Annotated in this window: 50 protein-coding genes, 1 pseudogene and 1 riboswitch (2 of these 52 running past the window's edge); of the genes and pseudogenes, 18 read left to right on the top strand and 33 right to left on the bottom strand. The window is 59.7% G+C overall.

Annotated elements, in window-relative coordinates:
* Nucleotides 1–1,243 carry the 5' portion of an NAD(P)H-hydrate dehydratase gene (locus ACYZTY_RS00700; protein WP_461956892.1) on the bottom strand. It extends 257 nt beyond the left edge of the window, so the window shows 1,243 of its 1,500 coding nt (coding positions 1–1,243); its start codon is at nt 1,241–1,243; its stop codon lies off the left edge, out of view.
* A gap of 63 nt (nt 1,244–1,306) precedes the next feature.
* Here ACYZTY_RS00700 and queG point away from each other — a divergent pair, with 63 nt between their 5' ends.
* Nucleotides 1,307–2,383: a tRNA epoxyqueuosine(34) reductase QueG gene (gene queG, locus ACYZTY_RS00695; RefSeq protein WP_461956891.1), complete on the top strand. Its 1,077-nt coding sequence runs from the start codon at nt 1,307–1,309 to the stop codon at nt 2,381–2,383.
* 8 nt (nt 2,384–2,391) lie between these two features.
* On the opposite strand, the gene ACYZTY_RS00690 is transcribed toward queG, so the two are convergent.
* The 3 genes from ACYZTY_RS00690 to orn all read right to left on the bottom strand — a co-directional run bounded on the left by ACYZTY_RS00690 (nt 2,392) and on the right by orn (nt 4,940).
* Nucleotides 2,392–3,441, bottom strand: a complete 1,050-nt coding sequence (locus ACYZTY_RS00690; protein WP_461956890.1) for a Fic family protein — start codon at nt 3,439–3,441, stop codon at nt 2,392–2,394.
* 166 nt (nt 3,442–3,607) lie between these two features.
* Nucleotides 3,608–4,219 carry a trimeric intracellular cation channel family protein gene (locus ACYZTY_RS00685; protein ID WP_461956889.1) on the bottom strand — a complete coding sequence of 204 codons (612 nt, stop codon included), beginning with the start codon at nt 4,217–4,219 and terminating at the stop codon, nt 3,608–3,610.
* Nucleotides 4,220–4,397: 178 nt separating this feature from the next.
* The gene (orn, locus tag ACYZTY_RS00680; RefSeq protein ID WP_046056848.1) at nt 4,398–4,940 is read right to left on the bottom strand and encodes an oligoribonuclease; all 543 of its coding nucleotides are present in this window, start codon (nt 4,938–4,940) and stop codon (nt 4,398–4,400) included.
* Nucleotides 4,941–5,047: 107 nt separating this feature from the next.
* Between orn and rsgA the strand changes: the two genes are divergently transcribed.
* From rsgA to ACYZTY_RS00660, 4 genes are all read left to right on the top strand, one after another.
* Nucleotides 5,048–6,079, top strand: coding sequence for a small ribosomal subunit biogenesis GTPase RsgA (gene rsgA / locus ACYZTY_RS00675; protein WP_461956888.1), 1,032 nt, complete (start codon nt 5,048–5,050; stop codon nt 6,077–6,079).
* 212 nt (nt 6,080–6,291) lie between these two features.
* The gene (locus tag ACYZTY_RS00670) at nt 6,292–6,699 is read left to right on the top strand and encodes a TIR domain-containing protein (RefSeq protein ID WP_461956887.1); all 408 of its coding nucleotides are present in this window, start codon (nt 6,292–6,294) and stop codon (nt 6,697–6,699) included.
* 3 nt (nt 6,700–6,702) lie between these two features.
* Nucleotides 6,703–7,662: a caspase family protein gene (locus ACYZTY_RS00665; RefSeq protein WP_461956886.1), complete on the top strand. Its 960-nt coding sequence runs from the start codon at nt 6,703–6,705 to the stop codon at nt 7,660–7,662.
* The gene (locus ACYZTY_RS00660) at nt 7,662–8,147 is read left to right on the top strand and encodes a toll/interleukin-1 receptor domain-containing protein (RefSeq protein ID WP_461956885.1); all 486 of its coding nucleotides are present in this window, start codon (nt 7,662–7,664) and stop codon (nt 8,145–8,147) included. Before ACYZTY_RS00665 ends, ACYZTY_RS00660 begins: the two co-directional genes overlap by 1 nt.
* Nucleotides 8,148–8,302: 155 nt before the next feature.
* Here the strand turns inward: ACYZTY_RS00660 and ACYZTY_RS00655 are convergent, their stop codons facing one another.
* From ACYZTY_RS00655 to motA, 4 genes are all read right to left on the bottom strand, one after another.
* Complete coding sequence (locus ACYZTY_RS00655) at nt 8,303–8,974, bottom strand: hypothetical protein (protein WP_461956884.1); 672 nt, start codon at nt 8,972–8,974, stop codon at nt 8,303–8,305.
* An 83-nt stretch (nt 8,975–9,057) separates the two neighbouring features.
* Complete coding sequence (locus tag ACYZTY_RS00650; RefSeq protein WP_461956883.1) at nt 9,058–10,215, bottom strand: hypothetical protein; 1,158 nt, start codon at nt 10,213–10,215, stop codon at nt 9,058–9,060.
* Between the two features lie 294 nt (nt 10,216–10,509).
* Entirely contained in the window at nt 10,510–11,538 is a 1,029-nt protein-coding gene (gene motB, locus ACYZTY_RS00645; protein WP_461956882.1) for a flagellar motor protein MotB, read from the bottom strand.
* Nucleotides 11,539–11,541: 3 nt separating this feature from the next.
* Nucleotides 11,542–12,393, bottom strand: coding sequence for a flagellar motor stator protein MotA (gene motA / locus ACYZTY_RS00640; RefSeq protein WP_461956881.1), 852 nt, complete (start codon nt 12,391–12,393; stop codon nt 11,542–11,544).
* A gap of 166 nt (nt 12,394–12,559) precedes the next feature.
* Between motA and ACYZTY_RS00635 the strand changes: the two genes are divergently transcribed.
* From ACYZTY_RS00635 to asd, 3 genes are read left to right on the top strand one after another with little or no spacing between them, the layout of a single operon-like run.
* Nucleotides 12,560–14,098, top strand: a complete 1,539-nt coding sequence (locus tag ACYZTY_RS00635; protein WP_461956880.1) for an HDOD domain-containing protein — start codon at nt 12,560–12,562, stop codon at nt 14,096–14,098.
* A gap of 43 nt (nt 14,099–14,141) precedes the next feature.
* Nucleotides 14,142–14,957, top strand: coding sequence for a rhodanese-like domain-containing protein (locus ACYZTY_RS00630; RefSeq protein ID WP_461956879.1), 816 nt, complete (start codon nt 14,142–14,144; stop codon nt 14,955–14,957).
* Nucleotides 14,958–14,975: 18 nt separating this feature from the next.
* A complete protein-coding gene (gene asd, locus ACYZTY_RS00625; protein WP_027922000.1) occupies nt 14,976–15,836 on the top strand; it encodes an archaetidylserine decarboxylase in 861 nt (286 codons plus the stop codon).
* A gap of 57 nt (nt 15,837–15,893) precedes the next feature.
* On the opposite strand, the gene ACYZTY_RS00620 is transcribed toward asd, so the two are convergent.
* Entirely contained in the window at nt 15,894–16,295 is a 402-nt protein-coding gene (locus tag ACYZTY_RS00620; RefSeq protein ID WP_094469425.1) for a lectin OAA family protein, read from the bottom strand.
* 197 nt (nt 16,296–16,492) lie between these two features.
* Here ACYZTY_RS00620 and ACYZTY_RS00615 point away from each other — a divergent pair, with 197 nt between their 5' ends.
* Nucleotides 16,493–18,271: a molecular chaperone gene (locus ACYZTY_RS00615; protein ID WP_461956878.1), complete on the top strand. Its 1,779-nt coding sequence runs from the start codon at nt 16,493–16,495 to the stop codon at nt 18,269–18,271.
* A 167-nt stretch (nt 18,272–18,438) separates the two neighbouring features.
* Here ACYZTY_RS00615 and serB read toward each other — a convergent pair whose 3' ends face one another.
* Nucleotides 18,439–19,653 (bottom strand): phosphoserine phosphatase SerB, encoded by a 1,215-nt coding sequence (gene serB / locus ACYZTY_RS00610; protein WP_427629814.1) that lies wholly within the window; start codon nt 19,651–19,653, stop codon nt 18,439–18,441.
* A 135-nt stretch (nt 19,654–19,788) separates the two neighbouring features.
* Between serB and ACYZTY_RS00605 the strand changes: the two genes are divergently transcribed.
* Nucleotides 19,789–21,321, top strand: a complete 1,533-nt coding sequence (locus ACYZTY_RS00605; protein WP_461956877.1) for an AhpA/YtjB family protein — start codon at nt 19,789–19,791, stop codon at nt 21,319–21,321.
* A 221-nt stretch (nt 21,322–21,542) separates the two neighbouring features.
* Here ACYZTY_RS00605 and ACYZTY_RS00600 read toward each other — a convergent pair whose 3' ends face one another.
* From ACYZTY_RS00600 to ACYZTY_RS00555, 10 genes and pseudogenes are all read right to left on the bottom strand, one after another.
* Entirely contained in the window at nt 21,543–22,256 is a 714-nt protein-coding gene (locus ACYZTY_RS00600) for a PqiC family protein (protein WP_461956876.1), read from the bottom strand.
* 176 nt (nt 22,257–22,432) lie between these two features.
* Nucleotides 22,433–24,700 (bottom strand): DNA topoisomerase IV subunit A, encoded by a 2,268-nt coding sequence (gene parC / locus ACYZTY_RS00595; protein WP_461956875.1) that lies wholly within the window; start codon nt 24,698–24,700, stop codon nt 22,433–22,435.
* Between the two features lie 7 nt (nt 24,701–24,707).
* Nucleotides 24,708–25,232 carry a retropepsin-like aspartic protease family protein gene (locus ACYZTY_RS00590; protein ID WP_461956874.1) on the bottom strand — a complete coding sequence of 175 codons (525 nt, stop codon included), beginning with the start codon at nt 25,230–25,232 and terminating at the stop codon, nt 24,708–24,710.
* Entirely contained in the window at nt 25,229–26,218 is a 990-nt protein-coding gene (locus ACYZTY_RS00585) for an esterase-like activity of phytase family protein (protein WP_461956873.1), read from the bottom strand. Before ACYZTY_RS00585 ends, ACYZTY_RS00590 begins: the two co-directional genes overlap by 4 nt.
* Nucleotides 26,218–28,122, bottom strand: coding sequence for a DNA topoisomerase IV subunit B (gene parE / locus ACYZTY_RS00580; RefSeq protein ID WP_461956872.1), 1,905 nt, complete (start codon nt 28,120–28,122; stop codon nt 26,218–26,220). Before parE ends, ACYZTY_RS00585 begins: the two co-directional genes overlap by 1 nt.
* Nucleotides 28,123–28,164: 42 nt before the next feature.
* Nucleotides 28,165–28,773 (bottom strand): YqiA/YcfP family alpha/beta fold hydrolase, encoded by a 609-nt coding sequence (locus ACYZTY_RS00575; protein WP_461956871.1) that lies wholly within the window; start codon nt 28,771–28,773, stop codon nt 28,165–28,167.
* 204 nt (nt 28,774–28,977) lie between these two features.
* A pseudogene (locus tag ACYZTY_RS00570) lies at nt 28,978–29,196 on the bottom strand (DUF6124 family protein); the annotation flags it as partial.
* Between the two features lie 942 nt (nt 29,197–30,138).
* The gene (gene cpdA, locus ACYZTY_RS00565; RefSeq protein ID WP_461956870.1) at nt 30,139–30,954 is read right to left on the bottom strand and encodes a 3',5'-cyclic-AMP phosphodiesterase; all 816 of its coding nucleotides are present in this window, start codon (nt 30,952–30,954) and stop codon (nt 30,139–30,141) included.
* A gap of 98 nt (nt 30,955–31,052) precedes the next feature.
* Nucleotides 31,053–31,505, bottom strand: a complete 453-nt coding sequence (locus ACYZTY_RS00560) for a DUF1249 domain-containing protein (protein WP_131058783.1) — start codon at nt 31,503–31,505, stop codon at nt 31,053–31,055.
* Complete coding sequence (locus ACYZTY_RS00555) at nt 31,496–32,113, bottom strand: NUDIX domain-containing protein (protein WP_131058782.1); 618 nt, start codon at nt 32,111–32,113, stop codon at nt 31,496–31,498. Before ACYZTY_RS00555 ends, ACYZTY_RS00560 begins: the two co-directional genes overlap by 10 nt.
* Before the next feature lie 227 nt (nt 32,114–32,340).
* On the opposite strand from ACYZTY_RS00555, the gene ACYZTY_RS00550 reads away from it, so the two are divergent.
* Nucleotides 32,341–33,087: an RsiV family protein gene (locus tag ACYZTY_RS00550; RefSeq protein ID WP_461956869.1), complete on the top strand. Its 747-nt coding sequence runs from the start codon at nt 32,341–32,343 to the stop codon at nt 33,085–33,087.
* Here ACYZTY_RS00550 and cytX read toward each other — a convergent pair.
* Nucleotides 33,056–34,348 carry a putative hydroxymethylpyrimidine transporter CytX gene (gene cytX, locus ACYZTY_RS00545; RefSeq protein ID WP_461956868.1) on the bottom strand — a complete coding sequence of 431 codons (1,293 nt, stop codon included), beginning with the start codon at nt 34,346–34,348 and terminating at the stop codon, nt 33,056–33,058. The genes ACYZTY_RS00550 and cytX overlap by 32 nt on opposite strands.
* A gap of 104 nt (nt 34,349–34,452) precedes the next feature.
* Nucleotides 34,453–36,342: a phosphomethylpyrimidine synthase ThiC gene (thiC, locus tag ACYZTY_RS00540; RefSeq protein WP_461956867.1), complete on the bottom strand. Its 1,890-nt coding sequence runs from the start codon at nt 36,340–36,342 to the stop codon at nt 34,453–34,455.
* Nucleotides 36,343–36,510: 168 nt separating this feature from the next.
* Nucleotides 36,511–36,616: riboswitch (TPP riboswitch) on the bottom strand.
* A gap of 191 nt (nt 36,617–36,807) precedes the next feature.
* On the opposite strand from thiC, the gene ACYZTY_RS00535 reads away from it, so the two are divergent.
* Nucleotides 36,808–38,247, top strand: a complete 1,440-nt coding sequence (locus ACYZTY_RS00535; RefSeq protein WP_461956866.1) for a TolC family outer membrane protein — start codon at nt 36,808–36,810, stop codon at nt 38,245–38,247.
* 140 nt (nt 38,248–38,387) lie between these two features.
* Here ACYZTY_RS00535 and waaA read toward each other — a convergent pair whose 3' ends face one another.
* Both waaA and ACYZTY_RS00525 read right to left on the bottom strand, forming a co-directional pair.
* Nucleotides 38,388–39,662 (bottom strand): lipid IV(A) 3-deoxy-D-manno-octulosonic acid transferase, encoded by a 1,275-nt coding sequence (waaA, locus tag ACYZTY_RS00530; RefSeq protein WP_461956865.1) that lies wholly within the window; start codon nt 39,660–39,662, stop codon nt 38,388–38,390.
* Nucleotides 39,655–40,575: a LysR family transcriptional regulator gene (locus tag ACYZTY_RS00525; protein WP_461956864.1), complete on the bottom strand. Its 921-nt coding sequence runs from the start codon at nt 40,573–40,575 to the stop codon at nt 39,655–39,657. Before ACYZTY_RS00525 ends, waaA begins: the two co-directional genes overlap by 8 nt.
* A 103-nt stretch (nt 40,576–40,678) precedes the next feature.
* On the opposite strand from ACYZTY_RS00525, the gene ACYZTY_RS00520 reads away from it, so the two are divergent.
* The 4 genes from ACYZTY_RS00520 (at nt 40,679) to ACYZTY_RS00505 (ending at nt 44,193) form a co-directional block, all read left to right on the top strand.
* Nucleotides 40,679–41,011 (top strand): DMT family transporter, encoded by a 333-nt coding sequence (locus tag ACYZTY_RS00520; protein ID WP_008027887.1) that lies wholly within the window; start codon nt 40,679–40,681, stop codon nt 41,009–41,011.
* A 199-nt stretch (nt 41,012–41,210) separates the two neighbouring features.
* Nucleotides 41,211–42,386, top strand: a complete 1,176-nt coding sequence (locus ACYZTY_RS00515; RefSeq protein WP_461956863.1) for an NAD(P)/FAD-dependent oxidoreductase — start codon at nt 41,211–41,213, stop codon at nt 42,384–42,386.
* Complete coding sequence (locus ACYZTY_RS00510; protein ID WP_461956862.1) at nt 42,383–43,195, top strand: aldo/keto reductase; 813 nt, start codon at nt 42,383–42,385, stop codon at nt 43,193–43,195. The genes ACYZTY_RS00515 and ACYZTY_RS00510 overlap by 4 nt, the downstream gene beginning before the upstream one ends.
* Before the next feature lie 32 nt (nt 43,196–43,227).
* Nucleotides 43,228–44,193, top strand: coding sequence for a metal ABC transporter ATPase (locus tag ACYZTY_RS00505; protein WP_461956861.1), 966 nt, complete (start codon nt 43,228–43,230; stop codon nt 44,191–44,193).
* 126 nt (nt 44,194–44,319) lie between these two features.
* On the opposite strand, the gene hldE is transcribed toward ACYZTY_RS00505, so the two are convergent.
* The 4 genes from hldE to msbA form a co-directional block, all read right to left on the bottom strand.
* Entirely contained in the window at nt 44,320–45,741 is a 1,422-nt protein-coding gene (gene hldE, locus ACYZTY_RS00500) for a bifunctional D-glycero-beta-D-manno-heptose-7-phosphate kinase/D-glycero-beta-D-manno-heptose 1-phosphate adenylyltransferase HldE (RefSeq protein WP_219093543.1), read from the bottom strand.
* Nucleotides 45,742–45,843: 102 nt separating this feature from the next.
* On the bottom strand, nt 45,844–46,449 hold the full coding sequence (gene cysC, locus ACYZTY_RS00495) for an adenylyl-sulfate kinase (RefSeq protein ID WP_461956860.1): 606 nt from the start codon (nt 46,447–46,449) through the stop codon (nt 45,844–45,846).
* The gene (locus ACYZTY_RS00490; protein ID WP_461956859.1) at nt 46,442–47,146 is read right to left on the bottom strand and encodes a sulfotransferase family 2 domain-containing protein; all 705 of its coding nucleotides are present in this window, start codon (nt 47,144–47,146) and stop codon (nt 46,442–46,444) included. The genes cysC and ACYZTY_RS00490 overlap by 8 nt, the downstream gene beginning before the upstream one ends.
* A gap of 158 nt (nt 47,147–47,304) precedes the next feature.
* Nucleotides 47,305–49,107, bottom strand: a complete 1,803-nt coding sequence (msbA, locus tag ACYZTY_RS00485; RefSeq protein WP_461956858.1) for a lipid A export permease/ATP-binding protein MsbA — start codon at nt 49,105–49,107, stop codon at nt 47,305–47,307.
* A gap of 157 nt (nt 49,108–49,264) precedes the next feature.
* On the opposite strand from msbA, the gene ACYZTY_RS00480 reads away from it, so the two are divergent.
* Both ACYZTY_RS00480 and ACYZTY_RS00475 read left to right on the top strand, forming a co-directional pair.
* Nucleotides 49,265–51,127, top strand: coding sequence for an O-antigen ligase family protein (locus ACYZTY_RS00480; protein WP_461956857.1), 1,863 nt, complete (start codon nt 49,265–49,267; stop codon nt 51,125–51,127).
* A complete protein-coding gene (locus tag ACYZTY_RS00475; RefSeq protein ID WP_461956856.1) occupies nt 51,127–52,344 on the top strand; it encodes an acyltransferase family protein in 1,218 nt (405 codons plus the stop codon). Before ACYZTY_RS00480 ends, ACYZTY_RS00475 begins: the two co-directional genes overlap by 1 nt.
* Nucleotides 52,345–52,408: 64 nt before the next feature.
* Here ACYZTY_RS00475 and ACYZTY_RS00470 read toward each other — a convergent pair whose 3' ends face one another.
* The 5 genes in view from ACYZTY_RS00470 to ACYZTY_RS00450 are tightly spaced (at most 53 nt apart) and all read right to left on the bottom strand, a layout consistent with a single transcriptional unit that may run on beyond the window.
* Complete coding sequence (locus tag ACYZTY_RS00470; protein ID WP_461956855.1) at nt 52,409–53,293, bottom strand: glycosyltransferase; 885 nt, start codon at nt 53,291–53,293, stop codon at nt 52,409–52,411.
* Nucleotides 53,290–54,444 (bottom strand): glycosyltransferase family 4 protein, encoded by a 1,155-nt coding sequence (locus tag ACYZTY_RS00465; protein WP_461956854.1) that lies wholly within the window; start codon nt 54,442–54,444, stop codon nt 53,290–53,292. The genes ACYZTY_RS00470 and ACYZTY_RS00465 overlap by 4 nt, the downstream gene beginning before the upstream one ends.
* Entirely contained in the window at nt 54,441–55,325 is an 885-nt protein-coding gene (locus ACYZTY_RS00460; protein WP_461956853.1) for a DUF6625 family protein, read from the bottom strand. The genes ACYZTY_RS00465 and ACYZTY_RS00460 overlap by 4 nt, the downstream gene beginning before the upstream one ends.
* A 53-nt stretch (nt 55,326–55,378) precedes the next feature.
* Nucleotides 55,379–56,812, bottom strand: coding sequence for a PIG-L deacetylase family protein (locus tag ACYZTY_RS00455; RefSeq protein WP_461956852.1), 1,434 nt, complete (start codon nt 56,810–56,812; stop codon nt 55,379–55,381).
* Nucleotides 56,813–56,820: 8 nt separating this feature from the next.
* A protein-coding gene (locus ACYZTY_RS00450; protein ID WP_461956851.1) for an antimicrobial resistance protein Mig-14 crosses the window boundary here: on the bottom strand, nt 56,821–57,671 show its 3' portion. Its footprint extends 46 nt past the window's final position; only the last 851 of its 897 coding nucleotides appear in the window; its start codon lies beyond the right edge, outside the window — the gene reads right to left on this strand; the stop codon is at nt 56,821–56,823.

Genomic DNA, 57,671 nt, shown 5'->3' with positions numbered 1-57,671 from the left:
TGGCGATGAGACTGCCGGCGCCCTTGAGAATCACGATAGCTGTATATTTTTTGCTCAATGCGTGAGCGGCCGCCGGGCGATCCGCCTGAACCTCGGCGGTGCTGATCCCCAGCAACCGCGCGGCTTCACCGGGATGTGGCGTGATCACGCAGTCCTTGGGCAAACTCACGTAATTTGAAGCCAGCAAATTCAACGCATCGGCGTCCCAGACTTGCGGCAGCGGCGCATTGGCCGCCGCCGACAATAGACTGCGCCCCCAGGCAGCCTGCCCCAGGCCCGGACCAACCACCAGTACGGAAACCTTTTGAAGCAATCCCATCAGCTGATTGGCCGACGAAGTCCCCAGCACCATCGCTTCAGGGATTCTCGCCAGCGCCGCCGGCACATGCTCACTGCGCGTGGCCACGGACACCATGCCCGCACCACCTCGCAGGGCACTTTGTGCGCTCAGCAGAATGGCGCCGCCAAAACCGCGATCACCGCCGATCAGCAATACATGGCCGAATTTGCCTTTATGGGCGATTGGCGCGCGGCCTGCCAGACGCGGCAAGTTGCCAGCGGTCAGGCGCAGAGCATCAATGTCGACCCCGTTAAACGACTCGGGTGAGGCCTGCAGATCGTTGAACACCAGCTCGCCAACCACATCCGCAGCGTCGCCCGTGAACATCCCCAATTTCAAGCCAATGAAAGTAACTGTCAGATCAGCTCGAACGGCCGCACCGAGCAAACGCCCCGTATCGGCACACAAGCCCGAAGGGATATCCACCGCCGCCACCGGCAGGCCACTGGCATTGATCGCCGCGATCACACTGGCGTAGGGCTCTCGCACCTCACCCGTCAAACCGGTGCCGAGCAGGGCGTCCAGTACGATACCGCGCAACTCTGACTGCATCGCGAAGGTTTGAACCGCGACGCCTTCGGACACCGCCTCGGCATGGGCCAGTGCTGCATCCCCCTGCAAACGCTGAGGATCACCAGCCGCCAACACCCGCACATGCCAACCGGCACGCCGGGCCAGCACTGCCACCAGATAACCGTCGCCCGCGTTATTGCCGTGACCGGCCACCACGCTCAATTCATTCGCCGACGGCCACTGACGGACCAGCGCACGCCAGGTCGCTCGCGCTGCGCGCTGCATCAATTCGAAGCCCGGCATTCCGGCCGCGATCAGGTTCGCATCGAGGGCTCGCACGTGCGCGGCGCTGTACAGCGCGTCGGGTAAATCATCTTTAGTGTGCGGCATGCGTCTTCGGGCTCCGATGTCTGGCAGAATTATACGCACCTCAGCTCCGGTTTCTCTCGCCTCATGCCCGCTATTACCACAGACCTGCCCGCCCTCGCCCAATCCATCAAGGACTGGGGCCGCGAGCTGGGCTTTCAGCAAGTCGGCATCAGCGGCCTGGACCTCGCCGAGCATGAGCAGCACCTGGAGCGCTGGCTGGCGGCCGGTTACCACGGCGAAATGGAGTACATGGGCGCCCACGGCAGCAAACGCTCGCACCCGGAAGAACTGGTCCCCGGTACGTTGCGCGTAGTGTCCCTGCGCATGGACTACCTGCCCGGCGATACCCAAATGGCGCAATTGCTGGCCCAACCGGAAAAAGCCTACGTATCGCGTTATGCCTTGGGCCGCGATTACCACAAACTGATCCGTAAACGTGTGCAACAACTGGCAGAAAAGATTCAGGCAGTCATCGGGCCGTTCGGTTACCGCGCCTTCGTCGACAGCGCGCCAGTACTGGAAAAAGCCATCGCAGAGAAGGCCGGCCTGGGCTGGATCGGCAAAAACACCCTGGTCTTGAATCGCAAGGCCGGCAGTTACTTCTTCCTCAGCGAGCTCTTTGTTGATCTGCCGCTGCCGGTCGATCCACCGCACACCACCGAACATTGCGGCCGCTGCACCGCGTGCCTGGACATTTGCCCGACCAACGCCTTCGTCGGCCCGTACGTGCTGGACGCCCGGCGCTGCATTTCCTACCTGACCATCGAACTGAAAAGCGCGATCCCCGAAGACTTGCGCCCGCTGATCGGCAATCGGGTGTTCGGTTGCGATGACTGCCAGATCGTCTGCCCGTGGAACCGCTTCGCCCGCCCGTCCGGCGAAAGCGACTTCAAGCCACGGCATAACCTGGACAATGCCGAACTGGCGGAGCTGTTCATGTGGGATGAGGACAAGTTCCTCAGCAGCACCGAAGGCTCACCGCTGCGCCGCGCCGGTTACGAGCGCTGGCTGCGCAATCTGGCGGTGGGGTTGGGGAACGCGCCGTCGAGCATTCCGGTGCTGGAAGCGTTGAAGTCTCGCCGCGAACATCCATCGGAACTAGTGCGAGAACACGTCGAGTGGGCGTTGAAGCAACATGAGCAGCGCGCTGGCAGCCACTAAACTCGCCTTTAGCGATGCAAGTTTATCCACTTGGCACTGCGCCCCTTCCCTGTCGACTCAATTAACCCTTCGGCTTTCAATGAACGCAAAACCATACGTACAGTGTCACGACTCACGCCCGGGCAAGCTTCTTCAAGCTCAGTAATGGAAAACGGTAGGGAGCGCTTCAACGCTTCAACTCGAACTCGATCGCTTTTGCCTCCATGGCGCTTATCGATCTTACCGACACGCTCCTCAAACTCCTTGTAAGCGCGAAGTAGCGCACCCCAGAAATAGTTGAGCCATGGCTGAACATCGTGTCTGCCTTCATGCCAACCTTGAGAGCTGACCTCAAGTGTTTCGTAATAGCTTTCCTTTGACTCCTCGAAGATCCGCTCAAGGCTTATGAAACGGCCCACGCGATAATCAAACTGGTAAAGCAACAATAAGGTAAGCAGTCGAGCCACGCGCCCGTTGCCATCTGAGAAGGGGTGGATGCAGAGAAAGTCGAGAATACTCAGCGGGACCAATACGAGCGGGTCTGCCAGATTTTGATCCAATGCTTTTCGGTACTGCATGACCATATCGACCATTACAATGGGTGTCAGATGTGCCGCAACCGGTTGAAAGCGGATGCGTGAACTACCGTCCGGATGGCGCTCGATGATGTCATTGTTCGTTGCTTTCCACTCCCCGCCATCCTGCGGTAAATAGCGATAAAGCATGCCGTGCAACTGCCGAATGACGCCCTCGGAGAATGGCATCCCCTCAGCCGCTTCATGGATAAGAGAAAGCGCATCGCGGTACCCCGCGACTTCTTGCTCGGAGCGACTTTTCGGGTCGGCATTTTTGATAATCAACGACTTCAAACGACTTGGCGAAACAACCACTCCCTCCAATCGGTTCGATGACTCTGTAGACTCGATGACTGCAAGCTGCTTCAGGTCCTGGAGAATTTCTGGGGACTGGGAAACGAACAATTGTTGCTTGCCCCGGTACTCCCCGAGAGCCCGCAACGTCGCGACCTGCAGTCCGTCGTAGCGAAGCGTTGCGAGAAATTCGGGAGTGAGTGATCGCATTTATGTTTTTACCTGCCAAATAGGGTAATTCAAAGCTAAATAGGGTAACTAAATAGCTAATTACCCTATTTAGGAGCTTTTTACCCTATTTTCTCCGAGCAACCTAAGAGACTTCCTCGACAGGATATTTCGAAGATCTCCCTATCCGTCCATGCACCCACTGAAATCAAGCTTCGTCGTTATAAACGAACTTCGGCATTTCCCAGTGGAAACGAATCGCCAACAACCGCAGCAAGAAACCGCCAAACAGCGTGATCAGAATCGCCTGTTCGCCGGGTAATTGCAGGTAGATACAGAGCATGTAGCACCACGCCGCGGCGAACGAGACGCTGGCGTAGAGCTCGCGGCGGAAGATCAGCGGGATGTCGTTACAGAAGATGTCCCGCAGGATGCCGCCGAACACCCCGGTGATCACGCCGCTGACGGAAGCCACCAGCATGCCGTGGCCCATTTCCAGGGCGGTCATGCAGCCGATCAGGGTGAATGCCACCAGACCCACGGCGTCGAGCACCAGAAACAGCGAGCGCAGGTGGCGCATCCAGCGCGCAGTGAAGACGGTAAACATCGCCGCGATCGAGGTCAGCACCAGGTATTCCGGGTGTTTGACCCACGTCAGCGGATAGTGACCGAGCAGCACGTCACGCACCGAACCGCCCCCGAGCGCCGTGATGCACGCGATCAGCACCACACCAAACCAGTCCATGCCGCGACGACCGGCAGACAGGGCACCGGTCATGGCTTCGGCGGTGATGGCGATCAGGTAAAGCATCAGCAACATGGTGGCGGTCCTTGCAGAAAGGCGCGCAGTCTAGCCATTTAGTCGCGGCACCAAAAGAGGGCGTTCACGCAGATAGGCCGCGTCGCTCCCTTCGCGGGCAAGCCTCGCTCCTACAGGTACTCGACTATCAGTAGGAGCGAGGCTTGCCCGCGAAGGCGCCGGAACAAACACCACCGAATCAGAACTTGATGAAATGCTTGCGGTAGTGCTGCAGCTCGGCGATGGATTCGCGGATGTCGTCCAGGGCAAGGTGGGTGCTGCCCTTCTTGAAGCTGTCGCGCACGTCCGGCGCCCAGCGTGCGGCCAGCTCTTTAAGGGTCGACACGTCGAGGTTGCGGTAGTGGAAGAAGCTTTCCAGGGATTTCATGTGGGTATAAAGGAAGCGGCGGTCCTGGCAGATGCTGTTGCCACAGATCGGCGACTTGCCCTTCGGTACCCATTGTTCCAGGAAGGCGATGGTTTGTGCTTCGGCTTCGGCCATGCTGATGCGGCTGTCGCGCACTCGTTGGGTCAGGCCCGAACCGCCGTGTTGACGGGTGTTCCACTCGTCCATGCCGGCGAGGATCTCATCGCTGTGATGGATCGCGATCACCGGCCCTTCGGCCAAGGTGTTCAGGTCACTGTCGGTGACGATGGTGGCCATTTCGATGATGACGTCGGTATCAGGGTTCAGACCGGTCATTTCCAGGTCGATCCAGATCAGGTTCTGCGGATTTTGCATGTGTCGGCTCCTAGGCAATGCTGCGCAGTTTAGCCTAGGACGGCGCCCGGGCGTGCTAAACTCGCGGCCGTTTTACCTAATCGCTGCATTCTTGATACGGAACACCCATGGCCAAACGCCAACTCAATCGTCGTCAAAACTGGCGCATCGAAAAGATTCAGGGCGAACGCGCAGCCCGCGCCGCCAAACGCGAGTCCTCGGCTGTCGAGGCACTTGAGGGTGGCGACCTGGGTCCGGAACAGACCGGCCTGGTGATCGCGCACTTCGGTGTGCAGGTCGAAGTCGAAGCGCTCGATGGCGATTTGGCCGGCGAGGTGTTCCGCTGTCACTTGCGCGCCAACCTGCCTGCGCTGGTGACCGGCGATCAGGTGGTCTGGCGTGCTGGCAACCAGGGCATCGGTGTGATCGTGGCGCAACTGCCGCGTAAAACCGAACTCTGCCGTCCGGACAGCCGTGGTCAGCTCAAACCCGTAGCCGCCAACGTCGACATGATTGTCATCGTCTTCGCCCCGCTGCCCGAGCCTCACGCGAACCTGATCGACCGTTACCTGGTTGCAGCCGAGCACGCAGGGATTCGTCCGCTGCTGCTGCTCAACAAGTTCGACCTGATCGACGAGCAGAATGCCCCCGCACTGAACGCCTTGCTGGCGGTTTACCGCACGCTGGGTTACCCGGTGCTGGAAGTCTCGGCGCACCACGGCAACGGCATGGAGCAACTGCAGAAGCAGCTGGACGGACGCATCAGCGTATTCGTCGGCCAGTCCGGCGTCGGCAAATCCTCGCTGGTCAACAGCCTGCTGCCGGAAGTCGAAGCCCGTGTCGGTCCGTTGTCCGAGCTGTCCGGCCAGGGCACCCACACCACCACGACCGCGCGGTTATTCCACTTTCCCGGTGGCGGTGAGTTGATCGACTCCCCGGGTATCCGCGAATTCGGCCTGGGCCACGTCAGCCGCGCCGACGTCGAAGCCGGTTTCATCGAGTTCAACGACCTGATCGGCACCTGCCGCTTCCGCGACTGCAAGCACGATCGCGAGCCGGGCTGCGCCCTGCTCAAGGCACTGGAAGAAGGTCGCGTGCAGCAGCAACGGATGAACAGCTACCGCTCGATCATCGCCAGCCTGCCGGAAACCAGCTACTAAACAGACACTCCAGCCGCTCCGATGCAGACGGAGCGGCGGGTTGTTCGTTGCGCCTTGCAAATCCCCCCACCGATTAAACGTCAGACACCCCTGTAGGACATTTGCGTGCCTGCTTGAAGGACCCGTCTCTTTAACCGGACAGGCCTTGTTGCGGCCATCCAAGTGCATACATTCAAGCCCTCTTCGCATTCCGGCGATACCGAGGGATATCCATGCAAACCTATCATTTGTTCATCAGCCACTCGTGGAACTACTCCGATGCCCACGACAATCTGGTGAGACTGCTGACCGCGCATCCAACGTTCACCTTCAAGAATTTCTCCGTACCTCCGCATAACCCGATCATCGGTGCCCAGACCGACAAACAGCTGGAGGAAGCCATCGAAAACAAGATCAGGCCTTGCTCGGCGGTCCTGATCATGGCGGGCATGTATTCCACGTACAGCAAGTGGATCAACAAGGAAATCGAGATCGCCCGGCGCATGGGCAAGGTGATCATTGCGGTCAAACCCTTTGGTGCGGAGCGGATTTCTACCGTTGTGCGCCGGGCAGCACATGCTGAGTGCGCCTGGAACACCAACAGCATCATCAGTGCCATTCGCACTCACGCGGCGGGCTGAACCATGCGCAAAGGATTGTTCATCGGGATCAACAACTACAGCCATGTTTCCCAATTGAGTGGCTGCAACAACGACGCAATGGCCATGGCCTCGGTGCTGAAAACCGACGCCGACGGGGACCCGAATTTCAAGAATATCGTGCTGACCTCAGCCGAAGACCACTTAGGCCGCGAGGTGCTCGAACGCCACATCCAGGATTTGTTTTCCGGGGACTGTGATGTGGCCCTGTTGTATTTCGCCGGCCACGGCAATTTCGACACCGATACCGACGAAGGCATGCTGCTGCCCCAGGACTACAAGTCGGCCAAGGACGGGATCCGGCTCAGTGACATTCTGAACTGGGCCACCAAAGCGACGAAAATCAAAAACAAAGTCATCATTCTCGATTGCTGTCAGGGCGGCGCTGCCGGGGAAATGCGGGCCTTGCGTAGCGAAAGCAGTGTGATCGGCGAGGGCATGACCATTCTCACGGCCTGTAAAAAAGAACAACCGGCAATGGAAGGTTCAGGTCACGGCGTCTTCACCGGGCTGCTGCTTCAGGCATTGCACGGTGGCGCCGCCAATATTCTGGGGAAAATCACCCCCGGCAGCCTTTATTCCTTCGTCGACAACGCGCTCGATGCCTGGGAACAGCGGCCGGTATTCAAGACCAATGTGTCGCAGTTCATTTCATTGCGTGAGGTCTCACCACTGATCCCCAAGGAAATACTGCGCAAGCTCCCCGACTGGTTCGCCGAGGCAGAATCGGTGTTTGCGCTCGACCCCAGCTACGAACCCACCGAAACATCCTTCGACCCGGACCACGGCGAAGTTTTCGCCCAGCTGCAAAAGTGCAACCGACACAGCCTGATCGAACCGGTGGACGCCGAGCACATGTATTACGCCGCCCTGAGTTCCACCGGCTGCCGCCTCACCGCCCTCGGCGCCTATTACCGCGAACTCGCGATCAAGGGACATTTCTGATGCCAGTATTTATCAGCTACCGCCACACCGACCGCGCCCAGGCAATGGTCATCAATGCGCGCCTGAAACAGGCGAACATCAAAACCTATCTCGACGTGCTGGATCCCGAATCGCAGACCACGGATGACATCACTGGCGTTATCACCCGCAATATCACTGACTGCACGCACTTGCTAGCTGTAGTTTCGGAGAAAACCGCACAGTCCTGGTGGGTGCCGTTCGAAATCGGTGAGGCGACCTTCAGCAATCGCCGGATCTGTTCCTACAAGATCGGCCCCAGCGCACTGCCACTCTACCTCGACAAATGGCCGAAATTGAGCAGCGACTCGGACCTCAATTTTTTCATTGATGCCTATCGCGATGAAGCGGTATCCAAACGCTCGGTCATTCTGGATTCGATCAATGAATCCACACGCAAAATCTATAAACAGAATGCCGATCTGTTCCACGACCAGCTCAAAAACCGGATTCGTCGCGGCTACTGAAATGTCTCGTCCTGAAAAGGTTCACACCTTCTGGCTTTGTATTAGGAGGGTGCAATGGATACGGTCTCAAACCTGGGTTGCAGAGCCCTTTTAAAGGCCACATTACAGATTTTTCGCACGGTATCATCACTGGTGATACCGTGCGAAAAAGTGAATTAATTGAGGCTGAAGGCTTGTTGAATGATCTTGATAATGCGGCCGCCATCCACCCCTTTATAACCCTGAGGGTTTGACGCAAGCTCAGCGGGCACTTGGCTGAGAAATGACGTCAAATCGAGCGTCACTCGCTCAGGAAGCTTGATCATGCCCTCCGTAAGACCTACAGAAAGCATGATCACATCTTTGAAGTGTTTATTGATATCACGACTGTCCACTCGAACACCGCTATCGATCTGCGCCTTCTTGTTAAGCCAGGCATGGGCTTTTAGCGGAATTAGCCTGTCAGCCCCTATATGACTGATGTCCTGGGTGTGGTCGACGCCAGCCAAGAGAAAGTTGTAATACTCATCATCGAGAATGATCGCAGAAAGGCTTGCGGCTTGCTCTTCTACGGGAATTTTGGTCATTCGAGCCGCCTCTTCGTGCTCCAGGCCATCTGGCACACGAGAAAAAAGTTCGATCTGAACCGGAAAGGATTTGTCCTGAGGATCCTGGAAGCGATAGAACACAGGAGAGTCTCCTGCGCTGTCACCATTTTGCCGAACTTCATATCCGCCGTCCTTGATGAACTTCCAGAACTGCCCTACGAATTCACGATTGAGGGCCTCAACAATTAGTACGACATCCAAATCCTTGGTGGCTCGAAATGGTTCATCCAGAAGTTCCATGGAAATGGATGCTGCCACCCCACCAATCAGAACGTAGCTACCTTGGTAGTCTTTGAATTACTCTCTAAACCGATCGATACCCACTACCATTTCACGCTCTCCATCATTTCATCCAAACACATTTGCACCCGGTCATCATGCTCATCCCTGAGACTCAGATAGAGAGAAAATGGGTCTACTGTCCCAGTGACTGTGTTGCAATGCGGAGGCTCATAGCTCCAAAACTGGATGCAGCATGCTGCATGGTTTTGCGGCACTTCATAATAGGGAGATGTTGTCTCAAATTTCGATTTGACCGTCTTTGATATAGAGCCCCACACACCGAAATCTTCCCCATATGCCGCATTCATTTTCCGGTGCTGATCGGAATGAGCGAGCTCTCGAATGTGATCGAACTGCGCAGTCGTCATTGCAAAACCAGGTACTTTTGGACCTGCAAGAAGGCTTAACTCTGCCAGGGCCGCCTCACCCGCAAGCAGCATTGGGATGTCAAACGCCTCAGGAACTGCATTTAACCAAAGCGTTTTTTTGACCGGCGTACGCATGCAGTCTTTCGCCATTTCCCAAGTCTCCTTCGGAGACAAGTGAAAAAGAATCGTGGCTTCACCCATTCCCTTTCCAGACTGAACGATATCCAGATCAGTCAGCTCTTTGATGGCTCTGGTAATGGTCATTTTCGCGTAGGTAAAGGACTTCTCGAAGGTAGAGCGAGCGATCAGTAGCCGGTGCTGCCACCCTTTAATCAAGAAATGAATAAGCATGGATTGGGTGGCGGGGCTCAGAACCTGAGGCTTTTCCAGGCGCTGCCTGTAGTATTCACGCAAATCCATTCCAAATGCCGGAAGGTAAAGCTGGTTTCCGGGCACGATGAATTGGACGCCCTTCTCGACCAGTCGCTTTCTGTCATAGCTCGGGAGCGTGTCTGTGACGAAAATCATGAGGTCGCCGGTTTCGGGCGACTTCCTGAGCGCCTGAAGGTTGTTGATTGCCTGCATATGCTTGGCGATATCCGCAACGCTAGCTTCCCGCTGTGGACGTTCCTTGAGGATGAGGCACCTGGCGCCCAAGATTTCCGTGACGAAAAATTCGTATCGATCACGTAGCGCATACGGAAGGATTTTGACGTGTTCCCACGGCTTTAAGCGCAGCTTCAGGCCAAGCACGCTCTCTACATAGACCTTGAGCTCGATCAGGTCACCACGTTCTTGCAAGTCGTGGTCGTAGCGGGTGGAATCAACCATATTCATTCTCCCGTATCACAATTTCATCACGGTATCAGAAGCCATGATAGCGTGCAAAATTCCTGATATTCCTCGTGAGCTCTGATGCGGACCCTTTTGACGCAAGATAAAATTAATGGCCAGGGAGTGATTGACCGCCGCGGCAGGAATGACAGTTACCTACCCTGCGATTCAGATTTTTAAAGTCCTAGCCAATCTCGGTATAAAGCCATTATTTTTGTTACTGCCAGCGTCAGTCCCATGCCAGTGAACAGATACAAAAAAGCCGCGATCATCTCGCGGCTTTTTAGTGGGTCACTGCTTCGGCGGTTCCGCCGGTTTCGGTGCCGGGTCTTCGAAGATATTCAAACGCTCGCGAAGCTCATGGGCCGGCAGCGGTTGTTTATCCGCCGGCAATGCGTTTGGATCGACTGGCGTGGCCGGCACTTCGCCCGGACCACCCTGCCCTTGCGCTGGCGCAGGAGCCGGTTCAGCACCTTGCGAACCTTCGATGGCGCGCTGGGCCTTCTTGGTCAACACCACAATGTCGATCCGGCGGTTGACCGGGTTGAACGGGTTCTCGCGGTCGAACAGCGCCGACGAGGCATAACCGACCACCCGTGCCACTTGCTGATCCGGGTAGCTGCCGGCGACCAGCGCACGGCGGGCGGCGTTGGCACGGTTGGCCGAGAGTTCCCAGTTGCCGAAATCACCGGTGCCCGAGTACGGCTTGGCATCGGTGTGGCCGCTGATGCTGATCTTGTTCGGCACCGCTTTGATGGTGTCGGCCATGGCCAGCAGGATGTCTTCGAAATACGGTTTCAGACGCGCTGAGCCTGAGTCGAACATCGGCCGGTTTTCCGCGTCCATGATCTGGATGCGCAAGCCGTCCTGAGTGATCTCGAACAGGATCTGGTCCTTGAATTTTTGCAGCTGCGGGTTTTCATCAACCTTGTTCTGCAATTCTTGCAGCAACAGTTCCAGGCGTTCTTTCTCAACCTGCTCGGCCATGCCTTCGACCTGCTCGGTGTCGACGGTGACGCGGTCCGGCTGCGGCTGAGACTTCACCTCGGGGTTGAGGGTGTTCTCCGGCGCCAGGGTCGGGGAGCCGCCCAGATCGATGATGTACGGCGTGCCACTTTCGGAAAAACCGACCGGGTCCTTGAAGTAACCGGCGATGGCGATCTTCTGTTCCGGCGTTGCGGTGGACAGCAGCCACAGCACCAGGAAGAACGCCATCATCGCCGTCGCGAAGTCAGCGAAGGCGATTTTCCAGGAGCCCCCGTGATGCCCGCCCGCGTATTTTTTTACGCGCTTGATGATTATCGGCTGGTTATTTTCCATGACTTAGCGACCGCGAACCGCTTGTTCCAGCTCAGCGAAGCTAGGACGGTGCGCCGGGTACAGAACCTTGCGGCCGAACTCCACCGCAAGCGATGGTGGCATGCCGGAAGCCGAAGCCACCAGCGAGGCCTTGATGGCTTCGTAGACGTTCAGTTCTTCCTTGGCTTCGTGGGCCAGGGCATGGGCCAGCGGGCCGAAGAAACCGTAGGCGGCGAGAATACCGAAGAAGGTACCCACCAGTGCCGCACCCACGTGGACGCCGATCATTTTCTGATCGCTTTCACCCAGGGAGGCCATGGTTACCACGATCCCCAATACGGCCGCGACGATACCGAAACCGGGCATGGCGTCGGCGATGCCGTTCACTGCGTGGGACGGGTGATCGAGGTCTTCCTTGAGGCTGGTCAGCTCCATGTCGAACAGGCCTTCGAGCTCATGGGGAGCCATGTTGCCGGAGGACATGATGCGCAGGTAATCGCAGATGTACGCGGTCATGCGGTCATCTTTCAGGACTGCCGGGTACTTGGCGAAGATCGGGCTGGCGGCGGCATCTTCGATGTCGCCTTCGATCGCCATCATGCCTTCGCGGCGGCTCTTGTTGAGGATCTCGTAAATCAGACCCAGCACTTCCAGATAGAACGTGTGGCTGAAGCGCGAGCTGAACATTCCCAAGGCTTTCTTGAGAACGTGCTTGAACATATGACCAGGGTTGGCCTGCAGGAATGCACCGAGGGCCGCGCCCCCGATAATCAACACCTCGAAAGGCTGGATCAGGGCGGCAATCTTGCCGTGGGAGAGCACGTATCCGCCGAGCACGCTCGCGAATACGACGATGATGCCGATTAATTTAGCCATAGGTAGGAGAGCACTTACTGAGTCGGGTTCAAGGTCATATTCGGAAGTTAAAAAATCTCTTCTTCTACTTATCGGCAAAACTGCGCCAGACTATAGCCAGTTCAAGCGAAAAGCTAATTTAGCCCTCTCCGGGCATAGGTAATGCAGACGATGATCACGTCCAACCATGGCTAACGAAACGAACATCCCAACCCCAAAACCGACCACGCTTGAAGGCTGGGTCAAGCTACTCGATGGCGTGCGCCTGCCGGTTCCGCAAGACAGTCACGACCGTGTCTGCAGGGCCCTCGCCGACAACCGCAGTTCACTTCGTGACATTGCCGAACTGTTGCAGGACAGCCCGGCCCTGGCCTTGAGCGTGATTCGCGAAGCCAATCGCCACACCCACGGCAGCATGACCGAGCCGGCGGAAAATCTTGAAGTGGCGATCAATCGCCTCGGGTTGAAGCGCACCGAAGAGTTGCTTGCCCGGTTGCCTGCCGAACCCCAATCACAGATACCGGTGGCTTTGCGTCAGTTGCAGATGATCAGCCAACATGCAACCCAACAGGCCAACGGCTTTTTCGCCGGTCGCCTGGCGCGGCTCTGGCAGGACATCCACTGGGGCAGCCTGCTGTTTCTCTCGCCGCTCTGGCCGATGGCGTTGACTCATCCGCAGTTGCTCGAAGAGTGGGAACTGCGGGTGATTCATAAAGGCGAGTCAGCGCGCAACGTCGAAAAGCAATTATTCGGCGTTCGCCTGCTCGACATCTGCCAGGCACTGGTGGATATCTGGCGTCTGCCGATCTGGGTTCAGCAAGGTTATCGACTGCTGCTCAACGAGCAGCGAGAACTGGTCAAAGTCCTGCGCATTGCCCGCGACAGCGAGCATCCCCTGCGTCAGCAAAACCGTCTCGATGACGATCCGACCCTGCGCCGCTGGCTCAATCAACCGGCCAATACTGTGCTGTTGGCCAATGGCCTGGCACTGTCGGCGCAAAAGGCCTGGGACAGTCCGCACAGCGAACGCTGGCAATACCTGACCAGCCTTTACCTGCAAATGCCGATGAGCGAAGTGCAGCAGCAACTGCACCAACAGGCCGTCAACAGCGCGCATCAGCACGCCATGCCGGACCTCTGGCACCCCGCCGTATCGCTGATCTGGCCATCGGGCGTGAACCGCATTCACGCCGGTTTGCTGCCGGCACCGGCGCCGACCACCGAAGACCTGACGGCCTGGCGTAAACAATGTGCCGAATTGCTGGTCGAGCCTAGCCGCTTCACCAATGCGATGCACTTGACCACCTCTGCCCGGGACGCTCTGGTCGCGTGCGGCATGCGTCGGGTAATGATTTTGATGGCCGACCGCACCCACGCCAATTTGCGTGCGCATCAAACGGCCGGGCTGGCGAAGGATGCAGCGGGTTTGAACCTGGCGGTCAGCCAGAGCACCGTGCTGCAACGTCTGCTCTCGCAACAGGCCCAAGTGCGATTGACCCCGGCCAACAACGCCCAGTTCTCGGCCTTGTTACCTGCCAGCCTGCGGGCGCAGTTTCGCGGCGAACACGTGCTGCTGCGCTCACTGGTCAATAATGGTCGGGTGATCATGGTTGTTGTAGCGGATCAGGGCGGCGGGCCGTTTTCGGAAATCACCGTGCAAGCCTTCGGCAAAACCGCGCAGTGCATTGAAAAGGCACTCCATAGCTTTAGCCAGCGCGGTCAATGAATGCTGCGCTACAATCCTCCCCTTTGTGCTCTGGAGACCTCACATGTCTGACTTCTCTGGCTTGGCGCTGGTCATCGAGCCGAGCGACCTGTTCCCTCGCCTTGAGTCCCGCGAACTGATTCTGGTGGACCTGACCAGCAGCGCCCGCTATGCCGAAGGGCATATTCCCGGTGCGCGCTTTGTCGACCCCAAACGTACGCAACTCGGTCAGGCGCCTGCGCCGGGCCTGATGCCGCCGCAAGCGGCGCTCGAAGCGTTGTTCGGTGAGCTGGGACACAACCCCGATGCGGTCTACGTGGTGTACGACGACGAAGGTGGCGGTTGGGCCGGGCGCTTTATCTGGCTGCTCGATGTCATCGGCCACCGCAATTACCACTATATAGACGGGGGTCTGACGGCGTGGCTGGCAGAAGGCATGCCCATGTCGATCCAGATCCCTGCCCACGTTGGCGGCCCGGTTGCGTTGACCCTGCATGACGAACCCACCGCCACCCGCGAATACCTGCAAAGTCGTCTCGGCGCCGCCGACCTGGCGGTATGGGACGCGCGCGGCCCGTTGGAGTACTCCGGCGAGAAAGTCCTTGCAGCCAAGGCCGGGCACATTCCCGGCGCGGTGAATTTCGAATGGACGGCCGGCATGGATAAGTCGCGCAACTTGCGCATCCGCACGGACATGCCGCAGATTCTCGAACAACTCGGCATCACCAAAGACAAAGAAGTCATTACCCACTGCCAGACTCACCATCGCTCTGGCTTCACCTATCTAGTGGCCAAATCCCTCGGTTATCCGCGGGTCAAAGGCTACGCCGGCTCCTGGGGCGAATGGGGCAACCACCCCGATACGCCCGTAGAGATTTAAGGTTTTTAAGGACAGTTAATGAATAAGCGTTTGTTTATCCTCAGCCAATACCTGCTGCCTCACCACTTGCTCTCGCGACTGGCCGGCTGCATTGCCGAATGCCGCGTGCGCTGGTTCAAGAACGCCTTTACCGCCTGGTTCGCCAAGCGTTACCAGGTGGACATGTCCCAGGCGCTGGTCGAAGACCTGACGGCTTACGAGCACTTCAACGCGTTCTTCACCCGCGCGCTGAAAGACGGTGCTCGCCCGCTCGATGAAACCCCGGGCGCGATTCTCAGCCCGGCCGACGGTGCGGTCAGCCAACTGGGCCCGATCGAACACGGCCGCGTATTCCAGGCCAAGGGCCACAGCTTCAGCGTGCTGGAATTGCTGGGCGGTGATGCCGCGAATGCTGCGCCGTTCATGGGCGGCGATTTCGCGACGATTTACCTGTCGCCAAAAGACTACCACCGCGTGCACATGCCACTGGCTGGCACCCTGCGTGAGATGGTCTACATCCCGGGCCGGATTTTCTCGGTCAACCAGACCACCGCCGAAAACGTGCCGGAACTGTTCGCCCGCAACGAACGTGTGGCGTGCATTTTCGACACCGAGCGCGGGCCGATGGCCGTGGTGCTGGTGGGCGCGATGATCGTGGCCTCGATTGAAACCGTGTGGGCCGGGCTGGTGACGCCGCCGAAACGCGAGCTGAAAACCTTCCGTTACGACGAAGCCGCCCGCGCGCCGATCCATCTGGAAAAAGGTGCGGAACTGGGTCGCTTCAAGCTGGGTTCGACTGCTGTCGTGCTGTTCGGGCCGGACCAGGTGAAATGGGCTGAAGAACTTGCGGCTGGTTCGCCAGTACAGATGGGCCAGGGCATGGGCTTGCCGAAAGCCTGACCTGGCTAATCCGCCCCGTCGAACGTCTTCGAAGGGGCGGACATTTCGGTAGCGCCGTTACTCTATCTGTCCACGAAAGCCGATCGGCCCTTCGTTGGCGTAGGTATTGGTGCCACTGAGGTTTTTCCCTCCGTCATTGGAGGTGACGCTCAACGCCACAACGTTCTGATTATCACGGCCGCCGATGACCCACTTGCCACCCGGATGCCATGGAGCGTCGTTGCCGCCCCACTGATTTTCCACGTTGTACTGGTTCTGGCCCGTGCGCTGAGCCTTGAAGCCAATGGGACCTTCACCCGCGTACGTCATGGTGCCGGTGAAGCTCTTGCCGCCATCTCCCGATTTGATCTCGATCGCGACCACGTTCTGGTTGTCCCGCGCGCCTAACGTCCAGTCTCCGCCCGGATGCCAAGGTGCCGAACTACCGCCCCATTGATTTGCCACTACGTATCTAGACATGAACCTCATCTCCTTGAAGTTACAAGAGACCTGCCCTGCGTAGGCAGCAGGCCGTACGACTGTGCGTATCCAGTCGCACGTGTGTCAGATTAGTAGTACACCCGAGCAGCACTCGGCTGACAGACAAACGGTCGACATCCACAGGTGCTACAGTCAGGTCATTCACTGCCCATTTCCCGGTTGGAGTTTTCCACGGCATGAATGAGACCAGTCCCCACCTGCTGCTACGCGCACCGATCCCGACGCAGCTGCGCCTGTCGTTCTGTGAACCGACGCCGCGCGACCTCAAGCGCTGGATCGCCAACCTGCCCAAAGCCAATATCGGCGAAACCGCTCGCCTGCTCTATCAAGGCTTGAGCGAACTCAACCAACTGCTCACCCCCAGCGACAATCGCCTGCAACTGCTCGAACTGTTGCGACCCGAGGTGTATTTCGTCTGCAAACACCTGGAGCGGCATTTCCTGCATCAGGCGATTGTGCTCGACGAGCGTTCGCGCAAGATCGCCAACCTTTGCCAGGCACTGCAAAGTCACCTGGCGATTGGCTACAAACAGATCGTCGTGCGTATTACCCCGCGCTTCAGCAAGGATCGAGCATCGCTGTTGACCCACGCACTGCAGCGGGCGATCAATTGCCTGAACGGCCCGCTGATTCGCTCTACTCAACTGTATTGCCCGGTACCGGAAGGCCTGTGGCTGGAATTGCACCAGCTGTATCGAATCGCCTGCGCACACAAACTCCAGCACCTGAGCCTGCGCGATGAGCTGGCCAGCGAGACGAAAACCCTGAGCATCGAACAGACCTACGTTTCGGCCCTGCTGCTCGGCGCCTCCCGCTGCAATCAACTGCGCCAGAACCAGATTGCCCGACTCGCCGAGGTGCTGGAGCCCTGGAGCCAATGGATCAAGTTGCAACCCGGCCAACTCGCCGGCGGATTGTTTGCCGTCGCGCCGGACCTCGACACCGGGCCGCGCTATCGTTCGAAGTTCAGGGCCGAGCAGCAGGACAGTTTGCTGGGGATTGATCCGCAGCCACTGGTCGCCGCCATCGAAGCGCATTTGCAAGGCACTATTGGCACACCGCCGCTGCCGGTACCGAGCGGGCTCAGCCTGGATACGTTGCAACACCTGCACGCCGCCTGGGGCCAGGCGGCCGAGCGCAGCTTTCAACGCACCGTCGGCCAAGGCACGTTGACCCTGTGCGTGGGCATGAGCGCGCTGCACTTCTATCTGGGCGGGGAACGTTCGTTCAGCGATATTCTGAAAAACCCTGGCACCCGGCTTGCGCAGTTCTCGGCAACGTCCCCGACAGGACGGGAGAGCGACCTATGGAGCAAGGCGTTCGACGCCGCTCCCCACGGCAACGCCGATGCCTTGCTGCCCTACGAAGAAATTGAATACCCGCACCTTCAGAACGACGACAGTCATGAGGCGGCCGATAGCAATCGGCATTTTCCGACATACGCCCTGCCAGTCATCAATCACAGTCCCGGCGGATATTGCCTGGCGTGGCCCAACGCGGTGCCCGCCGAGTTGCAGACTGGTGAGATGGTCGGCATTCAGGACTCCGCCAATCAGGGCTGGAGTATCGCGGTGGTTCGCTGGATTCGTCAGGTGCGTGGCGGTGGTACGCAAATGGGTATCGAACAGGTCGCGCCTTACGCCGAGCCGTGCGGGCTGCAACTGGTGCGAGCGCGGGACGATCACAGTCAGTATTTACGTGGCCTGTTGTTGCCGGAAATCAGCGCCATCGACCTGCCCGCTACGTTGCTCGCACCGCGCCTGCCCTTTCAGGAAGGCAGCAAAGTGCTGATCAACACCAACGGCCAGGAACGCCGGGCCGGGCTGGATCGGCGGGTGGCGAGCACCAACAGCTTTAATCAGTTTGCTTACCGCTCGCTGGAGGCGGCCAGGAACGACAACACCGCAGTGAGCGGCGTTGAGGAGGATTTTGATTCGTTGTGGAAGTCGCTTTGAGGGAGACGCAGATCCATGTGGCGAGGGGGCTTGTCGGACCGCCGCACCGCCCCGTTGGGCTGCGAAGCGGCCCCTGCGGCCCTCTGGCAGACCGAGTTATCTGGTTTTACGACTGCTGCGCAGCCGAACGGGGGTAAACCCCCTCGCCACAGGGGCCCGGCCAGCCTTCAGAGCTGCCCGTCACGATCCCGAAAGCCCAGCAGATACAGCACGCCATCCAGCCCAAGGGTGGAAATCGCCTGCTTCGCCGACTGCTTCACCAGCGGTTTGGCCCGGAACGCCACGCCCAGACCGGCAATCGCCAGCATCGGTAAATCGTTGGCACCGTCGCCGACCGCAATGGTCTGTTCCAGCCGCAAACCTTCCTTATGCGCCAGTTCTTTCAGCAGATCTGCCTTGCGCTGTGCATCGACAATCGGCTCAACCGCCACGCCGGTAACCTTGCCGTCGACCACTTCCAGTTCGTTGGCAAACACGTAGTCGATGCCCAACTTGGCCTGCAATTGCTTGGCGAAGTAGGTAAAGCCACCCGATAGGATTGCCGTCTTGTAGCCCAGACGCTTGAGTTCGGCAAACAGGGTTTCGGCGCCTTCAGTCAGACGCAACGAAGCGCCGATCGAGTCCAGCACGCTGACGTCCAGCCCCTTGAGCAAAGCCAGGCGTTCTTTGAAGCTCGCACGGAAATCCAGTTCACCGGCCATCGCCCGCTCGGTGATCTCAGACACCTGATCGCCCACACCCGCCGCCTTGGCCAGTTCGTCGATGACTTCGGCCTCGATCAGCGTCGAGTCCATGTCAAACACCGCCAGGCGGCGGTTACGGCGGAACAGCGAATCTTCCTGGAAGGCGATGTCGACGTTCAATTCCTGGGCGACGCTGAGAAACTCGGCCCGTAGCGCCTGCGGATCAGCCGCTTCGCCACGCACGGAAAACTCGATGCAGCCCTTGCCTTGGTCGGCCGGGGTGTCCAGCGGCATACGCCCGGACAAGCGATCAATGTGATCAATGTTCAGGCCATATTTGGCGGTGATCGAGCTCACGGCCTGCAATTGCCCGGCGGTCACTTTGCGGGTCAATAGCGTCACGATGTGGCGTTTTTTGCCCTGGTTGCCGACCCACTGTTGGTAATCCTCTTCGGACACCGGCGTGAAACGCACCTGCTGATCGAGCTCGTATCCCTTGAACAGGATGTCCTTGAGCACCGACTTGCCTTGCTCGGTATCAGGAATTTCAACCAGGATGCCGAACGACAGGGTGTCGTGGATCACCGCCTGACCGATGTCGAGAATGTTCACACCACCCTGGGCCAGAACGCCGGTAATGGCCGCAGTCAGACCCGGACGGTCGACTCCCGTGATGTTTATCAGGACGATTTCGCGCAAGGCGCACCCCCGCAAGTGGAAAAAAACCGCATTCTACCCACTTTCAGTGACCATCGGGCACCGTCAGCGCTTTGCCGGTCTAGGGCCTGTCGCTATACTGCGCGTCAACTTCACGGACAAAAGAGCCGAGCTCAAGTGAACCGGCCCACGCCAGTAAAAACCGATAACTTCTTTCTGCTGATCTTCCGTGCACTGCGCCACCGCCGTGTACCGATTGCATTGCGCATCGCCAGCCATAACGTGATCCTGGTCGCTCTGGCCCTGGTGATCTACGCCTGCGTGATGGGTTTGCAATTCAAGCAGGCCATGCACGAGCAGGCCGATGCGCTGGGCGAAAGCCTGACCACGCAGACCGCCACGTCCGCCACTGAGCTGTTGGTGTCCAACGACATCCTCAGCCTCAACGTGCTGCTCAACAACCTGACCAAAAACAAGTTGGTGGCTCACGCCGCCATCTATAGCGTCGATAACCGCATCCTCGCCGAAGCCGGTCAGCGTCCCAAGCACAGCCTGTTGGGCGAAGCCGAAGGCATGTACCAGAGCAAGATCACGTTCCAGGACGTGACCGCCGGGCAACTGCGCATCAGCCTGGACATGGATCAATTCCAGCAGCCGATGACCATCAGCCTGCAAAGCATGGGCATTTTGAGTGCGATTCTGCTGGCCCTGTCCCTGGCCTTGAGCCTGCGTCTGGGTCGGCACATCTCCACGCCGTTGCTGCAACTGCGTGTTTGGCTGCGCAATATCGACGAATACACTCCGGCCACCGAGCGCCAGGATGAGATCGGCGACCTGGCCCGTCAGCTGCACGCCAATTTCGCGCCGGAGCCGGCCGAGCCGGAACCCGTGCCTGAGCCGGAATACGACGAAAGCGAATACGACAACGCCGACGATAACGAGCCGACCTTCGAAGTGCGCAACCTGCGTGATCCGAGCTTTGACGAAACCAAGCCTGTGGCCGGCCTCAAGCCTGCGCCGCGGCGCAGTGTCAGCACCGTTGAAGACGACGATGACGACGATGCATTTGCCGACTTGCGTGATGAATCGGCCGACGTTGCGCCTAAGCCGGTAGCAAAACCGGTGATCTCGAACGTGCCACAGCACAGCGCGGTCCTGGCCGTGCAATTGGGTGCTCAGGATCAACTGCGTCGCTTGCCACGTACTCGTCTGGAAGAACTGCTGAAACGCTATCGCGATTGCCTCGATCAGGCCGCGTCGCTCTATGAGGGCGAACTGCATAGCCTGAACGATGGCAGCACGCTGATGGTCTTCCACACCGAAGACAGCGGCGACGACTACCTGACCAACGCGATCTGCTGCGGTGAGCTGTTGCGAGCGCTGGGTCATCAATTGCAGATCGAAGTCGCGGACAGCGGCATCACCCTGCAATTGCAGCTGGGCCTGACGCTGGGCGACGAGTTGTTCGGGTTGAGCCAGATCGACCTGCTGCTGACCGAAACGGCTCAGGATGCCCTGGCCCTGTCGCAACACAGCCGCAACCTGCTGCTGGTGGAGCGCAAGATCAGTGACGACGCGCTGATCCGCCAGCGTGCGCGGATCCGGCCGATTGCCAGCCCTGAGGGTGCTTGCTGTGTTGAGCGGTTGATGGAGCCTTATCCGTCGATGCTGGAACGGCAACTGGCGCGGATGCATGAGCGTCGGGCGTAAGCCCTGATGTAAAGAAGCCCGCAGACGAGTGATTGTCTGCGGGCTTTTTTGTTGCCTTTCCGGGCCTCTTCGCGGGCAAGCCTCGCTCCTACAGGAGACTCGTAATCCTTGTAGGAGCGAGGCTTGCCCGCGAAGAGGCCAGTCCAGCCACCGAAGGTTTCCAACCCGCAGAAACAACAAAGCCCGCATCACTGCGGGCTTTGTGTTGAATCAATCCAGGCTTAGAACCTGAACACTTCCATATCGGTGCGGATCGGCGAAGCCATCGGGATCTTTGGCTGCTTTTCCTGTTCAGCCGCAGGGGCAACAGGCTTGGCGGCCGGTTTCTTTGGCGCTTCTGCAATCGGTGGCTGATTAGCCAGCGGCTTGAGCGCTACCGACAACTGCTCGGCCAGACGCTGCAGCAACACACCCTGTGCCTGAACCTGAGCCGCCGTACCGCCTGCGTGCTGTTCCTGCAGGTGAATGATGCGGTTATCGCGAACCTGGCCACGACGGTCGATCAGACGCCATTGCGCATCCAGGATCGCCGGTTGCGATTCGCCCGAGTCCAGGCGAGTAATCGTCATCAGCACCTGAACATCCGGCGTGAAGCCGGCAGTCGCAGGCGCCAGCACAACGCGCTGGCTGTCCAGATGACCCGCTACCTGACGCAGCAATAGCTGATCGATGTCGGAAGACAAGCTACCCGCCCACCGACCGTCAAGCGATGCCTGCAGGCTGCCATCGGGCTGTCGCTGCAACAAGGTTTCGCGTTGCAGGTAATCCGCAACCGTTACCGGGCCCAGCAAAACCGCCATGCCCGCGCTTTGCGCAGGCTGAGCCGGACTTCCGCTGTCCAGCTGATACAGCGACACCGGTTGGTGAACGCTGCAACCCGCCAGGCCAAGAACGCCGGCGAGCATCAAAATAAAAGGAAGGCGCAGAGCAGTCATCGTCCCATCCAGGTGGTTGCCACAAGGCTAACCACAGTGAAAATACTCAATAAATATGAAGAACGCTCGGCCACGCCGGCGCTTGAAAGGCCATATCATCCGTGAATATGCGTTCCGACTCCAGCGCCAATGCGTCGATCTACGCGTTAAATCGTAGATCGAGCGCTCTAGGACGCTTAATTGAGGTTTTCGACGAGCAGCGCATCGACACGCTGGAAGCCACGTGGCAGTTTGTTACCACGACGCCCACGCTCACCTTTGTAGTGTTCGAGGTCGTCCGCTTTCAGCGACAACGTACGTTTTCCGGCCTGCAGCACCAACGTGGCGCCATCCGGCAGTACGGCGATGTCTGTGACATATTCTTCGCGACTGGCCACACGCTCACCGTTGATCCCGATGATCTTGTTGCCTTTGCCCTTACCTAATTGTGGCAGATCACTGATCTTGAAGATCAGCAGGCGACCTTCGGTGGTCACCGAGGCCAGCCAATTGTTCTCGCGATCCGTTACCGGGCGCGGAAGAATGACCTTCGAGTTGTTCGGCAAACTCAACAGCGCCTTGCCGGCCTTGTTCTTGGCTTGCAGGTCTTCACCCTTGACCACGAAGCCGTAGCCGGCGTCGGAGGCGATCACGTACAGCGAATCGTCTTCCGGCATCAGCACGCATTCGAAGGTCGCCCCTGGCGGCGGCGTCAGACGGCCGGTCAGTGGTTCGCCCTGGCCACGGGCCGATGGCAGCGTGTGCGAAGGCACCGAATAGCTGCGACCGGTGGAGTCGATAAACACTGCGAACTGGTTGGAGCGACCCGGCGCCAAGGCCTTGAAACCATCTCCGGCCTTGTAGGAAAGGCCGGTGGCGTCGATCTCATGCCCCTTGGCAGAACGAACCCAGCCTTTTTCCGACAGCACGACAGTCACTTTCTCGTTCGGCAGCAGGTCGTGCTCGGTCAGGGCCTTGGCTTCGGTGCGCTCGACGATCGGCGAGCGACGGTCGTCGCCATAGGTTTCGGCGTCCTTGATCAGCTCGGTACGCACCAGTTTTTTCAGTTTGGTTTCGCTGCCCAGCAGGGCTTGCAGCTTGGCCTGTTCCTTGAGCAGTTCATCCTGCTCGGCGCGCAGCTTCATTTCTTCCAGTCGCGCCAACTGACGCAAACGGGTGTCGAGAATGTAGTCGGCCTGGATTTCGCTCAGGGCAAAACGTGCGATCAGCGCGGCTTTCGGGTGTTCCTCGGTACGGATGATGTGAATCACTTCATCCAGGTTGAGGTAGGCAATCAGCAAACCGTCCAACAGGTGCAAGCGACGCTCGACCTTGTCCAGGCGGAATTGCAGACGACGCCGCACGGTGTTGACGCGGAACTCCAGCCACTCGACCAGCAACGCTCGCAGGTTTTTCAGCTGCGGCTTGCCGTCCAGGCCGATGATGTTGATGTTGACCCGGTAGCTCGACTCCAGCTCGGTGCTGGCAAACAGGTGTTGCATCAGCGCGTCGTGGTCAAAGTTCTTCCGCGCGCCCGGGATGATCACGATCCGGCACGGGTTTTCGTGGTCGGACTCGTCGCGCAGGTCAGCGATCTGCGGGGCTTTGGACGGCTTGGCCTGCATCATCGCCGCGATCTGTTCCAGCACTTTGGCGCCAGAGACCTGATGCGGCAGCGCGGTGACGATGATGTCGCCGTCTTCGATGTGGTACACGGCGCGCATACGCACCGAGCCTTTGCCGGTTTCGTACATTTTCAGCAGATCGGCGCGGGGGGTGATGATTTCCGCTTCCGTCGGGTAATCCGGGCCCTGGATGTGCTCACAGAGCTGTTCGACCGTGGCTTTGGGCTCATCGAGCAAACGCACGCACGCCGTCGCGACTTCGCGCAGGTTGTGCGGCGGTACGTCGGTGGCCATGCCCACGGCGATGCCGGTGGTGCCGTTGAGCAGGATGTTCGGCAAACGTGCAGGCAACACCAGCGGCTCGTCGAGCGTACCATCGAAGTTCGGGCCCCAGTCCGCGGTGCCCTGGCCCAGTTCGCTGAGCAGCACTTCGGAATAACGCGACAGCCGCGCCTCGGTGTAACGCATGGCAGCGAAGGACTTGGGATCATCCGGCGCACCCCAGTTACCCTGGCCGTCGACCAGCGTGTAGCGGTAGCTGAACGGCTGGGCCATCAGGACCATGGCTTCGTAGCAGGCCGAATCGCCGTGCGGGTGGAATTTACCGAGCACGTCACCGACGGTACGCGCCGACTTCTTGTGCTTGGAATCGGCGTCCAGCCCCAACTCGCTCATCGCATAGATGATGCGCCGCTGTACCGGTTTCAGGCCGTCGCCGATATGCGGCAAGGCACGGTCCATGATCACGTACATGGAGTAGTTGAGGTAGGCATTTTCGGTGAAGTCAGCCAGTGACCGGCGTTCTACACCGTCCAGGCTGAGATCAAGGGAGTCGCTCATGCGGGCCTCATCGGTTCGTTGTCTGGCGCAGCAGCATGGTGCCACCGCGCTGGGTAAATTCAAGTTTGTTCAGCGCGCTCATACCGAGCAACACCTGCTTGCCATCCAGGCCTGGCACGACGATGGCGCGCACATCACGCAGCACAATGTCGCCCAGTTGCAGCCGGTCGACGCGGGTTCGATAACCCTCGGTACGACCGTTGGCGGTGCTCAGGGTCACCCCGAAGCCTTTTTCAAGTTTCAGCCGTTCGGCCATTTGGGCCGGGATCGCCACATCGGTCGCCCCGGTATCCAGCATGAAATCTACCGGCTGACCGTTGATCTGGCCGCTGGCGACGAAGTGGCCCTGGGTGTTACTGGCCAGTTTCACTTCGATAAAACCTTCGCCCTGCTCAGAGCTGACGACCACATTGGGATTTTGCTGCCGATCCTCCCACTGGCCGAAAAACCGTGTCGCAAGGAACAGCGCTGCGCACCAGGCCAGCACCATAAACACCCGACCGGCGCGCTTTCCCGGCGTCTGCTGGCTCACGGCTTGGCACTCCAGCCACCGTCAGGCACGGCGAAGCGCCAGACAACCGGGCGAACCTCGCCATCGGCGCGGGCATCGTTATTGTTGTCGGTGCCGACCCAGGCCCCCTCGGCGTCAACAATCAAAGCTTCGGTCAGACCAAACGGATTTTGATAGCGGCGGGGTTCCTGCAAGGCTTCATCGGCAAACGACCAGCAGCGCTCGACCTTGGCCGTGACCGGGTCGCGGCGGCAGATCTGGTAAGCGTTGCGTTCAAGGGTGAACAGCTTGCCGTTGAACAGCGACAGGTCAGCAAAGTCCCGAGTAACCGCTTTGGCCCGTGGAAACTGTGCCGGCTGCATTTCTTTCCCCGCTTCGCTCAGCAGCACGCAGCCACCGTCGCAATCCCACACCGTCTGTTTGCGCTTGATCAGCAGCAATCCACGGCTTTGACGCTCGGCGGCGAGCCACAATTGATCGCCCGCCGGATTGATCGCCAGGCCCTCGAACAGCGCATTGAATTGCAACAGCATGCCACTGGCCCGCGCTTCGCGAACCAGCATCGGCGAGATCTTCAGCCAGGACGACGGCCCAACGGGCGGCACTTGCAGGATCGCTGCATGGGACTCGCTGACGATGTAGCGATTACCGGCGCTGTCGCACGTGATGCCTTCAAAATCCAGATCCCCGCCCCGTACAAACGATGCGACCCAGGCCCGTGAACGCAAACCCGAGGGCAAACCGCTGTCCGGCACCGGAGGAACGCCGATGCCCACGGTTTCGGCCTGCCAGACCGTGTCGCGGGTATCGAGGCGATAAATCTGATCATCGTCGCGATCGGAGATCGTCCACAGGTCCTTGCCACACTGGGCCAGCCCCGACAGATTGCCGCCGCGCATACCGTCGACGGGATGCTCGGACAACAGGCGCAACTCCGGTGCCGGTTCGGCAAGTGCCGAAACGGAGGTCAGAAGTAACGCACACGCCAGGGCAAAGCCGACCCGCATCAGCCAAGAACCTCGGCGAGGTTGCCTTTGGATTCCAGCCAGGACTTGCGATCACCGGCGCGTTTCTTCGCCAGCAACATGTCCATCATTTCTGCGGTTGCGTCGTAATCTTCCAGCGTCAGCTGCACCAGACGCCGAGTGTTCGGGTCCATGGTGGTTTCGCGCAGCTGTGGCGGGTTCATTTCACCCAGGCCTTTGAATCGGGTGACCTGCGGCTTGCCGCGTTTCTTCTCGGCCACCAGACGATCGAGAATGCCATCGCGCTCGGCTTCGTCGAGGGCGTAGTAAATTTCTTTGCCCAGGTCGATGCGGTACAGCGGAGGCATCGCGACGTAGACGTGACCGGCATCCACCAACGGGCGGAAATGCTGGACGAACAAGGCGCAAAGCAACGTGGCGATGTGCAGACCGTCGGAGTCGGCGTCGGCGAGGATGCAGATCTTGCCGTAGCGCAGCTGGGCGATGTCCGCCGAACCCGGATCGACACCGATGGCCACGGCGATGTTGTGCACTTCCTGGCTGGCCAGCACTTCGCCGCCGTCGACTTCCCAGGTGTTCAGAATCTTGCCGCGCAACGGCAGGATCGCCTGGAACTCTTTGTCCCGCGCTTGTTTGGCCGAACCGCCGGCGGAGTCACCTTCCACCAGGAACAGCTCGGAACGCATCGGGTCCTGCCCGGCGCAGTCGGCGAGTTTGCCCGGCAGTGCCGGCCCCGCGGTAATGCGCTTGCGCTCGACCTTCTTGCTGGCCTTGAGACGACGGCCGGCGTTGTTGATCGCCAGTTCCGCCAACAGCATGCCGGTTTCCGGGTGGGCGTTGAGCCACAGGCTGAACGCATCCTTGACCACACCGGAAACAAACGCCGCCGCCTCACGGGACGACAGACGTTCTTTGGTCTGGCCGGAAAACTGCGGCTCCTGCATCTTCATCGACAGCACGAACGCGATGCGCTCCCAGACGTCTTCCGGCGCCAGCTTCACACCGCGCGGCAGCAGGCTGCGGAATTCGCAGAACTCGCGCATCGCATCGAGCAAGCCCTGACGCAGACCGTTGACGTGCGTACCGCCCTGCGCCGTCGGGATCAGGTTGACGTAGCTTTCCTGCACGCTATCGCCACCTTCCGGCAACCACAGCAACGCCCAATCGACCGCTTCCTTGTTACCGGCCAGGCTGCCGCAGAACGGCTCGTCCGGCAAACGCTCGAAGCCGTTGACCGCGTCCACAAGATAGGAGCGCAGGCCGTCTTCGTAATGCCATTCGACTTTCTCGCCGGTGGCCTTGTCTTCAAAACTGACCAGCAGCCCCGGGCACAGAACGGCCTTGGCCTTGAGCACGTGCTTGAGGCGGCTGATGGAGAATTTCGGTGAATCGAAATACTTCGGGTCCGGCGCGAAGAACACGCTGGTGCCGGTGTTGCGCTTGCCGACGGTGCCGATCACTTCCAGATCGGTTTTCTTGTAACCGTCGCCGAAGGTCATCTGGTACTCATTGCCGTCGCGTTTTACGCGCACCCGGACTTCGGTCGACAAGGCGTTGACCACCGAAATACCTACCCCGTGCAAACCGCCGGAGAACTGGTAGTTCTTGTTGGAAAACTTGCCGCCCGCATGAAGCTTGGTGAGGATCAGCTCGACCCCGGAAACGCCCTCTTCCGGGTGAATGTCCACCGGCATGCCACGGCCGTCATCGCTGACTTCCAGGGAGTGATCGGCGTGCAGGATGACCTGCACCGACGTCGCGTGCCCGGCCAAGGCTTCGTCGACGCTGTTGTCGATGACTTCCTGGGCGAGGTGGTTCGGCCGACTGGTGTCGGTGTACATGCCGGGGCGTTTGCGCACCGGGTCGAGGCCCGAGAGGACTTCGATGGCGTCTGCGTTATAAGAGCTAGCGCTGGGAGTGGCCATGGGGTCTCGTCGTCAAATGTTCTATTAAATAGAGGCGAAAGGTCACAGTGCTGTGAAATCGATCGCCTGATACAAATCTGCGCCGATGCCGGCAAAACTCAGCATTGCCGGAAGTTGCGCGGCAAAACCCTGGAAACTATGGTCGCCGCCGGCCTGGATGCGCAAGGCACAGGCGCGGTAATACTGCTGGGCGAGGCGATAGTCCAGCGTTTCGTCGCCGGTCTGCAACCACACCTGATACCGCTGCGGATCCCGGGGCGCCGGCACTTCCAGCTCGGCCAGGGCCGTCACGTGGTCGTGGGTCAATTCCCAGGCCTCATCGGTATACAGGTTTTTCTGCGTCCCCAGGAACCCGTCGAACATCCGGTGCGGACTGACGGCAGGGTTGATCAACAGGGCCTTGAGGCCATGGCGCTCAGCCAGGTGAGTCGCATAGTAGCCGCCGAGTGAGCTGCCGACCAGCAGTGGCCGCCCCAGCTCTTCAATCGCCTTGTTTAGCTGACCGATGGCTTCGCGCGGATGGTGATGCAGGGCCGGAACGCGCAATTGATCGCTCAAACCCAGCCGTTCCATCACGTGCACCAGCTGCGTGGCCTTTTTCGATGAAGGCGCGCTGTTGAAACCGTGGATATAAAGGATCGAACCGGACATTTGAACTCCCTGTGCGTCGGGTAAAGAGGCGCAGTTTACAGGGAGTCGGGGGGATCGGGGATATAGGCAGGAATCAGGTTGCCCGAACGGACGCCATCGCGAGCAGGCTCGCTCCCACAGGTGACCGAGTTGTCCAGACGGACGCGGCCCAATGTGGGAGCGAGCTTGCTCGCCATGAACGATAACGCGGTCTATCTGAAAAAATTATGCTGGATCAACATTATCCAGCGCCCGATTCACCGCCAGTTCAGCCAGCATGACTATCTGTTGAATCGCCATCGCTGTATGCCGGTCCGGCCCATGCAGGCGCGCGGCAAAATCGCTGGCCATGACACTCGCCGACGCCAGGGACTCACAGGAATGGGCCAAAAGGCTTTCCGTGTCCATTTCGGGAACGATCATGTACATCGTGCTGGGTTTGCGGGTGGGAGGATTGGGGGTTGGTTTGAACATGGTGACACCTCAGTTCATTGATATGGAGCCACCCCCAATTGCCGCGATGCAATGTAAGGGTGGCAGCTGTACGCGGGTTCGCGGACCGAGAACTGAGCATCGGCATACCCGAAGGTATCCCACGCACAGCCGCCATGACACAAAACGACAGCCACTCGAAAGTGCTGTTGAAAAGCGCGGCGATTATGCGTCAGTTCATAGGGCCGCGAAGCCCGATCGCTGAATGTGTCAGCGACAGGCAAAAGGCTAGAGAAGCCGCGTCTGGGGGCAACCTGAAAACTTCGTGGGAAGGTTCTGAAATTTTTGCTGACCATTAAACAGCGTCGCCGGTGAGGCCGCCTTCGCGGGCAAGCCTCGCTCCTACAGGGAACGGGTTACATCAGAAAAATGCAGGTCGGCTGTCAGGCCGCCATCGCGAGCAGGCTCACTCCTACAGGGGAATTGGGTACATCAGCAAGATGTTGATCGGCTGTCAGGTCGTCTTCGCGGGCAAGCCTCGCTCCTACAAAGGATCGGCGTACGCGCTTCGCTTTTCACCACTCAATAGGCCGAGCGTTAGCTCGCCTGCTTTTGATCTTGATCCACCCGCCCCTTCGGGAGGCTGAGTGGAGGTGTTCATCCGGGGAGTGGCGCGCAGCGCCGTTCGACGCAGTCGAACACGCTGCATGTAGGTCGTCGCGAAGCAGACCGGAGGGCAGTGTCCCCGGATGGATACCGGAGCAAAGGAACGCCGAGCCTTAGCGAGGGGCCGGACGCTTGGGGCGAGCGTTTTTTTGCTTACTTTTTTTAGGCGCTTGTAAAAAAAGTGAGTCGCCGTAAGGGCGAAACCCTAAGTGGCCGTTACCGCAGGAATGGATATGTACCCGATCAACCACAACATGGTCGGCCCACAGGCCGCCAAGTTCACAACCGTCAGTAACCGTTGGAACCGTAATCAACCTGGAAGTCGAACCCGGTAACACGCTCCACGCCCGTCTCGATCTGGCCATCCGGCAACAAGCGCAGCCAACGGTAGCCGGGCGCCTGGTCCCCGACCTTGAAATCATCACTCCCCGGCTCAAACTGAATACAAGTCGAAGGCGAAGCAATCAACCGCACCCCATTGCGATCCTGATCAACCTCCTGATGCACATGCCCCCACAACACCGCCCGCACCTGCGCAAAGCGATCCAGCACCGAAAACAACGCCTCAGGATTACGCAACCCGATCGGCTCCATCCACGCACACCCAATCGACACCGGATGATGGTGAAAACACACCAAATGATGCCGCTCAGGCGCCTCACTCAGCGAACGAGCCAACAACTGCAACTGCTCATCCTGCAAATACCCCGGCACCGACCCCGGCACCGCCGAATCCAGCAACGTGACCCGCCAGTTACCAACATCCACCACCGGCTCCAGCAACGCGCTCTGCACGGCAGCTTCAGCCATGATCTGCGGTTCATCATGATTGCCAGGAATCCAGCGCGCCGGCGCATCGAGCTGCCGGGTCAAGTCGCGAAACAGCTGATACGACTCCAGCGTCCCGTCCTGAGACAAATCACCGCTGGCAACGATCAAATCAATCTGCGGCTGCTGAACGCGCACCAGCTCAATGACCTTTTGCAGACTGTCCCGGGTATTCATGCCCAACAACGTCCCGTCCGCTTCGGCAAACAGATGACTGTCGGACAGTTGCACCAGCAACGCCGAATCGGCGGTGGTCAATGTGGATACGCTCGGCAAGGCGTTCTCCCAGGCTGAATCACGGGATTGGATGAGTGCCGCAATTATGCTGGGGGACGATCAAAAGGGGAAACCTGCGAACCTGACGCAGTTCACATCTATCGAACGACGGCGTACTCATGCCCACACGCCAGGCAATGGCTCAGCCATTCACCCAGGAACATATTCAACTGGGCCTTTTCGTCCGGCTGATGCATTGAGGCATTCGGGTAAGGATAGACGCCGCGAAAGCGTCGCGCATGTTCGGCGCTGACCACTTCGGCCATGCACGCATCGTGATAGACCTGCACTTCCAGTTGCGGCACCGGCAGCCACGGCAGACTGTGTTCCTGGCGCACTTGCAGGGTCGTGGTGTACGGACAGACCTGCAGCACCTCAAGGGCCAGCACGCCGAGCATCTGATCGCCGTGGGTCACCGCAATGCGCCGAGCCTCCGGTTCGTTGCGCATGTCCGGCAGCAGTCGCATCAGGCGCGCGTAGTTGGCCTCGCAAGCGGCTTGCAGCCCCACGAGGTCCACCCGATAGCGATCGCGCAACTTGTTTACGACCATAGCCCCCTCACTTCAGCGCGGTTCAAAGCTAACCATTGCAAGGCAATGATGCTGGCCGCGTTGGCAATTCGTCCGTCGCGTACGGCCTGCAGGGCATCTTCGAACGCCCAGACCGTGACGCGGATATCTTCTGCTTCTTCCTCCAGCCCATGCAGGCCGCCGACTCCGGTGCTGTCGCAACGCCCCAGGTACAAATGTACAAATTCGTTGCTGCCGCCCGGCGATGGAAAGTATTTGGTCATCGGCCAGAGCGCCCCGAACACAAGCCCAGCTTCCTCCTGCGCTTCGCGGTGAGCAACTTCTTCCGGTACTTCATCCTTGTCGATCAGACCGGCGACCAGCTCGATCAGCCACGGGTTGTCGGTCTTGCCCATGGCGCCGACGCGAAACTGCTCGATCAGCACCACTTCATCGCGCTGCGGATCGTACGGCAGCACGCACACCGCATCGTGGCGAACAAACACTTCACGATTGATTTCGCGACTCATGCCACCGGCAAACAATTCATGACGCAAATGCACACGATCGAGCTTGTAAAAGCCCTCGTAGCACTTTTCGCGCCGAACGATATCAACGGCGGTCGGAATGGCGTTGGCAAAATCAGTCATGACAATCCTCTTTACTGCAAATCCGTTACGAGGCTCCTTTTTGTGACGTTCAACCTCGACTTCGCGCCATCCTAACGCGCTCGCGCCGTTTGATGCAGCCCCTTTCCGTCAGCGAGATAGACGGTGAGGGCGAAACCAACTCTAATTAGCTTAGTGGCGAACTGACTGCTTCGTTGAGAGTCGAAGCGGATAACTTTTTGCCTTTCCCAGTTTTATGAAGGACACCCATGTCACTTTTTAAAATCGCCTCCGTGGCCATATTCGCCCTGACCCTGGGCGCCTGCCAGAGTTTGTTCCAACCCAACTACCGGGCGCCGTTGGAATCCACCCGCGACGCCTCCGAAACATTGAAACCGGGTTGCACGACACCTGACTGCCCGCTGGTGAACATCGATACGCTGCGCTTCCCCGCCGAGCCTCAGCTTGACGGCATTATCGAAAAACGCCTGCTGCAAATGACCCGCACCTCGCCCGACGCCCCTGCGGCACCGACGCTGGCAGCCTATCGCGATGAGTTTTTGCGCACCGCCGGCCCACGCAACAGCAGCTACCTGCAAGCCAAGGTACGTGAGCAGCATGACGGCTTGGTGATCGTCGAGTTTTCCAGCTACCTGGACACCGGCGGCGCCCATGGCACACCGGGCCGCAGCTTCATCAACTATTCGCGCCAGCAGCATAAAGTGCTGACCTTGTCCGACATGTTGGTGCCGGGGCAGGAAGAGGCCTTCTGGAAAGCCGCGCAAGTGGCGCACAACAGCTGGCTGATCAGCACCAAGCTCGATCAGGAAGCGGAGTTCGTGAAGCAGTGGCCGTTCCAGAAAACCCAGAACGTGGCGCTGACCTACGGCGGGGTGATCCTCAAGTACGAAACCAGCACCATCGCGCCTTACGCGCTGGGTCACGTCGAACTGAAGATCCCTTACCCACGCCTGAACGGCATTCTCAAGCCCGAGCTGTTTCCCGGCCGTAACTGAAGGCCCGGCCCAGCACCAGCTGGAGCAACCCTGCCAGAATCAACGACGGCAGGGTTGCGCCGATGTCCGGATACAGATTCGCCAGCAAGTGATAGGTGCTCACCCCGCCCAACCAGGCGAGCAGCGCCGGCCAGCGCAATGCGGCTGACGCCACCTGGCTACTGCGTTTGCGCAGAATGAAGTGATCCACCAGCACCACGCCGAACAGCGGCGCAAACACCGAACCGATCAACAGCAGAAAGTTTTGATACTGGGCCAACGGCGCCAGACAGGCGATCAGCGTGCAGATCACGCCGATGGCCAGCGCCAGGTGCTCGACTTTCAAGCGCAACAGAATCCCGCTGGACACCGCCGCCGAATGAATGTCGGCGAAGGCGTTTTCCGACTCGTCCAGCAGAATCAGCAACAGCGGAATCCCCAGACCGGCACCCGCCAATGCCAACAGCAAGGCGTTCACTTCACCGCTCGGCGCGAACGCCAAGGTGTAGGCCACGCCCAGGCTCATCAGCCAGAAGTTACCGATAAAGAAACCAATCGCCGTGCCGCCGAACACGTTTTTCGCACGCTTGCCGAAGCGTGAGTAGTCGGCAATCAGCGGCAGCCACGACAGCGGCATGGCAATGGCAATGTCGAAGCCCACGGCGAACGGCATCGAACCGTCACCGGCCTGCGCCCACAATGCGGCCAGATCGGCTTTGGCGAACAGGTTCCAGGTCAGCCAGATGCACGCCGCCAGCAACAACCAGATGCCCCACTTGCGCAGGATCTGCCGCACGAACGTCAACGGACCGCTGACGGCCAGCAAGGTCGCCAAACCACCAAAGAACACCGTCCAGAGCAGTGGATTCGACAGCAAGTTGCCTTCGCTGAACGCCCGCGCACCGAGCAGGCTGGCAGCGTCGCGCATCACGATGATTTCGAACGAGCCCCAGCCGATCAGTTGCAGCACGTTCAGCACTGCCGGAAGACTCGCGCCTTTCACACCGAGGCTGAGTTTGAGCGCGACCATCGACGACAGGCCGGTGTCGCTGCCGATCACGCCAACAGCGGCCAGCAGCAGAACGCCGACCAGCGTGCCGAGGAAGATCGCCAGCAACGAGCCGGACAGGCCCAAGCCTGGCGCGAGCAATGCACCGGTCTGCAGCACCATCAGGCCGATGCCGAGGGAGAACCACAGGGAAAACAGATCGCGGCCGCCGAAGACACGTTTGTCGATTGGCACCGCGATGTCAGGGGAGTAAGTGCTGGGTTGAATGCTCAAGGGGTTATCTCATTAGGAGCAGTTACAAGTTTTAAGCTGCAAGCTACAAGTAGAAGCCATCCTCAATCCGCATCTTCTTGCAGCTTGCAGCTTGTCGCTTATGGCTAGATTTTCTTGTACAGCTGACTGCCTTCCTGCTTGAACCGCTCTGCCTGTTCCGCCAATCCCTGGGCGACTTCGGCGTCGACGGTTTCGATCCGCTGGTTGGCCGCGTATTCGCGGACTTCCTGGGTGATTTTCATCGAGCAGAATTTCGGTCCGCACATGGAGCAGAAGTGCGCGACCTTGGCCGAATCCTTCGGCAGGGTTTCATCGTGATACGAACGCGCGGTGTCCGGATCAAGGCCCAGGTTGAACTGGTCTTCCCAGCGGAATTCGAAGCGCGCCTTGCTCAAGGCATTGTCGCGAATCTGTGCGCCCGGATGCCCTTTGGCCAGATCGGCGGCGTGTGCGGCGATCTTGTAGGTGATGATCCCGGTCTTCACGTCATCCTTGTTTGGCAGGCCCAAGTGCTCCTTCGGCGTGACGTAGCAGAGCATGGCGCAACCGAACCAGCCGATCATCGCCGCACCGATACCGGAAGTGATGTGGTCGTAACCCGGCGCGATGTCGGTGGTCAGCGGGCCGAGGGTGTAAAACGGCGCCTCGTCGCAGCATTCCAGCTGCTTGTCCATGTTCTCTTTGATCAACTGCATCGGCACGTGGCCCGGGCCTTCGATCATGCATTGCACGTCGTGCTTCCAGGCAATCTTGGTCAGCTCGCCAAGGGTTTCCAGCTCACCGAATTGCGCGGCGTCGTTGGCGTCGGCAATCGAGCCCGGACGCAGGCCATCGCCCAGCGAGAAGCTGACGTCGTAGGCCTTCATGATTTCGCAGATGTCTTCGAAATGGGTGTAGAGGAAGTTTTCTTTGTGGTGCGCCAGGCACCACTTGGCCATGATCGAACCGCCACGGGAGACGATGCCGGTGACGCGTTTGGCAGTCAGCGGCACGTAGCGCAGCAGCACGCCGGCGTGGATGGTGAAGTAGTCGACGCCCTGCTCGGCCTGTTCGATCAGCGTGTCGCGGAACAGCTCCCAGGTCAGGTCTTCGGCAGCGCCGCCGACTTTTTCCAGGGCCTGATAAATCGGCACCGTACCGATCGGCACCGGCGAGTTGCGGATGATCCACTCACGGGTTTCATGAATGTGTTTACCGGTGGACAGGTCCATGACCGTGTCCGAACCCCAGCGAATGCCCCAGGTCAGTTTCGCCACTTCTTCTTCAATAGACGAACCCAAGGCGCTGTTGCCGATGTTGCCGTTGATCTTCACCAGGAAGTTACGGCCGATGATCATCGGTTCCAGTTCGGTGTGGTTGATGTTCGCCGGAATGATCGCGCGACCGCGGGCGATCTCGTCACGGACGAATTCGGGGGTGATGATTTTCGGCACGCTGGCGCCGAAGCTGTGACCGGCGTGTTGCTGGTCCAGCAGCCCGGCGGCACGGGCCACTTCGAGCTTCATGTTTTCGCGGATGGCGACGTATTCCATCTCGGCGGTGATGATGCCTTTGCGGGCGTAGTGCATCTGGCTGACGTTGGCCCCGGCCTTGGCACGGCGCGGGTTGTTGACGTGGGCAAAACGCAGCTTGGTCAGTTCAGCGTCGGCGAGGCGTTCCTGGCCGAAGTTCGAACTCAGGCCGGGCAGGCGCTCGGTGTCGCCCCGGGATTCGATCCACGGCGAACGCACATCGGCCAGGCCTTTGCGCACGTCGATGATGACGTTGGGGTCGGTGTACGGGCCCGAGGTGTCGTACACAACGACCGGCGCGTTGATCTCGCCGCCGAAGTCGGTCGGGGTCACGTCGAGGCTGATTTCGCGCATCGGCACGAGGATGTCCGGACGGGAGCCCTGGACATAGATTTTTTGCGAGCGGGTAAACGGCTGAACCGATTGTTGATCGACTTGGGCCGAGTCACTCAGGTTCGTAGTGTTTTTTAGTTTTATCGTCATCACGGGCTCTCCAGACAGCATCCAGGCAGTGGAATTTTGTCGGAGCGAACCTGTAACGAATGGACGCGACCAATCAGCCGTAACAAAGCCGTTGGTGCTGTGCTCAGTGCTCGAGGGGTGTTCGATTGTCGAACAACATCCCGGACGAAGCACAAGAGGACTCGCCGGGTGACGAGAAATCTTGTTCCCTACGCAGGCGCTAACCTGATCAGGTTCAACGGGATCCGAAATTATTCGATCTCAGCCTCATAGCAAGGCACCCCGACAAGAACCCGGCCAGTCTAGACACAACTGGCAAAGAACGCCAACACCGCGGTAAACACCATGATGAATGGCGCAATTACAGGATTGTTGCCGTCGTTGCACACAACTACACTCGCTACGCCGTACCGCGCCTTGACGCTGTGTGGGCCGCGCCGTAGCCTTGGCGCTCAAATTATCAGCGTAATTTTTAGGGATGGCCACATGCTGCGCAAACTCTCACTGGCCCTTGCCGTGTCTTGTGCGTCCAATGGAATGGCATGGGCAGCAGAAGCGCCCTTATCGACCAAAACCGATCTGGTCAGCGTCTACCAGGAAGCGGTGGACAACAACGCCGACCTCGCCGCTGCCCGCGCCCAATACGGCGCCCAGAAAGAAGTGGTACCTCAGGCCCGCGCCGGGCTGCTGCCGAACCTGTCGGGCGGCGCTGAACTGGCCAACGTGCGTACTGCAATCGATCAGCCATCGGCCACCGCCAACCGCAACGCTCACTCCTATCAAGCGACGTTGGCTCAACCCTTATTCCGTGCTGATCGCTGGTTCCAGTTCCAGGCCGCCAAAGACGTCAACGAACAGGCCGCACTGCAACTTTCGGCGACCGAGCAAAACCTGATCCTGCAAACGGCCGACAGCTACTTCAACGTCTTGCGTACCCAGGACAACCTGGCCTCGACCAAGGCTGAGGAAGCCGCCTTCAAACGCCAGCTCGATCAGTCCAACGAACGCTTTGACGTTGGCCTCTCGGACAAGACCGACGTGCTGCAGTCGCAAGCCAGTTACGACACCGCACGTGCCAATCGCATCGTCGCGCAGCGCCAGGTGGATGATGCTTTCGAAGCCCTGATCACCCTGACCAACCGTCAGTACAATTCGATCTGGGGCATTTCCCATACCTTGCCGATCCTGCCGCCCGCACCGAACGACGCCAAGGCCTGGGTCGATACGGCCGCCAGACAGAACCTCAATCTGCTGGCCAGCAACTACGCCGTCAGTGCCGCCGAAGAAACCCTCAAGCAACGCAAGGCCGGCCACGCGCCGACCATCGATGCCGTGGCGAAGTACGAGAAAGGTGACAACGATGCGCTGGGGTTCAGCAACCCGAACGCTTTCGGCCAACCATACAAAGGCAACGTCGAGCAGACGACGGTTGGGCTGCAACTGAACATCCCGATCTACAGTGGCGGCCTGATCAACTCCCAGGTGCGCCAATCGTATGCACAACTGGACCAGTCCGAGCAGCAACGTGAATCCCTGCGCCGGCAAATCGTCGAGAGCACGCGCAACCTGCACCGCGCGGTGAACACCGACGTCGAGCAGGTGCAGGCACGCAAGCAATCGATCATCTCCAACCAGAGCGCGGTGGAAGCGACCGAAATCGGTTATCAGGTGGGGACGCGCAACATCGTCGACGTGCTGGATGCGCAGCGTCAGCTGTACACCTCGGTGCGCGACTACAACAACACGCGCTACGACTACATCCTCGACAACCTGCGCTTGAAGCAGGCCGCCGGCACGTTGAATCCGGGGGATTTGCAGGATCTGGCGCGTTATCTCAAGGCCGACTACAACCCGGACAAGGACTTCCTGCCGCCGGACCTGGCCAAGGCTGCGGCGGAACAACTGAAGGCTAAGCCTACGCAATAAAAACCAGTTCTGTGGCGAGGGAGCTTGCTCCCGCTGGGCTGCGAAGCAGCCCCAGCATTCTGCCAATCACATCGCAATTGAAGGTTTCACGACTGCTTCGCAGCCGAGCGGGAGCAAGCTCCCTCGCCACAGGTGTCAAGTCAGTTGATCAACCGCTCCAACCCATCCAGCAACCGCTGCAACGCGCCCTGATTGGTGCGCATCACTTTCAAACCCGCTTCCGCCATTCGTTGCGCATCGCGTGGCAATTCGAACAGCCGCTGCACTGCCAGCGCCAGGCCTTCGGCATCCTCCACCTCCTGCAACGCCCCGGTGCTGCGCAATTGCGCGGCGATTTCGAGGAAGTTGAACAGGTGCGGCCCGCTTAGCACCGGTTTAGCCAGCGCTGCCGGTTCCAGCAGGTTATGCCCGCCGTTCGGCACCAGGCTGCCGCCGACAAACGCGCTGTCCGCCAAGGCATAAAGAAACAGCAATTCACCCATAGTGTCGCCCAGCAGCACCGAGGTATTCGCCGTGACTGGCTCGCCGGCGGAACGACGCACCGTGGCGCCCCCCTGCTGCTGGCACAACTCGTACACCGAGTTGAATCGCTCCGGATGCCGCGGCACCAGAATCAGCAACGCATCGGGATGATTGGCGAGCAACTGACGATGAGCCGCCAGCACCACTTCGTCTTCACCTTCGTGAGTACTGGCGGCGATCCAAACCGGACGTTCCTGTGCCTGCCATTGCGTACGCAATTCCGTGGCGCGCAGCAGCAGTTGCGGATCGATCGTCAGATCAAACTTGATCGAGCCGGTCACTTCCACGGTGTCCGCACGCGCACCCAAGTCACGGAAGCGCTGAGCCTCGGCTTCGGTCTGTACCGCGAACAGGCTCATCTCGGCTAGCATCGGCTGGGTGAGTTTTCGGAAGCGGCCATAGCCCTTGGCCGAGCGCTCGGACAATCGTGCATTGGCCAACGCCACCGGAATCCCGCGCTTGGCGCACTGATGGATGTGGTTCGGCCAGAGCTCGGTCTCCATGATCACCGCCAGTTTCGGCTGGACCCGATCAAGGAATCTCGCCGCCGCGCACGGCAAGTCGTAAGGCAAATAGCAGTGCTGGATGCGCGGCTCGTCGGCAAACAGTGCGTGGATGCGCTCCGAACCGGTCGGGGTCATGCAGGTCACGGTAATCGGCAGCTGTGGATAACGTTGCAGCAAGGCACGAATCATCGGCGCCGCGGCAATGCTTTCACCCACAGACACCGCGTGCACCCAAATGCCGCCCGGCTTCATCGCCGGCAGGCCGAGGGAGAAGCGCTCGCCGATGCGTTTGGCATACGCCGGTGCCTTGCGCGAACGCAGCCACAGCCGAATCGCTACCAATGGCAGCCCCAGGTAAAACAGCGCGGTGTAGAGAGTTCTATTCATGGCGGCGGAGTTTATCGGTTTTTTCGCCGATCGCCTGCAAGTGCACGGCAAAACGTTCTGCCAGCCAGCGAGCCGCCGGGCCGAGGGGCTCATCGCGACGCCAGACCAGCTCCACGACCAGTGCCGGCGGGGTCCATTCGCTGTCCAGCTCGACCATCAGATCCTGATACGCCGGGTATTGCACCACGTGTCGCGGTAGCCAGGCCCAGCCGAGGCCGCGCACCAGCCATTCAGCCATCACGTAGAAACTGTCGGCCCGCCAGACCTGCGGGCTGGCGGGCTCGCTGCCGGGGTAGACGCTGGACTGCGTGGACATCAGCAACTGGCGATGCCGCGCCAGTTCCTGACAATCGACCGGCGCCTGTTTCGCCAGCGGATGACCGACGCCGCACACGGTGACCATTTCTACGCTGCCAAGCACCCGACGCTCCAGCGCTTCGGGAATCTGGTCGTGATAAAACAGCAGCCCCAGATCGGCCCGGCGCTCCACCAGTTTGCGCGCCACATCACCTTGGGCGGCGCTGGTCAGTTGCACCTCAAGGCTGGGAAATTTTTCGGCCAGGGCTGCAAAGCTTTCGATGATCGGCTGATAAGGCATCGCCTCATCCTGAGCCACACGCAAACGAGCTTCCTGGCCGCGCATCATGGCCAGCGCCCGACCGTTCAGGCGTTCGCACTGGCGCAGCACTTCCCGCGCCTCGTCCAGCAACGCGTTACCGGCCTCGGTGAGTTTCGGCTGGCGGCCGCTGCTGCGGTCGAACAGGCTGACGCCCAGGTCCTCTTCCAGCAGCGCAATCGAACTGCTGACCGCCGACTGCGCCTTGCGCTGATCCCGCGCCACGGCGGAAAACGAACGCTGCTCCGCTACGCTGACAAACAAGCGCAGCTGCTCCAGATTCCATTGCGTGTTCATGGCTCAACCCATCTTCAGAACAGATAGGTAATGACTTTACCGCATCTGGAGAATCTCTAAAATGCCGACCTCAGAAAGCAACACTTCACACGAGGATGCACCTATGACCGCTTACTACTACCTGGCCATTGCCATCTGCGCCGAAGTGATCGCCACCGTTTCGATGAAAGCGGTCAAAGGCTTCAGCACCCCGCTGCCGCTGATTCTGGTTATTGTCGGTTATGGCATCGCCTTCTGGATGCTCACGCTGGTGGTGCGCAGCGTTCCGGTGGGCGTCGCTTACGCAGTGTGGGCCGGCATGGGGATCGTGATGGTCAGCGTCGCGGCGCTGTTTATCTACGGGCAGAAGCTGGATGTGCCGGCAATGCTGGGGATGGCTTTGATCGTATTGGGCGTCGTCGTCATCCAGCTCTTCTCCAAAACCGCCGGGCACTAACTGACACCACCAAATCCCCTGTAGGAGTGAGCCTGCTCGCGATCGCGGTTTTTCAGGCAAGCTTTTAGTCGACTGGCACACCGCAATCGCGAGCAGGCTCACTCCTACAGGTTTTGCGTCCGGCCTGTTGATCAGCAACAAATCCCCCGCTCATCGAGTCTGTATACTGCGCCCTCGTCTTGAACACTGAGGTCGCTGCATGCCATCCGTTATTTCCACCGACGTTCTGATTGTCGGCGCTGGTGTCGCCGGCCTCTGGCTGAATGCGCGCCTGCGCCGCCAGGGTTTTTCGACCGTGCTGGTGGAAAGCGCCAGCCTCGGCGGCGGGCAGAGTGTGAAGTCCCAAGGCATCATCCACGGCGGCGCCAAGTACGCGCTGCATGGCGCCCTGACCGGTGCCTCGGAAGCCATCGCCGACATGCCGCGCCGCTGGCGTGAAGCCTTGGCCGGCGATGGCGAGCTGGATCTGTCCGGCGTGCGCCTGCTGTCCGAAGCCCATTACCTCTGGTCTCCTGGCACCCTCGCCGGCAACCTCACCAGTTTCTTCGCCAGCAAAGCGGTGCGCGGCCGTGTCGATCAGGTCAAGGGCGACCAACTGCCGCCCGCCCTGCAAGACAAGCGCTTCAAGGGCAAGGTCTATCGCCTGGCGGAACTGGTGATCGACGTGCCGAGCCTGATCCAGCGCCTGGCCGATCTGGCCGGTGATGGCCTTCTCGCCGGTCAGAAGATCGAACCGTTGCTGGAAGGCGGCGTTCTGGTGGGCCTGAAGGTCGACGAGCGCGAGATCCGCGCCCAGCGCATCGTGCTCAGCGCCGGTGCCGGCACGGCGGCGCTGCTCGAAGCACTGGGGCTGAGCAAGCCCGCCATGCAGCGCCGACCGTTGCATATGATCATCGCCAAAGGCCCAAGCCTCAAACCGCTGTATGCCCACTGCCTGGGCGGCGGCACCAAACCGCGCATCACCGTGACCACCCATCCCGCCGCCGATGGCCAATGGGTCTGGTACATGGGCGGCGACATCGCCGAAGCCGAGGGGGTTGCCCGCGAACCTGCCGAGCAGATCGCCACCGCGCAGAAAGAGCTTGGGCAGTTACTGCCATGGATCGACCTGAGCACCGCGCAATGGGCCACCTTGCGCGTGGATCGGGCCGAACCGCTGCAATCGGGGCTGACTCGTCCGGACAATGCATTCCTGGCCGAAGAAGGCCGGCTGCTGGTCGGCTGGCCGACAAAACTGGCCCTGGCGCCGGACTTCGCCGACAGGGTCATCACGTCGCTGCAACGCGACGGCATTCAGCCAAGCCATCCCGCGCCACTGCCCGATCTGCCAAAACCACCCATTTGCGTTCCAGCCTGGGAGCAACTGCTGCCATGAGCCAACCGACCCTGCACGATCTGCATCGCCCGCTGGGCAGTACCGGCCTGCTGGTTTCGCCGCTGGGCCTGGGCACGGTCAAGCTTGGCCGCGACCAAGGCGTGAAGTACCCCAACGGTTTCCAGATTCCCGGCGATGACGAAGCGCGCATGTTGCTCAAACTCGCGCACAACATGGGCATCAACCTGATCGACACCGCCCCGGCCTACGGTCGTAGCGAAGAGCGGCTCGGGCCATTGTTGCGGGGCCAGCGCCAGGAATGGGTGATTGTCAGCAAGGTCGGCGAAGAATTTGCCGACGGCCAGTCGAGCCACGACTTCAGTGCCGCCCACACCCGACGGTCAGTGGAACGCAGCCTGCAACGGCTGGAAACGGATTTTATCGACCTGGTGCTGGTGCACTCCGACGGCAACGACCTGGCGATCCTCAATGACAGCGAGGTCTACGCAACCCTTGCCGCGCTCAAGGCAGAAGGCAAGATTCGTGGCTTCGGTTTTTCCGGCAAAACCGTCGAAGGGGGTTTGAAGGCTCTGGAACAAGGTGATTGCGCCATGGTCACCTACAATCTGAACGAACAGAGCGAGAAGCCAGTCATTGACTATGCTGCTGCTCACGGTAAAGCCATTCTGGTCAAAAAAGCCCTCGCCAGCGGTCATGTCTGCCTGAGTCCGGGCGTGGACCCGGTGCGCGCCAGCTTTGAGTTGTTGTTTGAACACCCGGGTGTTGCCAGTGCTATTGTCGGGACCATCAATCCGCTGCACCTCGCCCACAACGTCGCGACCGTTGCCCAGGTCCTACGTAGAAACTGATGCCGCCCACGCGGCCTTAAGCAGGAGCCGACATGCCGCGTACGCTCATAAGAAAGAACCCGAGCAACTTCAAGACCCTGCCGTTGTACGTCGAAGCGACTCCCGAAGGCCTGAGTTATCAGAGCGTCGGGATGCCGCTCAATTTCTCCCAGACCCTGCAACGTCGCCGCCCGGTGACGGTGCCCGACACCGAGCGTTTCGCGTTGGAACTGGCCAACCTCGGGGTCTCGGTGCGCCTGACCCTGCATTGGCAGAATCGCGATTACTGGGTGTTGGTGCGTCAGCGCCGGCAAGACCGTGGCGATGTGGTGCTCAAGTTGATCTCCGGTTACGTGCCGGCCCATGAGCTGAACCTGCCCCTGCACACGGCGATCCAGGAGATTGCCGAAGAGTGCCTGCTGGAAACCCCCGAAGGCTGGCTCGGCGGGCGATTCAATGACACCTGGTTGCCGGCGCCCTACGCCTCCGCGCTGCATTATCGCGAGGCATTACCCTTTCGCCTGACGCCGCTGTCCGGCTCGGCGCGGCCGGTGCGTTGCGCCAAAATGCAGTTGATTGAACGTCCACGGGCTTACGTGCACTTGCCGACGGCGTCCTTGCAATTGATTTATGACTTGCGCCTGGACGTGCCCAAGGAAGCCAAATCCCTGAGCCTGTTTCATGTCGACGAACGACTGGAAGGTGATCAGCTGGTGGCCCGGCTCGATCGCAAGCGTCCCGATTTGTACTTGATGCCGCTGCAGGACGGCCAGCCGATGGCCGAGTTGTATACCTTGAAAAAGGATCAGCTGTACCCGGCGAGTACACGCGGGTTGTTCCTGGCAGAGAGTTTTGCCCGGCAGGAAGGCTGGCTGGTGCGCGATGAGCGGATTCGCTGGAAGGATTGGGTGCGGCAGCAGGGGTTGAGCCCGCCGGGGAAGGACTCGGGCCTGGCCCGGTTACGCGGCAAGGCAAAGCAATTACTGAAGAAGATCGTGCCGCGCAAGGCGGCGCAATAGAAAGGACCAGTAAGCTTTTGTGGCGAGGGAGCTTGCTCCCGCTTGAGTGCGCAGCGCTCACAAAAATGGGGATGCTTCGCAACCCAGCGGGAGCAAGCTCCCTCGCCACAAGTGACCGTTTCGCTCTCAGTTATTACGGATCTTCTCGACAATCGCGGTAGTCGAGCTGTTTGCCACCAGCCCCAAGACTTTCACGGTCCCGCCGTAGGCGGTCACGATGTCCGCGCCGACCACCTGGTCGATCCCGTAATCCCCGCCCTTGACCAACACGTCCGGCTTGACCTCACGCAGCAGGTTTTCCGGGGTGCCTTCAGGGAAGCTGATGACCCAATCCACTGCGCCCAGACCGGCCAATACAGCCATGCGACGGTCGACGCTGTTGATCGGACGGCCCGGCCCTTTCAGGCGGCTGACCGAGGCATCGTCGTTGACCGCAACGATCAGACGATCGCCTTGGGCGCGCGCCTGCTCGAGGTAGGTCACATGGCCGGCGTGCAGGATGTCGAAGCAGCCGTTGGTGAAGACGATCCTCTCTTTGTGCGCACGCGCATCGTCGACCGCCAGCAACAACTGCTCAAGGCCCAGCACACCGCGCTCGGAACCTTCTTCTCGCTGGATGGCGCGACGCAGTTCCGGCGCGCTGATCGCCGCCGTACCGAGTTTGCCGACGACGATGCCCGCCGCCAGGTTGGCCAGGGCCACCGCGTGTGGCAGTTCTTCGCCCGCGGCAATCGCGGCCGCCAGCGTGGAAATCACCGTGTCACCGGCACCGGTCACGTCGAACACTTCACGGGCACGGGCAGGCAAGTGCAGCGCCGGATGATCAGGGCGCAGCAAGGTCATGCCGTGCTCGCCACGGGTCACCAGCAACGCGCCGAGGTCCAGGTCGTGCATCAACTGCGCGCCCTTGCTCACCAGCTCGTGCTCATCGGCACAGCCGCCGACGATGGTTTCGAATTCGCTGAGGTTCGGCGTGATCAGGCTCGCACCCCGGTAGATCGAGAAATCCTTGCCCTTGGGATCGGCCAGCACCGGAATGCCACGGGCACGGGCGGCCTGGATCAGCACCTGATGGTTTTTCAGTGCGCCTTTGCCGTAGTCGGACAGCACCAGCACCTTGATGCCTTCGAGCAGCTCGTCGACTTGCTCGCCAAGCGCCAGGGCGTCGGTGGCGAAGGGTTCTTCGAAGTCGATACGCAGCAGTTGCTGGTGACGGCTCATGACCCGCAGCTTGACGATGGTCGGCTGGTGCGCGATACGCTGGAACAACGCGCGCACGCCAGCGCCCTTGAGGCTATTGGCCAGGCTGTCGGCAGCTTCGTCATCGCCGGTCACGCCGACCAGCGAGGCCGGGGCGCCGAGGGCGGCAATGTTCAACGCAACGTTGGCGGCACCGCCCGGGCGGTCCTCGATTTGCTCGACCTTGACTACCGGTACCGGCGCCTCAGGGGAAATCCGTGAGGTACCACCATGCCAGTAACGGTCGAGCATGACATCGCCGACCACCAAGACAGGGGCTTGATCGAATCGCGGCATGGACAACTTCATGGAGCAACCCACATACAAAATGAACAGGGGCGCGATATTACCACAGGGTTGACGCTGGCTTGTGCGACGGCTGCAACGGGATGATCTGGCGGGGAAAACTGTTCATTTATTGAGCAGAAATGCCGATAACCGCAGGCAAGCGTCCACCAGGTCCGATTCATCGGTGTCGACCTCGCACTCGGCAGACAGCGGCGCCTCGTACGGGCTGTCGATGCCCGTGAAATCCTTGATGCGCCCTTCCCGTGCCGCTTGATACAAACCCTTTGGGTCGCGTTGCGCGCACACCGCGAACGGCGTGCTCACATACACCTCAATGAAATCGCCCTCGGCGAACAACCGACGCGCCGTTTCACGTTCCAGGCGAAATGGCGAGATCGCCGCAACGATCACAATCAGGCCGGCATCGACCATCAGCCGAGCCACCTCAGCCATGCGTCGAATGTTTTCCCGGCGACATTCCACTCCCATCCCCAGATCACGGCACAACCCGTCGCGCAGGTTGTCGCCATCAAGAAGGAAGGTGTGCAGCCCGTGCTGATTGAGCAGCAGCTCAAGGGCATTGGCCAGCGTCGACTTGCCCGCCCCCGACAACCCCGTCAGCCAGAGGCAACGCGGTCGCTGGGACTTGATCAAGGCGCGGGCTTCACTCGACAGCGACAAATTGTAGGGTTTGATCGCGCAAACCGGCATCGACAGCGTCTCATTCATAACCAAGCATCTCGTAATCACGCTGGTATGCCCGTCGCACCAGACGACGGGTACGCACCGAGCAGAAATCACGGGCCAGCATCGGCTGCCGCTGCCGGGAGCTGTTGACGTGCGGCAGCACCGCCGAGTGGCCCAACTGCTCGCAGACCAGCTGAAAGTCCCGCTCCAGGTGTTCCTGGTAACCCATGAAGTCCAGGGCCAGATGCCCCAGGGAGTCGGTGAGAAAATCCGTTTGCGCGGCGAAATGCAGTTGCCGGTGGATCGTTTCCGGGTGCAGCCAGCGACCGACAAAGTCGTCGAAGTCGCGATAGTGGCTGACCAGTTTCTGCGCCGCGTGATCGCGCCGCCCCAATGCATTGCCCCGCAGAAACGCGTAGGCCGAGTAGGCTCTTTCCAAAGGATCGCGAACAAAAGCGAATTTGAAACTGGCGGCAAACTGCTCGGGAAATTGCTGCTCGTACCAGTACAACGGCAAGTGCCCCGGGCTCCAGTGATCGAACAGTGCCGCACAGACGCTACTCCCGGCGCACTTGGGGACGTGGATGAACAGACAGGACCGCTGCTCGAACGCCTGGGGAAAACGCAGGTTGGCCGACATCGACTTGTTCACCACCTGACGGTCCACCACCGACAGGCGCCCCAGCAAGAAGGCCCGTTGCGGTTTGGGGAGGAGTTTCCAGAGATAACGTTGCAACATGGCATCACCCGCGCGAAAGGGATGGCCCTCTCGATTGAAGTCAAAGTTCGTTCAGAAACCTTAACAAGCGCAGTGCGGAGTTTTATTCAGGTTTGGTCAAGAAGGGTAAAGGTCTGGATACAAATCACCGGGCGCATTGCACGCCCGGTGAGCAAGGGTCAGGCGATGTCTTCCGCCGGGGCGTCAAGGCCCATGGCGTTCAGGCGGGAGTAATAACCGTTGTGCGCCAGGAGTTCGGCATGGGTGCCGCGCTCGACGATCCGGCCCTGATCCATGACCAGGATCAGGTCAGCCTTCTCGATAGTCGACAGCCGGTGAGCGATCACCAGGGTGGTCCTGCCTTTCATGACCTGGTCCAGCGCCGCCTGAATATGCCGCTCGGACTCGGTGTCGAGGGCCGACGTGGCTTCGTCGAGAATCAGCAACGGAGCGTTCTTCAATAGCGCACGGGCAATCGCCAGGCGCTGGCGCTGGCCACCGGACAGCAACACGCCGTTCTCGCCAACCTGAGTGTCCAGGCCTTCGGGCAACTGCGCGATGAAGTCCATCGCATAGGCGTCTCTCGCCGCTTTTTCGATGTCCTCACGGGGCGCGCCCGCCAGATCGCCATAAGCAATGTTGTTGGCCACGGTGTCGCTGAACAGGGTCACGTGCTGGGTCACCTGGGCGATGTGCTTGCGCAGGTTCAGCAATTTGTATTGCTCCACTTCAACGCCGTCGATCAGGATCTCGCCCTTGTCATGGTGATAGAAGCGTGGGATCAGGTTGGCCAGCGTCGACTTGCCGCTGCCCGAGCGCCCGACCAGCGCCACCATTTGCCCCGGCTCTACCGAGAAACTGATGTCGTCGAGTACCTGGCGATCGGTATCGGGGTAGGTGAAGCTCAGGTGGCGCACATCCAGACGACCACTGACGGCATCGCGCTCGACGGTGCCGGTATCGATTTCAGGCGCGACATCCAGTTGTTCGAAGATGCTCTCGGCACCGGCCACGCCTTTCTGGATGGTCGAGCTGACTTCGGACAATTGACGGATCGGCTTTGGCAGCAGGCCGGCCAGAGTGATGTAGGCAACCATGTCACCGGCCGACGCATCGCCGCGCAGGTACAGCACCAGGAACATCAGCACCGCCATGGCGCTGTAGATCACCAGTTGCAGTAACGGCGTATAGATGGCGCCGGTACGGGTCATGCGCAGTTGCTTGTCGGTGTTGCCCTGGCTGGCCGCGAGGAATCGCTTCTGCTCGAAGACTTCGCCGCCGAAGCTACGCACCACGCGATAGCCCTGGATGGTTTCCGAGGACACGTGAGTCACGTCGCCCATGGCCGCCTGAATCTTCTTGCTCTGCTTGCGGAATTTCTTGCTCGCGGTGCGCACCATGACTGCGATCAACGGCAGGATCGCAACCATTACCAGGGTCAGCTTCCAGTTCATGAACAGCAGCGAGGCGAACAGGAAGATCACCGTCATGCCTTCACGGATTACGACCTTGATCGCATCCGTGGCCGCCCCGGTGACCATCGTCACGTTGAAGGTGATACGCGAAATCAGATGACCCGAGTTATGCTTGTCGAAATACCGATTGGGCAAAACAAGCAGGTTATTAAACAGCTGAACACGTAAATCATGGACCAGCCCGAGGGAAACCTTGGCCAGAAAGTAGTTGCCCAGATAAGATCCCAGCCCCTGCCATGCGGCGATCAGGATGATCAGCAACGGCACCGCCTGCAGCAGTTGCAGGTCGCGCAGGTAAGGCACGGTTGGAAACAGCACCGCCTCGGGGTTGGACAGCCCATCGACGAAGTATTTGAGGATGTAGCCGAGCATTGGCTGCGTCGAAGCGAAAATCAGAAAACCGACGATGCTGATCAGAAACAGACTGATGTACGGCCGGACATAGCCGAGCAGGCGGAAGTAGATTTTCAAGCTCGATGGGCTTGCGGAGAGACTGGAGTCGGTCATATCACGCGAATGTCGATAAAAAGGACGCTGACTTTAGCACAGCTTCCTCAGGGTTCTGGCAATCGCATAAAGGCTGTTATTGTTAGGCACCAAATTCAGCATCAAATAGCCATCACCCCGAAAATGGCCGATCAACTTCAGGATTGAATCTCTCAGCATGCAACTCAGCGGCTTCAACAGCACATCCAATCGAGTTTTCGATTTCATTTGCCTCTGGATTCTTCCAATCGGCTATCTTTTGCTCCTGTGCGCGCTGTTTTTCCTGCCGGGCCGAAGTCTGCATCACAAGCTTTTTTATGGCCTGTTCAGCATTCCATCGCTGGTCGCCCTCTGCCTGCGCCCCCGCGAACTCAGGGAGTTGCTGCGTGAACCGGTCTTCATCGCCGTGCTGCTGTTCGCGGTCTGGGCCATGATGAGTTTGTGCTGGGGTCCCGGCAGCGAAAGCGTTGCCGCACAACTCAAGGCTCCGCTCCATACCCTGCTGCTGTTTGCCGGCTGTTACTTACTGGTGCGTTATCGCAGCGAAATCGTCCAGCCCTTGCTGTTCACCGCCGCGATGGTCGGATTGATCGGCACCGCCTACAACCTGTTCATGTTCGCCCGCGTGTACGCGCCCGGTTTGCGTCTGATCGGCGGCGGCGCATTCGACAACCCGCTGCTCAGCTCTCACATGTATGGTTTCTACTGTGCCTACTGGCTGAGCATGAGCATGATCTGCAAGCGTCGCCAGATGCTCTGGCTGAGTATCCCGGCGATGGCAATCATGTTCACCGCCGTCATAGCCACTGGCTCCAGGACGCCGCTGGTGGCCCTGACAATGGCCGCGCTCTGGCTGGGGTTCATCTGCTGGAACCGGCGCTCCCTCGTATTGCTGATCGCCCTTATTGCCAGCGTGTCAGCGGTGACCGTGCTGTTTTCGCAGATGATCATCGAACGAGGCGATTCCTACCGCTTTGAAATCTGGCAGCTGGCCGTGCAGAAAATTGCCGAGCACCCATGGATCGGTCATGGCTACAACGCCGACTTGGCCCTCGACCCCGGCGTCGGCTACACCTTTCAAGAGCCCCACAGCTTTGCCTTGGGCGTGCTCTATTACGTCGGTGTTTTCGGTTTGCTGCCGTGGCTGTTTTTCCAGGCCTGGGGGTTGTTCAGCAGCTGGCGCTATCGCCTGCAACCACTGTTCATCATCGCCTCCACCTGGCTGATCTTTGGTATCGGCGCAGGCCTGACCGAAGGCGGCGGGATCATTTCCCGGCCCAAGGAGCACTGGTTCCTGCTGTGGATTCCGCTGGCGCTGATCGTTGCGCTCAGCGTCAACCAGCGCGCCAGACGCTTGCTGGCGATGCCGATCAAGACGTTGACGCCGATGGCCCTGCAGCAGCTGACCGCCAATGCGCACGTGATCGAAGAAGATGGCCTGGGCCCTAAAGTCCTGCGTCTGCTCGATGGCAGCTTCCTCAAGCTGTTCCGCCGCCGCCGCTGGTACACCTCGGGCAGTTTCAGCCCCTATTCCGAGCGTTTTGTCGTCAACAGCGAGCAATTGCGCAACATGGGGATTCCAACCCCGCAGCCCCTTCACTTGTATCGGCTCGATGACGGCAGCAGCGCTGTGCACTATTCGCCACTGCCGGGCAACACCTTGCGCCAGGTCCTGCAAGGCATTACCGCTCCGGCAGTGCGTCAGGCACTGATAGAACGTTTCGGCAAGTTCATGGCGCAGCTGCATGAGAAAGGCGTGTATTTCCGCTCTCTGCACTTGGGCAATGTGCTGGTGCTGGCAGACGGCGAGTTCGGCTTGATCGATGTCGCTGACATGCGCATCTACCCCTCTTCGTTGAGCCTTTCGCTGCGGCAGCGTAATCTTCGCCACATGCAGCGCTACACGGTAGATCGGCGCTGGTTGTTCGAAGATCACTTCGAGGCGCTGCTTCAGGGATACGCCACGACGGCGTCGAAAGCTGCTGTCGATAATATGCACAGGCAAGTGCTGGCCGGGAGTTCCCCAGCCCGGGCTCATTGATGACTGAAACCAACCCGCTCATTGCGCTGGCAGCCTATCTGCTGGCCATCGTGACCGCCGCCCTGTTATTGCGCGCCGTTCCGAAAATCGCCCGTCACCTGGAGCATTCCGGCGAAAGCCGCTATGCCAGCATTGATGGCCTGCGCGGCTATCTGGCGTTCGGTGTGTTCGTGCACCATTCGGTGATTACCTGGATCTTCCTGCGCACCGGCGTTATTGAGTTCCCGCCGAGCAACTTTTACTCGCAGCTTGGCCAGGGCAGCGTCGCGCTGTTTTTCATGATCACCGGTTTTCTGTTCTGGAACCGATTGCTCACCCAGGGACGTCAACACGACTGGCTGGCCTTCGCAGTGTCTCGGGTGTTTCGTCTCTACCCGTTGTACTTGCCGCTGATGCTGATTGTATTCATCACAGTGTTCTACCTGCAGAACTGGGAGCTCAAAGAGCCCGGCATTCGACTCGTAGGGCAGATCCTGGCCTGGCTGACCTTCGACCGACCGGACGTCAATCAGTACCACCAAACCGGCATGCTGATCTCCAACGTCACCTGGACCCTGGGCTACGAGGTATTTTTCTATCTGGCGCTGCCATTGGCCGGCATGGTCTTCATTTATCGAGGCAGCTGGCTGCAAGTGGTGCTGTGCCTGATCGGCATTTATGCCCTGTACCAATTGGTCGGCTGGGAGCACTCACTGAAGAAGCACTTTCTGGCGAGCTTCCTTGGCGGCATTGGTGCGGCGTACTGGATACGCCGGCCACACTTGATGGCCTGGGGCCGGACGCGACTGGCGGGAATTATCGCGTTGCTGGCGCTGGCAATTGCCTTTACGGCATTCAACCGCGCGTTCAACCTGCTGCCGCTGCTGCTGCTTTCCTTGTTTTTTGTGATCGTGGCATCGGGAAACACCCTGTTCGGCGCTCTACAACCGCGCAGCATCCGCTGGCTCGGGGAAATCAGCTACAGCACTTATTTGCTGCACGGCTTCGTGCTTTGGGTGATGGTCCAGCGCCTGCCGCTGGTGCTGCATCTGGACGCCCGTGACACCTGGACCTATCTGTCGCTCTTGGCCGTGTGCAGTTGTCTGCTGATCGTTATCAGCAGCTTGACGTTCCTGTACATAGAGAAGCCGGGCATGACGGCCGGCAAGAAGGTCTTGCAGTGGCTGCGCCAGGGCAAGATGGCTGACAAGAGCCCGGCCGAAAAGATCGCTCGCTGAAGCTGATAACGCAGCCGTTGTAGCGGCTGGCGAAGCCTGCTGCTACAGAGATCGTGTTACGGCGTCAGTCTTTTTCCAGCGGCGAGAAGTACAGTCGCCCCAGACCACGCCAGGTCTTCTTGTTCCAGGCCTTGAACGGGATCTGCGCCAGCAGCTCGCGGGCCAGCTTGCGATCACGGTTGGCGGTCTTGAGGAACATCGAGCTGAGGAACTTGTAACGCACCTCGTCGTACAGCGGATGATCGCTGAACAGCGCGTAGGAGCGCAGGATGTTGTCGATCATGAAGCGGTGGTTCTTGTAGGAATTGGTGGCGTGCTTGCGATAGCGCGCCATCAGCACATTCAAGCCATCGATAAAGTAACCGGCACGGGTCACCTTCAGCTCGATCAGCAAGTCTTCCAGGCGAATATTCGGATCGAAGCCACCCACCTTGTCCAGCGCTTCCCGGCGGATCATCAGGGTTGGCGCGGGGGGATAAGGTTTGCGTTCCAGGAACATGTCATCGAAGTCCAGACGACGGAACGGCACATCACGGCGCTGACGCTTCTCGGGGTACAGATTGCCGTCGGCGTCGATCAGCTCGATGTTGCCCGCGCAGATACCGACCTCTGGCTTGCCATCCATGTAGGCCACCTGCGTCGCAATGCGCTCTGGCAACATGATGTCGTCAGAACCGAACGGCACGATCAGACTACCGCTGGAGCGAGCGATAGCGCCATTGAGCGTGTTGGTCAGCCCCTGATTCTGCTGAACCCGGAAATCAAAACCGTGCTGCGCCTGCAAGACCTTGATCCGCTCGACGCTGTCATCCTTGGAGCCGTCGTCGACCACCAGGAACTCGATGTTCTTATAGGTCTGGTTGAGGACGCTGAGAATGCTTTCCTCGATGTAGCGAGCGTGGTTATACGACGCGATGATGACGGTTACGAGAGGTTGCGCGTCGCTCATGGTTGTTCCTTGCGGGCCTGATCCAGGCCGGATTCGATCAAGTTCAAGTACTCCTGGCGGAACACCTCGATGTCATGTTCTTTCTGTAGATAACGGTAGGACTGTTCGCCCTTGGCCTTGAGCTCGTCATCCGACAGCCCGAGGTAGTTATCCAGCGCCGCGACCAGGCTCGGCACGTCCTTTGGTGTAATCGCCAGCCCACCCGCGCCTTCAATCAGCGGCAGCATGGCCGGCACGTTGGAGGCGATCACCGGCAGGTGCCCGCTCATGCCTTCGAGCAACGCCAGCCCCAGGCCTTCAGCCAGGGACGGCATGGTCCAGACGTCGAACGCACGAATGTACTGCAAGGCGATTTCCTTGAAGCCCAGCAGGTGTGCGCGACCGGTCAGGCCCAGGCTATCGATTTCGGCTTTCAGGCGCGACTCTTCGCGACCGGCACCGATGATCGCCAATTGGGTGTTCGGGTACTTGTCCTTGAGTGCGGCAAACGCCTGCAACAGATAGGTGTGACCCTTGACCGGCACCAGGCGACCCAGCGCCCCGATCAAGCGCACCGACGGATCGATGCCCAACAATTCGCGGGCACGCTCGCGACTGTGCTGCAAGCCTTCGGCCTGCTCAATGTCGATTGCGTTGGTAATGGCGTAGGTATTTTGGTCGGTGAAACCGCAATCACAGTCCAGCAAATACTGTTTGACCGCCGGCGACACACCGACGAAGCGCCAGTGACGATCAATCAGGCGCTGGGTCTGACGGCGCCGGTAAAAACGGTCGTACTCGCCAAAACCGTGGGAAATGCCGATGCACAGCGGGACCTTCAACCAGCGGTTGAGCGTCAACATCATGTTCACCGGTTTGAAGCGGTTACAAATCACCACGTCGAACTTTTCTGCGCGGCAAAACTTGTACAGCTGCCACATCGCGCGCAGGCGCATGCCCTTGAGGGACTTGTCGGAAAACTCGAAATACACCGAACGGTCGGCCCGGCTCACAGCCTCGCCAGGCCCAGGCTTGCCACGCAGGAATGCCGCAGTGACCTCATAGCGATCACTCGGCAGCGCCTTGACGATCTGCTCCGCGAGGTCGGCAAAATCATGGGCTTTGACGTTGTAGTCAGGCTGCAATTGCAGAACCTTTGACCGTTGACTCATAACTCTCCCCGGTGGAACCCTGTCGCATCGATGACCCAGGCCGGTTCGGCGGCAATACGCCTGACCTCGGCTGGATCGGGTGGAGGCAACCGTGACCACTCGTTGCGTTTCCAGCAAACGAAGTGGAAATACGGAAACCGGCGATCGCCATCGCGATCATTACTCAAACAGCCATTGCGCCAATACCAGCGATGCGGAAAATCATCCGTGCCGTCGTGCCACTTGATGCAGCCACCCGGGGTGCTGAAGGCCTCGGTGAATTCACTGCGACGACGCCACGGATTGAACTTGCCCACCAAGGTGAACAAAGGCTCGGGAAAATTCTTGCGCCAGAGGAAGATCCGACTGAATGCGCCCTCGTCCAGTGCATGGTGCTCCTGATCGGTAAAGCGCTTGCGCCAGTCCTTCATTTGCATGAACAACTCACGCTTGCGGGCGTTGTTGCGCATCAGGCAAAGATGCCCGGCGACCCGTCGCTCGTGAGTCGAGAACAGGTCATAACCGGCCAGCCGATCAGGGGTGAAGTAACTTCGCAGGTCACCATACACCAGATCAATATCGCCGAACCCCCAGAAATCATAGCCTTGCAGGCGGTCGGCATGAATATGCCCCAGCGCCGGCTTGATGTCACAGAGCTTGTAAGCCGCCTCCGGTGCAAAGTCGATATCCAGCCGCTGAGACACCAGCCCGCAGTAGTGACTGAACGTCATGCACTCGACGGTGACGTTGGGTGGCAAGTTCTCGGGCGTGCCGCAGTCGCTGAACAGCAACCAGTCGATATCGGCGTTGCGACGACAACTCTCCAGGAAAAACGGCATCCAGAACGGCCATTGACCGAAGTACGGGATCAGAAAAACAATACGCGGGCGTGGATTGATCACAGAAGAATCACTGCAGTTGTTTAAGACGCGGCCATGCTAGGCCCGGAAGTGCTTCATTTCTGCTGTCGAGATGTTTCACCATGCTTCAACAGCCATAACAATTCATGACGTCTGACCGCCTTGCGAAAAAATTCGTTCTCGCCATAAACGGGCGGCGCTCTACGAGCCAACAGCCACTGTATCGACCGACGCAAACGGCGCTTGAACGGCATGGGCGGTTGCAGGTCGTGCATCATGCCCAGCGCCATGGCCTTATCACGCTGAAGGTCCAGCGACAGCGGCAGGCAGCAAGGTTGCATCGGCGTCGCCGGGTCGAAGGCCGGCGGCAGCGCGATGCCATGCCCCGCATCACCCATCGGCCAGCGGTCGTTGTCGTGCAGATGATTGGCGTAGCCGAGCAAGGTGGTCGGCTGCCATTCAAGGCCTTTCAAGGCCTCGAGGACCGCTTGCTGGGCGCAGAGATGATCGGGATGTGGATCGAGCGTCGGGTGCGGCAGCACAATCACTTCAGGGCGCGCGCGCAACAACAGCTCACGTAGATCGGCCAACAGATTGTTCCAGGTCGGTGCACCGTCGACGTCGCCCGGCAGGGCAAACGGGTTCAACTGGCGATACACGCGGGTGTCGCTCAACTCGGCTTCACGGGAACCCATCGGCTTCGCCGGTGCGGCCTGCATCTCCGCCAGTTGCAGGCAGAAATACCCCAACTGCACGCAATGCGCCTCAGGCACGCCCGCCCAACGGGGCACCGCGATGCTGTCCCAGGCGCGCAAACGGCCTTTGAGTCGGGCGGCCTCGACCTTATTCAGACCCAGCTGTTGATAGTGTTCAGCCTCGATTTCACCGGCGGTGAGGGTCACGATCCAGGCTTCATCGGCCTGGCTGTACAAACCATAGGCGGCCAGCTCGGCGTCGTCGGCGTGGGGTGCGATCACCATCACTCGCTGGCGGCGATAATCCGGTTGCTCCAGCGCCCACAACACCGGTTCGCCGAGCAATCGGCAAAAGCGCCCGTGCAGGCGCAACTCGCCCCGCGACAACACTTGCGCCTGACCACTGAGGTTCAGGTAACGCAGGCCATTCACACCGCGCTCAAACGTCTGACGGTCCGGATTTTCGCCACCCAGCAACTCGACCACCGGGTCGAGAAAGCGACCCAGCCAGGTACTTTTCACCTGCAGCGCCAACACCAGCGTTGCATCGTCGACCAGCATCACGCCTTCGTCCAGGCGCAGCCGCTCACCGTCCAGATGCACCTTGGGCTGCGGGGTGTAAGGCGGGAAGCTGTAGTGGTAATCGTCTTTGGGCGAGTAGAAGAGGTGATCGGCAAACCAGGCTTCGTGAGCAATCCAGCCCAGCACCGAGAGCACCAGCGGCAACCACCAGGCCACCAGCACGCCGATGGCAATTAACAGTACCAGCGCGATCAGCAGGCCGATCCGTTTGTTGCGCCGATGACGCTTGAGCAGTTGCTGTTTGCGGCTCATGGGTTCACTCACACGGTGAAGACCGGCACGGGATTGCACCAGCGGTCCTTGTATTCTCGGTCGGCGCGACCGAAGGAAAACCGCAAGGGTTTATCCAGGGCACGCGCATGCTCCCAGGCACTTTGGGTGTTGAGGAAACTCAACACGCTACCGGGGCTGAATTCGCGCGTTTCAGGATCGACACCGCCGTTGATGTACTCGACGCTGATCCACTCCGGTGCCTCGACGCGGTACACCAGTTGAATCGCGATCGGCGCATCGTTGAGGAAAATCACTGAGCCGATCAGCAAGTCCCGCAGCAGCTCGATCACCTCCGCCATACGTTCGGCACCGGTGGCCGGGAAGCCCCAACGACGCTGGAACAGGTCGCAATAGATCGCTGCCAGCTCAGCGCTGGAAAAGTCGGCGACCGGCCGCACCACCCCGCCCGCCTCTTCCAGCAGACGCAATTCACGGCGCTGGTTGTAGCGAAACTTCTTCGACAACTCTTCAGGCGTGCGAGCCATGGCCAGTTGTTCGGTCTGCAACTTAATGTCGGTGAAACGGCCTTCGCTGAGTGCCGACAAGTAACGTCCGCGATGGCGCAGTGGTGCTTGGGCATCAGCGGCCGCCGGCAGGATCAACTCGGCATTGCCGAGGTCGAACAAACCCTTTTTGCCGCGGCGTTTGAGCACGTCTTTGGACAGTGCCAAGTCGCGCCCCCACGTAGGGATAGCGGCTTTCACTTCACCGTTTTGCTCCCACGCCAGGTAACGCACCGGGATCCCGGCCAACTGTGCCAGACGCTCAACGACCAACGGATGTGTCGCGACGCTGCCGCCATAACGTTGCCAGGCCTGTGCATAAGTCGAGGCATCGA

The organism is Pseudomonas sp. LB1P83, from assembly GCF_054897885.1.
The sequence above is the reverse complement of the archived record's forward strand: the minus strand, read 5'-3'. Positions and strand labels throughout refer to the sequence as shown.

Bases quoted from the DNA above. Each gene is read 5' to 3' on its own strand.
- queG (WP_461956891.1), top strand. From the start codon at position 1,307: ATGCCCGCTATTACCACAGACCTGCCCGCCCTCGCCCAATCCATCAAG.
- ACYZTY_RS00690 (WP_461956890.1), bottom strand. From the start codon at position 3,441: ATGCGATCACTCACTCCCGAATTTCTCGCAACGCTTCGCTACGACGGA.
- ACYZTY_RS00685 (WP_461956889.1), bottom strand. From the start codon at position 4,219: ATGTTGCTGATGCTTTACCTGATCGCCATCACCGCCGAAGCCATGACC.
- orn (WP_046056848.1), bottom strand. From the start codon at position 4,940: ATGCAAAATCCGCAGAACCTGATCTGGATCGACCTGGAAATGACCGGT.
- rsgA (WP_461956888.1), top strand. From the start codon at position 5,048: ATGGCCAAACGCCAACTCAATCGTCGTCAAAACTGGCGCATCGAAAAG.
- ACYZTY_RS00670 (WP_461956887.1), top strand. From the start codon at position 6,292: ATGCAAACCTATCATTTGTTCATCAGCCACTCGTGGAACTACTCCGAT.
- ACYZTY_RS00665 (WP_461956886.1), top strand. From the start codon at position 6,703: ATGCGCAAAGGATTGTTCATCGGGATCAACAACTACAGCCATGTTTCC.
- ACYZTY_RS00660 (WP_461956885.1), top strand. From the start codon at position 7,662: ATGCCAGTATTTATCAGCTACCGCCACACCGACCGCGCCCAGGCAATG.
- ACYZTY_RS00655 (WP_461956884.1), bottom strand. From the start codon at position 8,974: ATGGAACTTCTGGATGAACCATTTCGAGCCACCAAGGATTTGGATGTC.
- ACYZTY_RS00650 (WP_461956883.1), bottom strand. From the start codon at position 10,215: ATGGTTGATTCCACCCGCTACGACCACGACTTGCAAGAACGTGGTGAC.
- motB (WP_461956882.1), bottom strand. From the start codon at position 11,538: ATGGAAAATAACCAGCCGATAATCATCAAGCGCGTAAAAAAATACGCG.
- motA (WP_461956881.1), bottom strand. From the start codon at position 12,393: ATGGCTAAATTAATCGGCATCATCGTCGTATTCGCGAGCGTGCTCGGC.
- ACYZTY_RS00635 (WP_461956880.1), top strand. From the start codon at position 12,560: ATGGCTAACGAAACGAACATCCCAACCCCAAAACCGACCACGCTTGAA.
- ACYZTY_RS00630 (WP_461956879.1), top strand. From the start codon at position 14,142: ATGTCTGACTTCTCTGGCTTGGCGCTGGTCATCGAGCCGAGCGACCTG.
- asd (WP_027922000.1), top strand. From the start codon at position 14,976: ATGAATAAGCGTTTGTTTATCCTCAGCCAATACCTGCTGCCTCACCAC.
- ACYZTY_RS00620 (WP_094469425.1), bottom strand. From the start codon at position 16,295: ATGTCTAGATACGTAGTGGCAAATCAATGGGGCGGTAGTTCGGCACCT.
- ACYZTY_RS00615 (WP_461956878.1), top strand. From the start codon at position 16,493: ATGAATGAGACCAGTCCCCACCTGCTGCTACGCGCACCGATCCCGACG.
- ACYZTY_RS00600 (WP_461956876.1), bottom strand. From the start codon at position 22,256: ATGACTGCTCTGCGCCTTCCTTTTATTTTGATGCTCGCCGGCGTTCTT.
- parC (WP_461956875.1), bottom strand. From the start codon at position 24,700: ATGAGCGACTCCCTTGATCTCAGCCTGGACGGTGTAGAACGCCGGTCA.
- ACYZTY_RS00585 (WP_461956873.1), bottom strand. From the start codon at position 26,218: ATGCGGGTCGGCTTTGCCCTGGCGTGTGCGTTACTTCTGACCTCCGTT.
- parE (WP_461956872.1), bottom strand. From the start codon at position 28,122: ATGGCCACTCCCAGCGCTAGCTCTTATAACGCAGACGCCATCGAAGTC.
- ACYZTY_RS00575 (WP_461956871.1), bottom strand. From the start codon at position 28,773: ATGTCCGGTTCGATCCTTTATATCCACGGTTTCAACAGCGCGCCTTCA.
- ACYZTY_RS00560 (WP_131058783.1), bottom strand. From the start codon at position 31,505: ATGGTCGTAAACAAGTTGCGCGATCGCTATCGGGTGGACCTCGTGGGG.
- ACYZTY_RS00555 (WP_131058782.1), bottom strand. From the start codon at position 32,113: ATGACTGATTTTGCCAACGCCATTCCGACCGCCGTTGATATCGTTCGG.
- ACYZTY_RS00550 (WP_461956869.1), top strand. From the start codon at position 32,341: ATGTCACTTTTTAAAATCGCCTCCGTGGCCATATTCGCCCTGACCCTG.
- thiC (WP_461956867.1), bottom strand. From the start codon at position 36,342: ATGACGATAAAACTAAAAAACACTACGAACCTGAGTGACTCGGCCCAA.
- ACYZTY_RS00535 (WP_461956866.1), top strand. From the start codon at position 36,808: ATGCTGCGCAAACTCTCACTGGCCCTTGCCGTGTCTTGTGCGTCCAAT.
- waaA (WP_461956865.1), bottom strand. From the start codon at position 39,662: ATGAATAGAACTCTCTACACCGCGCTGTTTTACCTGGGGCTGCCATTG.
- ACYZTY_RS00525 (WP_461956864.1), bottom strand. From the start codon at position 40,575: ATGAACACGCAATGGAATCTGGAGCAGCTGCGCTTGTTTGTCAGCGTA.
- ACYZTY_RS00520 (WP_008027887.1), top strand. From the start codon at position 40,679: ATGACCGCTTACTACTACCTGGCCATTGCCATCTGCGCCGAAGTGATC.
- ACYZTY_RS00515 (WP_461956863.1), top strand. From the start codon at position 41,211: ATGCCATCCGTTATTTCCACCGACGTTCTGATTGTCGGCGCTGGTGTC.
- ACYZTY_RS00510 (WP_461956862.1), top strand. From the start codon at position 42,383: ATGAGCCAACCGACCCTGCACGATCTGCATCGCCCGCTGGGCAGTACC.
- ACYZTY_RS00505 (WP_461956861.1), top strand. From the start codon at position 43,228: ATGCCGCGTACGCTCATAAGAAAGAACCCGAGCAACTTCAAGACCCTG.
- hldE (WP_219093543.1), bottom strand. From the start codon at position 45,741: ATGAAGTTGTCCATGCCGCGATTCGATCAAGCCCCTGTCTTGGTGGTC.
- cysC (WP_461956860.1), bottom strand. From the start codon at position 46,449: ATGAATGAGACGCTGTCGATGCCGGTTTGCGCGATCAAACCCTACAAT.
- ACYZTY_RS00490 (WP_461956859.1), bottom strand. From the start codon at position 47,146: ATGTTGCAACGTTATCTCTGGAAACTCCTCCCCAAACCGCAACGGGCC.
- msbA (WP_461956858.1), bottom strand. From the start codon at position 49,107: ATGACCGACTCCAGTCTCTCCGCAAGCCCATCGAGCTTGAAAATCTAC.
- ACYZTY_RS00480 (WP_461956857.1), top strand. From the start codon at position 49,265: ATGCAACTCAGCGGCTTCAACAGCACATCCAATCGAGTTTTCGATTTC.
- ACYZTY_RS00475 (WP_461956856.1), top strand. From the start codon at position 51,127: ATGACTGAAACCAACCCGCTCATTGCGCTGGCAGCCTATCTGCTGGCC.
- ACYZTY_RS00470 (WP_461956855.1), bottom strand. From the start codon at position 53,293: ATGAGCGACGCGCAACCTCTCGTAACCGTCATCATCGCGTCGTATAAC.
- ACYZTY_RS00465 (WP_461956854.1), bottom strand. From the start codon at position 54,444: ATGAGTCAACGGTCAAAGGTTCTGCAATTGCAGCCTGACTACAACGTC.
- ACYZTY_RS00455 (WP_461956852.1), bottom strand. From the start codon at position 56,812: ATGAGCCGCAAACAGCAACTGCTCAAGCGTCATCGGCGCAACAAACGG.